The sequence below is a fragment of the Thermococcus sp. Bubb.Bath genome (assembly GCF_012027595.1).
Classification (GTDB): Archaea; Methanobacteriota_B; Thermococci; order Thermococcales; family Thermococcaceae; genus Thermococcus.
This window is the reverse complement of sequence record NZ_SNUR01000003.1, coordinates 166,199-222,287: the sequence shown is the minus strand read 5'-3', so window position 1 is coordinate 222,287 and position 56,089 is coordinate 166,199. Positions and strand designations below refer to the sequence as shown.

Here is a 56,089-nt window from a genome sequence, read left to right as displayed (position 1 = left end):
GGATGAGACGTCCGTTATCCTTGCAATAAGGCCAGAGCTCGTCTGTATGGACAAGGCGAGGGGGAGAAAAACGCGCACTCCGGTTAGAATCATAAAGAAGGACATCGGCAAGGATCTCTTCCCGGACGGGGTTAACGACGACCCCAGGAACGCGAGCGCCGAGAAGGGCGAGGCCATACTGGAGGCAGTTTCGGAGAGGATTGCTCGACTCATCTTGGGAGAAGAGTGATGTACATGCCGGAACCTACCGTTGGAAGTGTAATCTCCGAGATAGAGAAGAGGATGAAGCGCCTTCAGGCGATGGTGGAGATAGCAGAGGAGAGCCTTCGGTTTGAAGAGGGTAGGAGAAAGGCTCCAAAGCCATCTCAGGGGAACATGTGGACGTATCTCATTACTGCCCTCGCCTGGACCCTCGGCGGCCTCTTCATCCTTTACCTCTTCCGCTCCAGGTATTCGGGGGTTGTTGGAGGGGCCCCAACGGGTGTTTCGATAGTGGTTTATGCCATAATAGCCCTCGGAATAGTTGCCGTGCTGCTCTTCTACTACCTTCCGCGCAGGAGGGGGGCCGTTGAAGAGTTTGACCTCGACGAGAGGGCCAGGGCTGCCAAACTTCTTATTAAGAATCTCTACGCTCCCCTTAAAGAGGCTCTCCTGGAAGATAACGACACGGCACTGGGAGCTATGGCGGATAAGCTCCTTGAGGATCCCCTCCTGGCCCACGCCATGGAGGTAGTACGCGAAGGAGACCCCCGTTTAGCCGCATACGCCCTCTACTTATACGTTTCCTTCAAGTCAGGGAACGTCTCCCTAGAAGATGTGGCGGAAGCCGTTGAAAAAGTTGACAACAGGCCCCTCCAGCTCCTCCTCGAGTCCCTCCTCCCTGAGGAGGGGAGTATCATTTTATAACGAAAAGTTAATAAATTTTTAGGAGAACTTCTCCTGGAGGTGATGGAGATGGTCAGGACATACATTGGGGAGAAAACCAAAGAGTTCACCAGGGACGAGAAGGAGAAGCGCTACAAGTACCTCGGAAAAGACGTTATAGACGTGGGCGACCCGGGCCTTGACAGCATCCCCGAGTTCTACGGCATAGCAAACGCCATCTGGAGGGACTGGAAGGAAGGCGAGATAAGCACCAAAACTGCCCTTGGAAGGCTCGCGCTGCTCAAACTGCTGACCTACAAGACCAAGAACAAGAAGATAGCCGACATCCCGGAGGAAGACCTGGAAGAGGTTAGAAAGTTCATTGACTACGTGAGGCAGGTCATCAAGAACGAGAGCAGGAGAAGAGGAGAGCCAGAGGAGGAGCGCCAGGAGGAAGCTTAAACTCCTTTCCTCACTTATTAGACTCCCACCTAGCCCAAACCGTACCATTCGGGGTTTAGCCTTGGGACTAAAGCCATCAGGACGGCCAGCTTGTTCAGCTCTTTTCTCACGAGCCGTCCGTGGGTTAAAACGCCGATTGCCCCAATCTTTCTCTTCAGCTCCCGGTCGTTCACGAGTTCACCCATCGCTATCCCAACCTCAACGTCCTCCTCAAACACCCGCCTGATTACGCCGGGAGGATATTCAAAGCCCGGCCCGTGGCCAAAGGTCGTTCTTCCCTCCTTATCAACTATTGCGCAAAACTGGATGTCCATGTAACCGGTTAAGGTTTCCGGAACCGAATAGAGGCCCGCTTCAACGCCCACTCCAAAATCTGCCCCGGTCTTTTCAAGTGCCAGTTTTGCCCTGTTGATTGCTCCCTTTATCGTCTCTTCGAGTCCAACCGGCTGGTCTGGGACGCCGCTGTCTACCCCCATGGGGACTACTTCTACTTCTCCGTAGATCTCTCTGAAGACTTCCCTAACCGCTTCAACTTTGGCGGGATTCGTTGAGCCGACGGCGACCTTCATTCTATCACCATGACAGATACTGGGGTCAGCTTAATAGGTTTGCTCAGAGGACGAGAAAGATATAAGCGAGTCCCGCAAAGAACAACAGGAGAGAAGGGATGAGAAGCTCGCGATAAACTCTACCGAGGTCTGCCCTGTAGTATTCCGCGGAGAAAATGAGGCATAGATGCACCGGACTGAAGAGCATGCCCATGTATCCACTAAGGTAGGCGAGGGCTATCCACTTGTAATCCACCAAAAATGGGCTGAGAATGGGGAAGGTCATACCAGCATACGCGAAGCTCATGCCTGTTATAAGGCCGACTACGAATGGCGTTATCATCACAACGGCTGCTACTGGGAAATGAACGCTTAGGATAGCTTTAGGGAGTGTTTTAATGGCCCCAGTAACTTCCAAGACTTCTTTGAAGTACATGACCGCGAAGAGGAGGAAAATTATCTTTGGCTGAAGGGCGTATTTTGCCACGGCCTTCCCAGTTATCCTCTTGGCACTGGGGATTAATACGGATAACAACCCCGCAATCGCACCGTACACCATATCATAACCCAGTACAACCGAGATGAGGATTATGATGAAGATGGGGTATGTGGTTCTCAGGAACAGAATGGACCCCTTCCTCAGGTCTCTCCCCTCGGTTTTGACAGATTTCAAGGGCATTAGGATGTGGAAATAACCAACCAACGCCATTATTACGGTCATTGCAAAAAGATGGGCGCTTAAAGTGCCTACAGAGACTCCTAGAATGACCGATGTTATTATTATGGCCTGGTACATCGGCCATGAGTGCTCCCAGATGTGTCTGAACCAGTAGTTTGTGAGGGTTTTTCTCTCCGGGGAGAGACTGAGCTTCTCCGACACACCCTCTATCATTGGGGCTGAAACGAGCGCACCCGCGGGCATTGGCATGAGGCCTATAAGGGCTGGAAGGGCCGCTAGTGAATACCTCTCATCCGGGAACAGGTTTCGAACGGCCTCTTCCATGAGCTTCAGGTAGCCCGTCTGGGAGAACACCTCAGCCAGGGCCATTATGGTGGCTATTATTATAATCAGTCTCAGCGTGCTCCATGAAGTTGAAGACGAGTAAAAGGCCTCTAGGAGCCCCTCGGGTTTTAAGCCGAACAGCGCTCCAAGCACGATGGATCCTAAGAATATCGAGACCCCTATGTTAACCTTCAGGCGAATGAGTATCAGTATGAGACCGAATGATGCCGCTATGAAGAGGATGCCGTTCATATTTTCACCATTGTTATAGCGTTTAGACAAAAATCACAAAGGAGTTTATAAGTTTAATGAGTGGACTCTTAGTTTCGCATTCCATGAGCTCTCTCTAAACTATCCAAAAACCTTATAAGTAAACTTCCCAACTTTGGCCCGATACCCATGAGGGGGGAGTGTTTTATCCTTCGCTTCGCCCGTTTCGAGGCCTGAGCCCCCTGTTCTGGGTAGCCGTGACTATCATTTCTGGAGGGGTTTTCAATGATTAAAGAGCCGGAGTTTAGGGAGTACAACCCAGGGGAGCTTGAAGAAAAGATAGAGCGCTTTTGGCAGGAGAACAACACCTATGAAAAGGTGAAAAAGCTCAGGGAAAACGGCCCGAAGTACTACTTCCTCGACGGGCCACCCTACGTCAGCGGTGCAATCCATCTCGGAACTGCTTGGAACAAGATCATCAAGGACATGGTGATAAGGTTCAGGAGCATGCAAGGCTACAACGTGCGCAGACAGCCGGGCTTCGACATGCACGGCCTTCCGATAGAGGTGAAGGTCGAGCAGGCCCTCGGTCTCAAGATAAAGAAGGACATAGAGACCAAGATCGGGGTTGACAACTTCATAAAGAAGTGCAAGGAGTTCGCCCTCAACAACCTCAAGACGATGACCGAGCAGTTCAAGATGCTCGGCGTCTGGATGGACTGGGACAACCCCTACATGACGATAAAGAACGAGTACATCGAATCGGGCTGGTTTACCCTAAAACGGGCCTGGGAAAAGGGTCTCCTTGAGAAGGACAAGCGCGTCCTCCACTGGTGTCCGCGCTGTGAGACCGCTTTAGCCGAGCACGAGGTTCGCGGTGAGTACAAGGTAAGGAAGGACCCGAGCATCTACGTCAAGTTCCCGGTTGAGGGTAAGGAGAACGAATATCTCCTCATCTGGACAACGACGCCCTGGACCCTCCCGGCCAACTTGGCAGTTACAGTCCACCCCGAGTACGAGTACGCCAAGGTCAGGGTTAAGACTGAGAATGGTGAGGAGTACTGGATAATAGCGGAAGCCCTCGTGGAGAGGGTTCTCAATGAGGTCGGCGTCAAGGGTGAAATCGTTGGGACATTCAAGGGCAAGGAGCTTGAAGGAATACGCTACGTACACGTCCTTATGGATGAATATCCAATCCAGAAGGAGTTCCGCGGGAAGTACGAGTGGGCTCACAGGGTTATCCTCGGTGAGCACGTAACCCTCGAGGACGGTACCGGATTGGTTCACACAGCTCCCGGCCACGGTGAGGAGGACTTCGAGGTCGGCAAGAAGTACGGACTGCCGATTTACAGCCCCGTTGATGACGAGGGTAGGTACACCGAGGGCAAGTGGAAGGGAACATACGTCAAGGAAGCCGACCCGAAGATAATAGCGCACCTCACCGAGAAGGGCTATCTCGTCAAAGCCGGCGAGATAGAGCACAAGTACCCGCACTGCTGGCGCTGTAAGACCCCGCTGATATTCCGCGCCACAGACCAGTGGTTCCTGAAGGTGAGCAAAGTTAAGGACAAGATAATCGAGGAGAACGACGAGAAGGTCACCTGGTACCCGGACTGGGTTAAGGTTCGTTACGACAACGGTGTCATGAACTCCGGTGACTGGGTCATAAGCAGGCAGCGCTACTGGGGAATCCCGCTCCCGATATGGCAGGCCGAGGACGGGGAGATATACGTCGTCGGCTCCTTCAAAGAGCTCGTTGAGAAGAGCGTTGCCCTTGAGATAAACGGCGAGCGGGTTGACCTCTCCGAGGACTACCAAGAGAAGCTTAAGGTGATAGAGGAGAAGCTCGGTCCAGAAGACCTCCACAGGCCATACGTTGATGCCTTCATCATAAGGGTGAACGGTAAGGAGATGAAGCGCGTTAAAGACGTCGTCGACGTCTGGTTCGACAGCGGAATAGCGAGCTGGGCCTCCCTCGACTATCCAAGGACGGACGAGAACTTCAAGAAGCTCTGGCCGGCGGACTTCATAGTCGAGGGTGAAGACCAGGTCACCAAGTGGTTCTACTCCCAGCAGGCCGCGAGCATTATCGCCTTCGATACCGTTCCATACAGGAAGGTCGCTATGCACGGCTACGTCCTCGACGAGAAGGGCGACAAGATGAGCAAGAGCCTCGGAAACATCATTCGCCCTGAGGAGGTCGTTCAGAAGGAGGGAAGGGACCCCTTCAGGTTCTACATGCTCTGGGCGACGAACCCATGGGAGAACCTCCGCTTCAGCTGGAAGGGTCTTGAGCAGGTCAAGAGGATGCTCAACATCCTCTGGAACGTTTACGTATTGAGTGCCACCTACATGAGCCTCGACAGCTTTGACCCGACGAAGCTCAACCCCGAGGAGCTTCCCTTCCGCGAGGAGGACAGGTGGGTACTCAGCAGGGCAAACAGCCTCATAGGTGAGGTTACCGATGGAATAGAGACCTTCAGGCTCACCAAATCGACTAGGGCCATCTACAACTTCGTGGTTGAGGATTTAAGCAGGTGGTACGTGAGGCTCATCAGGAAGAGGATGTGGGTCGAGGGAGACGACCCCGACAAGTTAGCGGCCTACTACACCGTCTGGAAGGTCTTCGACGTTCTTCTGAGGCTCATGGCGCCGTTCACACCCTACATAGCCGAGGAGATATACCAGAATCTCCTGAGGCCCTTTACTGGAGTAGAGAGCGTCCACATGCTCGACTGGCCGGGGGCTGACGAGAAGTCCATAGATGAAGAGCTCGAGCGCGAGATGGAATACGTCAGGAGAATCGTCGAGGCAGGCTCAAGCGCGAGGCAGAAGGCCAGGATAAAGCTCCGCTACCCGATTAGGAGGATAGTCGTTGAGACGGAGGACGAGACAGTTGCGAAGGCCGTCGAGAGGCTCAACAGACTCCTTAAAGACCAGCTCAACACCAAGGAGGTCGTCGTTGGAAAGGTAGAGCGCGAGCTCATCATAAAGCCGAACTTCGCCAAAGTCGGTCCGGAGTTCAAGGGCGACGCCAAGAAGGTTATAGCCTGGATAAGCGAGCACGGCAGGGAGCTCTACGAGAGGGGCGAGATGAACGTTGAGCTCGAAGGAAAGGCCTTCCACCTGACGAGGGAGCACGTAACCGTTGAGGAGAAGCTCCCGGACTTCCTTGTTGCTGAAGAGTTCGAGGGCGGAAAGGTATTCGTAGACAAGACCCTCACCAGGGAACTCCTGGCTGAGGGACTCGCCAGGGAGTTCGTCAGGAGGATACAGGAGATGAGGAAGAGGCTCGACCTCGATGTTAACGACCGCATTAAGGTCACCATAGAGACCACGGACGAGAACCGCGAGCTCCTTCAGGAGAATCTCGACTACATAAAGGGAGAAACAAGGGCTGTGGATGTGGCCTTTGACGAAGCCAAGGGCTACGCCGTTGAGTGGCCCGAAGTGCAGGCGAGGATAGGGATTGAGAAGGTTTAAGTCCCCCTTTATCCTTTTCAGTAGCAAGATTGATATAGGGCACTACAACGTTCTTCGCTCCTGCGACCATTAGTATTCTGGCCAGTCCAAGGTCATCTATTTTTCCGCATTCAACGTATATGTACTCGCCGTTTCTGGTGTAAAGCTTCGAAAACACCACCTTTATGGGGCCGTTTTTCCATTTCCCCAAATCTTCAACGGCGGTAAAGTTAAGGCGCCTAATAGTCCCATCCATTCTATCAAGGACATACTCAGGAGAACATGAACAACCGGCCTCAATTGAACGGGGTTCAACCTGCCCACCAAAGAGGGGCTCTGGCCAGAAGACCCAGCGTCCATTGACGAGGGGAATGAAGTAGTAGGCAATCTCCAACTCCCCACCAGGTGAACTGGTACTGCCTATCTCTGCCCTCTCGGGTTTGGAGTTCTCACCCGAACAGCTTCCGCGTTCATACTGGACGTAATGCCTTAAACGGGCCGTATCTCCAGGCAGGATCATCTTCACTTCCCCTCCCCATACAGAGCATTGTGGTGAGATGCCCAGTTCTTTGGTCCAGTTGCTTTTCTCACCGTTGAGAAATGGTGGAATTATTCCGTTGTCCTCGATTCCATACACATACCCCTCGGAGAAGAAAACGAATCCCTCTCCAGAAATCCGCACTGCCGTTGTGGGCCAATTGGAGGAGTAGGGGATTGTGGAGAGGCAGTCGTTGGAGAAGTTGCTTATCGAGAGCTTACACTCAGGATTCCTTTCTGGAAGAATATGCACAAAAAAGAGCAAAGAGAAAAGAAGAACTATCAAGCCAAAGACAAATGCCTTTCTCAATAAGATCACCCTCTGGCAGTTATGGCCACGTAGGGGCATATTCCATGCCAACACATTTTTATGGGTTTTACAGTTGTTATCATTGCATCCCCCCAGTTACCGACCCTTATCCATCCCTCTGGTAGATCTTTCCATGTCGTATGTACGTATATTTCCTGGATGCTTGCATCATCGTAATACCCAACAAAGGTCATTGAGTGCCCAATAATACTACCATTTCTAAGTCTCAAGTGGACGTTCAAAAGACCGGGATGGTTCGTATCAACTTCACGTTTAACCGCCAAGAACAGTTGATAGTTTGAGGAATATTCACGATTCGTGGCGTCGTAGCCATAGGTTGGATGAACACCAAGATACCCATCTTTATAAAGTTTTATGGCCTCCCAGTAAAAATCCTCAATTCCTCTCGGTATGTCGTCTGCCTCTGTCTCACCTTTATTGTTTGTCCCCATTGTGAAATGGAGAACGTCAATTATTGCTTCCCTCAGATAGGCGGTTCTAAATTGGGACTCATAATATGCAACCACCATTGATGCCGCTATTGGGGAACAGCCATCCCAATCATCCCACGGATCTGGAGCAGAACCCACGTTATCGGGATATTTAGTGTTGGCGTTTCCAGTGTCAGTGGATGTCCAAGTTGGCACCCCTTCAATGATCTTTATCGAGGAACTCTTGGAAGCATCCCTTTCCAACTTGGCCCAGAGCATCACGTTTTTCTCAGATTCTATTGAGAACCTAAATGGCATTTTCGGATCGATCCTGTACTCTCTGCCTGCCAAATCAACAACGGTGCCATCACCGGTTTGAATTCCAAACATTGCCGCCCCAAGAACAACATAGCGATAATGCCTAATCCCCCTTGTTTCCGCAATTTTGTCCAGTTGCTGACTTACAAGCTTCCTGGCCTCAAACACCTGCATCCATCCGGGGGGCATTGTTTTTGATGCCGGCATGAACATAACGCCAATGAGTTTTCTACCCATAAAGATGGGAACCTCATAGTAGGCTGGTCTCCCATCAGGGAAGTAGAACAGAACCAGCTTCTTTCCGATTTTTGCTCCTTTGAAGTCCATAAATGGAACGCTGTTAAGCTCGTTTTTTGCCAGATACAATGCCATGTTCCTGGAAACCAGGGGAAGAGCTTTAGTAGGACTTTTGGCCACTTCAAGGGCATGGTCTCCGGAAACGTAGCTTTCCGTGTTAAGCAGGAGCGTCCCTAACATCAAAAACACCAGCAGTATTACCATGCTTCTGTTCTTCCGCTTCATAAAGCACCACCTGACTAGTTGTCACTCATAATAATTCATGGAACTACATAAACTTTTCGAATCATTAGTTGAATTAACTAACGTTTTTTTTTGTAGAATTTTTCAACTTACAATCATCAAAATCCAAACTGATTTAAACGAAAAAAGCCAGAGTAAAAGAGTGAACAAAAGAACACAATGCCCATTTTTCCAAAATTTTCACCTTCAGCCCGTACTCCTTAAAGCGCTCGAAGCCCTTGTCACAGGTGAAGAGGATTGAATTATGGGCTATTGCAGTTGCATCGATGAGCAGATCCTTCGTCGGAGGTCTTCGGCCTTTTGAGGCCAAATCTCTAAATATCTCCCCTGCAACTTCCGCGCTCGCTCTGTCAAAGTTTACAACTGTTATCTTTTCAAGGGCTAACATTTGCCGGGGTTTGAGTCTCACGCAGGGGAGCTCAAAAAGGAGTATCGAGGGGAGCGCATACTCTTCCCCAGGAGTTCTGAAAAGCTCTTCTTTCCCTTCATCTTTATCAGCTCATAAAAACGTCATCCGCTATGGTTATCGTCTTGCCCAAGGGCACTACCTATAAGTGCATGCATGCACGAAATAGATAAACTTTTCGAAGCTCCTTTAGTTTTTGCCTCAGCAAGTTTCACTTTTTTCTTTTGAAAGCCCAGCCGTTCATGGCGGGAGAGTTAGGGCGGCATTGGTTTGTTCCCTATCCATTCATCTGTTTTGGGTTATGCCGTATGTCCGGTTTCGATTTTTTATTTTAAAAGTAAGGTATAACTTTTAAAAGTTCTATTTTACTAATTACATTATTCAGTTGTTTGTATATAACTAGAAAAAAGCGAAAAGCTTTTTAAGGGCCCTTTTAGAGTAATAACCGTGGGTAATATGGTGAACTTCACCCTGAAGCTTGATATCGAGATATTCAAGCTTGCCATCGTCACGTTAGCCCTTTTTGTCCTCTACAGATATCGCCGGATTTTTGAGGCCTCTTTGTCTCCGAGCCTTTTGAGAAAGGGTGCCTACGTCACGGTGATTTTCTGGCTCGGTTTTCTCGCGGATGTCATGAACGATGTGTATCCAACGGAGCTCACCAAAATTTTGGACGACATCATAATATCCTTAGCCCTTGTTCTTGGGATGTATTATCTTTTGGATCATATGAAGAGAGCTAGCGTATCAGTCAAACCAAAGAAAACCCTCAGTGGTACCCCCACCCTTTATAGGGGAGCCTATCTCTTCTGTGATTCTGATCTGAACCGGGTCCTTTCCCTCACCGCTGGCAAGAAGGTTCTGGCCATCACAAGAAATCCGAGGCCTTTTAAGAAGGCCAACGTCCCTTACCTGTGGCTTAGCAGGATAAACTCCGAGAACACCATAGACCCCCTCCGGCTGCCGGCAATAATGAGCTATCTAATTTCGAACTCGGACGAGAATACCGTTGTAATAATCGATGGAATTGAGTATCTGGTGGTGGAGAACGGATTCAACAGCGTTCTGAAGTTCCTTACCGCACTCAAAGACAACCTCCTGCTTAGGGGAGCGACTTGTGTAGTCCTTCTGAGCCCAGAGACTCTCGACGAATCCCAGCTCGCCCTCCTACGGAGGGAGTTTCAGGAGCTTTGCATTAAGAGCTCAAAAACGAAAACAGTGGAGCATTGAATGAGGGCAATTAAGGCAATGGAATCCTCTCCACCTCAAGGTGGTCCCAAGTGGGATACTCCTCTATGATGAAGAACTTAACGTTCCCTTCTATTGCCTCCGCCAGCTCAGCGGCAACCTCTTCTGGCATCTCTATCCTGCCTTTCCCGCGGTTGATGTAGAGCCACTCCTCTGGAACTTCTGCTTCCTCAACGAGAAGCGCGTAGAGTTCGTCTAGGTCCTCGTACTCGGCTATGCCAAAGCGGAGCGTTCCCTCCTCGGTGATTTCCATGTAAGACCTCGCGACGTTCTTCGCCATCCTCCTGAGGCGGTTTTTAAGCTGGACTGCATCTTTCAGCTTCGCAGTGCAGAGGTGGTAACTAAGTGAGGTGTTCTCCTCGCCCCACTCCAGGAACTCAAGGCCCAGCTCAAGCGAGCCCTTTATCGCCGAGCTCTCGTCGTTGACTGGCCGAAATCCCATGTCAAGAAGTGTTTTAAGCGTCATCTCGCTGAACTCAAGCTCGTTCACGTTCAGGAACTTGGCGCCTTGTTTGTCGAGAAACTCAGCGTACCACTTCATTCTCCCCAGCTGGCCTGGAATAGAGGGGATCTCACCGCCAACGTCCCAGTCGAAGTCAAAAGCCTTCTTTATGTTCTCTATCTCTACCTTGAAGAACTTCGAGTTCGGGTTAAATAGGTCTGGATGGAAGCGTATCTCGTCTAATCCAGCGTCGTAGAGCTTCGAGAGGGCCTTTTCGGTTGCAAGCGCTCCGGTGGTGTAGAGGTGGATGTGAAAGTCCTTCTCAAAGTTCTCCTTGAGGATTCTTATGTACTCAACCGTTCTGTCGAGCCTCGCGAGCGGGTCCCCCCCGGTAACTCCGGCACCTTTGGCTTCTTGTATTAATGCCTCTTCAATAACGTCATTGACACTCTTCACGGGCCTCTCGTTAGCGTAAACAACGTCCTCCCTCCTCCAGGGGCTGAGCGGGCAGTAGAAGCAGTCCCTCGGGCACTTACCCGTTGTGAACAGGACGAGCTTTTCACCCCTAACGCAGAGCTGACAGCCCCTAGGTAGTTCCCGTACGGCGTATGAAAAGTACGGTGTCTCCCAGACCAATTCTCTCACCGGCCCATGAGTCGGGGCATTGCTTAAAAAGGTTGGTGGCAAATCCGTGGCGGTGTGAAAATGAGGGAGAAGCCCAAGTACCTTCCACCCACGCTCAGGGACAAGAACCGCTACATAGCCTTTCAGGTTATCGGGGAGAGGCCATTCAAGAAGGACGAGATAAAGAAAGCGGTTTGGGACGCTTCGCTTTCTGCCCTTGGATACCTCGGCTCAGCCAGAGCGAAGCCGTGGTTCATAAAGTTCGACGAGGGGAGCCAGACCGGGGTAGTTAGGGTCGATGGGAAGCACGTGGAGGAGCTGCGCTTCGCCCTGGCGATGCTCACCGAGATAAACGGCTCACGGGTTATCTTCAGAACCCTTGGCGTTTCGGGAACAATAAAAAGGTTGAAAAGGAAGTTTCTGTCTGAATACGGCTGGCGCTAACGGAGGAAATGCATGGCCTTATCCACCGCGTCCATATAGAGGTTAACATAGCGCCTGCAGGCGTTTTCCCATGTGAAATCGACTCTGGCCCGTCTCTTGCCGTTCTCCCTCATCCGATTCAGGGTTTCGTCATCGAGCTCCTTGGCCGTTATGAGGGTCTTCGCGAGGGCGAAGGCATCCCCTTGAGGGACGAGTATTCCCGTCGCCCTCTCAGGGTCGTCCTTCAGGTCTATTATCGTGTCCCTGAGGCCACCAACGGCGCTCGCTATTGGTACCGCCCCAAGGCACATTGCCTCGAGCTGAACCAGACCAAAGGGCTCGAAATGGGACGGTATCAAAACGAAGTCCACCGATCCGTAGAGCTCTCTCACGACTTCCCTAGGAAGGACTTCGTTGACGACCTTCACGTTCCGGGGGAAGCGCTCCCTCACTGCCCTGGTCCAGGCTTCAAGCTCAGGATCGCCCTTCCCTATTATGAGGAACCTCATCTCCCAGAACGCTGGATCGCTGGAGAGTATCTCTATCGCTCTGAGAAGTGTGTCCACGCCTTTTTGGGCCTTATCAAACCGTCCTATAAACATGGAGGTCTTCCCATCTTCAAGGCCAAAACGCCTTAGAATTGCTCTCCTCCTCTCGCTTCTCGGCAAGTCCGCGTTCTCAAGGAGCTCCTCGTTCCAGAAGGAGCAGTCAATGCCGTTGAAGACATGGGTCACTTTGCCGTCGAAGTTCTTGAAGAAGTCCCACTCCTCCCATAGGTAGCTCCTGCTGACGGTCGTTACTGTATCTGCTATGTATGCCGCGGTGTGCTCCGGGTCAATGTCAGGGTAAGGAGCGAGCTCGCCAAGGTTCGCCTCATGGAAGAGACCAGCTGGAAGTTTACCTTTGTTGAGGCGGTGGATTGTGAAGACTGTTTTAACCCTGAAGTACTTCTTGATCAGGCCAAGGGCAAAGACTGCGTGCCAGTCGTGGGCGTGGACGACATCCGGCTTGAACTCGCCGATGATACGGTTCATAAGCCCGGCGCTGGCCTTCCCGAAGAGGACGGTCTTCCTCTTGAGCGTCTCCCAGTCAGGATAAACGCCCGTGTCGAGAAGTCCCCCGCCGAGGGTATAAACTGTGACACCGTTCTGCTCCCTTTTCCTCACAGATATCTCCACAGATCCCCCCTCGAACTCTACTTCAAACCCCAAGAATGGCTCGCCGAGCTTCTTCCCGTGGTCGGGAGTAAACACAACCACCTCGTTTCCCAGCTCAACGAGTCCCTCAGCTATGCTCGTGACGGCCTCCGCCAGCCCCCCAACTTTTATCGGGAGGTACTCAAAACCCAGTATCAGAATTTTCATGGACGTCACCACTTAAAGAAAAGGTGAGGGGTTTAAAATAGTCACTCAAGGAGGATGAACTTCTCCCCCTCTACGTCCTCAAAGTAGCTGCTGATTCCACCGACCTTGAGCTCCTCTCCGTCGTACTTGAAGCTTATGTTCGCGGTCAGTGGGGTGTACTCGTAGTTGACGATGGTGCCGTCGAGAGTTACAGGTTCCTTCGTGTCTATGAGTCTACCGATGATCTCTGCCCTCCTGGGAAGCCCCGCCAGCTTCAGGACGGTTATCAGAGTCCTTATGTTGACCAAGGAGAGCGGCTTTGAGAGTCTCTTGTAGGCTAGTGGCTTTATCACCTCGCTGTTGTCGAAGTAGATCGTGTAGAACCAGTGCATGTAATTCTGGATTATCCTGGGGCTCTTTGCCCAGAACGAGTAGAACTTCTCCCTCCTCTTGTCTTGAGGTAATGCACCAAAGAACAACGCGTACTCGATGTCACCTATTATCCAGCTTGCCATAAGCCAGGGGGCACCCCCGCTCCTTGCGAGGATTATGTTGTCGCCTTCAAGCCATTCTGGTATTTCGTCGCCAAAGTTGCTGACTATCACGAAGAGGATGTCCTTTCTGCCCTTTATCTCCTTCTTCAGGGTTTCTAAGAACTCAATGGGTGTGTTTATCAGAACTTCGTGCTTGGCGCTCCTTATGACGTATTCGGCCCTCTCGATGGTGTTGTCAAAGCCCTGGATCGTCCATATCTCCGGTAGCGCCTCCCCGTGGACCTGGCGGTAGAGTTCAAGGAAAGCACCCTTCAGGTTCTCGATGTCACTTATTATTTCGTCCTTAATCCTCTCAAGAACGACCTCAGGATTGACCGGTTTGTACAGTCTCGGAGTTCCCTGCATGACGTCCACGAATCCCTTTTTGTGAAGGGAACTGAGAACGTCGTAAACACGCGTGTGCGGAATCCCACTCTCCTTTGTTATGTCGGTCGCCTTGCTGGGACCGAGCTTCAGGAGCGTGATGTAAGCGAGGCTCTCGTACTTGGTCAGGCCCAGCTTCTGAAGCTTTTCAATTATTTCCTCTTCCCTCATTATCCAACCCCCGATAAATTTAAGTTCACCGGCTCAAGTTTAATCATCCTTAGTGATACAGAGGTGGTCGGAGTGTATAAAATTTTCGGGTTCAACGAAAGCGAAACCTTTGGAAGGGTAGCGCTCGTTGAGTTCTCCTTCCCCTACGACGAAGAGAGTTACGCCTACCTCCTCGGGAACTTCAATGCTTTCAATGAGGGCTCCTTCAGGATGGAACTAGATGGAAATAGATGGAAAATCGTGATGGAGCTCCCAGAGGGAATCTGGAGGTATGCCTTTTCTGCGGGGGGAGAGTTCATCCTCGACCCCGAAAACCCGGAGAGGGAGGTTTACAGGGGACCCTCCTACAAGTTTGAGCGGGAGGTCAGCCTAGCGAGAATAGTTGGAGAAGGCACTATCTTCCACAGCCCTTCCCTCCTCTACCTCTACTCCTTCGCCGGGAGAACCTATGTTCTCCTGCGGACAAAGAAACGGCAGGTCTCAGAGGTTTTCCTACACGTCGATGGAAGGGAGATAAGGATGCGAAGGAAGGCCACTGGAGAGGTCTTTGAGTACTACGAGGTAGTCCTGCCCGGGGAGGAAGAGGTGAGATACTCCTTTGAGGTTTTCCTCACCGATGGGGGAACCCTAACCCTCGGTCCATTTGATGCAGTCCCCTTCAAGCTCGATACCCCTTCATGGGTTCTCAACAGGGTGTTCTACCAGATAATGCCGGACAGGTTTGCCGTCGGTTTTGAGAAGGAGAACCTGACCCCCGGCGAGAACTTCCACGGTGGAGACCTCGTTGGGTTGATGGAGAGGCTGAACCACCTTGAGAAACTTGGCGTCAACGCCCTCTACTTGACCCCCATCTTCGAGTCCATGACGTATCACGGCTATGATATCACGGACTACTTCAAGGTCGCCGAGAGGTTCGGGGGGAATGAAGCCTTTGAGGGGCTCGTCAAGTTCCTCAAGGAGAAGGACATAAGGCTCATTCTCGACGGTGTTTTCCACCACACGAGCTTTTTCCACCCTTTCTTTCAGGACATCGTGGAAAGGGGAATGGAGAGCCCCTACGCCGACTTTTATCGGGTCAAAGGATTTCCGGTAGTCTCGGAGGAGTTCCTGACTTCCTTGAGGACTCCCCTGCCGTGGATTGAAAAATACCACCTCCTCAAAAAGCTCGGCTGGAACTACGAGTCCTTCTTCTCCGTCTGGCTGATGCCAAGGCTGAACCACGACAGCCCAAAGGTCAAGGAGTTCGTTGTGGGGGTTATGGGGCACTGGCTCGAAAAGGGGGCAGACGGCTGGAGACTGGACGTTGCCCACGGCGTTCCGCCAGGTTTCTGGAAGGAAGTACGTGAAAAGCTTCCTGACGAAGCCTACCTTTTCGGAGAGGTCATGGACGACCCCCGCTTGTACCTCTTCGACGTCTTCCATGGGACCATGAACTATCCTCTCTACGACCTTCTTCTCAGGTTCTTTGCCTCTGGAAAAATCAGCGCTCCTGAGTTCATCAACGGGCTTGAGCTGCTGAGTGCGCGTCTCGGCCCTGCAGAGTATTTCACCTACAACTTCCTTGACAACCACGACACGGAAAGGTTCATAGACCTGGCCGGAAAGAGACGGTACTTGTGTGCCCTCACCTTCCTAATGACTTACAAGGGCGTCCCCGCGATATTCTACGGCGATGAAATTGGTCTGAGGGGTTCAGAAGGGGGAATGTCAGCGGGAAGAACTCCAATGCCCTGGAACGAAGAGGATTGGGATAGCGAGATTCTCAAGAAGACGGGAGAGCTAATCCACTTGAGGCGCTCCTCGGCGGCCCTCCAGATGGGTGACTTTAGCCTCGTTGGTGCTGGAAATGAGTGGTTCGCCTACGAGAGGGATCTGAATGGGGAGAGGGTGTTGGTGGTCATAAACTGCTCCGGAAGGGAAGTTAAACTCCATTGGACTCCGTTGGATATTGAGGTTGAAGTCGCGCCAGTTTCAGGGGTTGTGGTGTACAAAGATGTCATCAGAGTATGATAGAGTCCGGTTCAACATGTGTGAACGGGGAAGCGCAAGATATATATATCACCATAGATGATACCTAATTGAAAGTCCTATAGGTGATGTGAAATGAGGAAAAACCTGTTTGCACTGCTGTTGATTGGAGTTTTGTTTTTTGGAGTGATGGCCAGCGGCTGCATTGGCGGCGGAGGCACCAATACGAGCACGAGTTCGTCGACTTCCGCTTCCAGTACCACGGCTTCCTCCTCAACCAGCTCATCCCCCGCTACTACCACCCAGAGCCAGTCACAGACCACCACTACAACCACCGCTACCCAGTCGGAAACCACTACGACGTCCTCGGCTGAAACCACTACCACCACCCAGCCCACAACCACCACTACCACGACCACTACCACTCAGAGCCAGGGGCAGACGGTCACCATTGTTCTCTGGCATAATATGGGTCAGGCTGAGGCTCAGACGTTCAAGAACCTCATTGCAGAGTTTGAGGTTGAGCACCCGAACATCCAGATAAAAATGGAGTACAAGGCCAGCCTTGAAACAGCCCTCCAGGCAGCAATTCCAGCCGGTAAAGGCCCCGACCTCTTTATCTGGGCCCACGACTGGATCGGAAAGTTCGCAGAAGGCGGACTGCTCAAGCCGATAGACCAGTACGTTGAGAGCGATCCAAACTACCTCAACAACCTTCTCCCAATCGCAAGGGAGGCCATGCAGTACAAGGGTCACTACTACGGTGTTCCCTTCGCAGCTGAGACCATGGCGTTGATTTACAACAAGAATATGGTTCCGAACCCGCCGAAGAACTTTGACGAGATGAAGCAGATCATGGAGAAATACTACGCTCCAGACAAGGGTAAGTACGGAATAGCCTCTCCAGTTGACCCGTACTCGATCTCCGCCTGGACTCAGGCCTTTGGCGGTTACTACTTCGACGACAAGACCGAGACCCCAGGACTCAACGATTCTAGGACTGTTGAGGGCTTCAAGTTCTTCTTTAACCAGATTTGGCCGTACATGGCCCACACTACTGACGCAAACACTCAGGTCAGCATCTTTACCGACGGTAACGCCCCATTCCTCGTTGACGGCCCGTGGATCATCTCGAACATAAAGGACGCTGGCGTCAACTTCGGTGTTGAGCCCCTCCCACCGATAGTTGTGAACGGAACAACATACTATCCGAGGCCGTACGCTGGTGTTAAGCTCATTTACGTTACCGCCAATGCTCCGGATAACAAAATGCAGGCCATCTGGACTTTCCTCAAGTGGTTCTCTGGCAGTGATAACGTCGCAGTTACCCTCGCCCTCCAGAACGGTTACGTGCCGGTGCTCAAGAGCGTTGAGAACAACACTGACATCACAAGTGACCCGGTTCTCAGTGCTTACATGAAGGCGCTTGAGCACGCTTACCTGATGCCAAAGAGCGTTAAGATGGCCGCCGTCTGGGGTCCGGTTACAGACGCCATCACAGCCATTATTGGAGGCAAGAAGAGCATTGAGCAGGCCCTCCAGGATGCGCAGAATGAGGCACTCAAGGCCATAAACGGTGGCTGATCTCTTCTCTCCTTTTATTTTGCTTGACTTGAGAGGTGATAAAATGAAGAAGAGTACGGTCGCGGCAATGGCGCTCATCCTGCCGGGAATCGTGGCGTTCTTGTTCTTCAACATCTACCCCATACTCTACTCTATGTACATAGCGTTCACGAACGCACAGCTCGGCAACTTCCCGATTCAGACTCCAAACGCTCCCCCGCTTAAATTCACGGGCCTCGACAACTTCAGATGGGCCCTCAATGACTCAGGCTTCCGCTCAGCCTTCCTTTGGACGTGGATATTCGTGGCGACGAGCGTTACCCTCAAGGTTCTCGCCGGGATCATCCTCTCTGTGCTCTACAACAGCAAGTACGTCATTGGAAAGTCCGTGTACAGGGCTCTCCTGATAATTCCCTGGGCGCTTCCGCTCCTCTTCTCCATAACCGTTTGGAGGTTCATGTTTGACCCGGTTCTCGGCCCCGTCAACATACTCCTGCGCGATATAGGGGTCTCCACTCCACCCGACTGGATTAACAACGCCTTCTGGGGCTTTATAGCCCTGAACATCATCGAGGTATGGCTGGCTTACCCGTTCATGATGACCGTCATAACCTCCGCCCTCCAGTCGGTTCCAGACATACTCGTGGAGGCATCCATCATAGACGGCGCCAACTACTGGCAGAGGCTCACAAAGATAGTTATCCCGATAGTCAGCAAGCCCATAGCCTTCGCAACTATACTTACGAGCGCGGCCAGCTTCCAGTACTTCCTCGTCCCGTTCCTCTACAACGGCTCCCTGTTCCAGGACAGGTTCCTGCTCCTCTACGGTTACCAGAAGGCCTTCGGTTCCTCGATACCGCACTACGGTAGAGCAGCGGCCGTTCTGTTCATAGCCACGTTGGTGCTTGCCGTGTACATGTACATCAGCATGAAGATAACCAAACTCCAGGAGGGTGCCAGCTGATGGAGTGGAAGGTTCATCTCTCGGCAAAGAGCAAACATGACATCTGGAAGAGTGTCGCAGTTACTCTCTTGGCGCTCCTCGTTATGGGACTCATACTTTTCCCGGTTTACTACATGTTCTTAGTCTCTCTGAAGCCCGTGGGAACTCTGGCGTCATCATCAATAGAGCTCGTTCCACACCATGCCACACTCGACAACTACAGGGAGATACTCATAGGGCATAATGAGGTCACGGTAATGTCCAAGGAATTCAATGTGTCCTCCTCCCAGGGCAAGCTCTTCGGCAACGGGTTCACAATAGAGTTCAAGAACGGGAACGTCTGGGGTAATTCTCTCATACAGACTCAGTTCAACCTTAAATACGTGAGTGACTTGAACGTTGAGGGCGGCAACAAGACCAATAAGAACGGACAGGTTGTTTACGTTAGAGGAAAGAGTGCTTCAATGAAAGCCGAGGAGATAAACTCCAACATGGGAGTTTTCGGAGCATACCTGAGTGCCGAGAAGGTTACCATCACCGTTGAAGGCTCTGGAACAGCAGGACTTCACCTCCAGAACTTCCAGAAGGTCGGAAACAACACGTACGTTGCCACCAACGTTGACTCCTTCAAGCTTCCCGGTAGGGTCAGGATGGACATCGGAAAGGGAACCTTCACCACCCAGGACTTCTTCCTCCTGATAGTGAACCACGCCGGCGGCGGCTTCTTCGGCTACCTCAAGAGAAGCCTCATCATAGCCACCCTGACTGTCATACTGACGCTGCTCTTCGTCGTCCCGGCGGCCTACGCGTTCTCCAGGCTCAAGTTCTTCGGAAGGGAGCACGTGCTCTACTTCTACCTCATGTTCACGCAGGTCGCTGGAGGTCTCGGAATAGCTGGACTGGTGGCCCTCTACGGTATGCTTGTGAAGCTCCACCTAACGAACAATATCTACGTTCTACCGTTCATCTACGCCGCGGGGGGAGTCCCGTTCAACACGTGGCTCCTTAAGAGTTACCTCGACTCAATAAGCACTGACTTCGACGAGGCGGCACTGGTTGACGGGGCAGGCTACCTGCAGATCATATGGCACGTCCTCCTGCCAATGGCCCTTCCTGGAATAGCCACAGTGTCCATCTTCGCCTTCATCGGAGGCTGGACGGAGCTTATCATAGCCAACCTGCTCCTCAACTCGTCCAACTACCCGCTTACTGTCTGGTTATACAGCATGCTCAATGACCTCAGAAACGTCTCGTGGAACCAGTTCTCGGCGGCGGCACTTCTCTTCACCCTTCCAGTGTTCATACTGTTCCTGCTCGCCCAGAACTACATCAGGAGCGGACTGACCGTTGGAGGTCTCAAGGAGTGAGCTTTCTTTTATTCCTTCCATGATTAACAATATTAGGTGTTGGAGGTGTTGAGTTTGAAAAACTGGATGAAGGCTGCAATGGGCGTCCTCATCGTTGGCCTCATGGCCTTTAGTGTGTTCAACGTTGGGTTCGCCAGGGCCAACGACGAGCCGAAACCCCTGAACGTTGTGATAGTATGGCACATGCACCAGCCGTTCTACTACGACCCGATATCCAAGCAGTTTGTACTTCCATGGGTTAGACTCCATGCTGCAAGGGACTACTGGAGGATGGCCGAGATACTCTCGAAGTACCCTGACGTTCATGTAACAATAGACCTCTCTGGATCGCTCATCCAGCAGATGGTCATGTACATGAACGGTTCGATGGACGTTAGGGAAAGCATAAGCTGGAAACTGGCCAATGGCGCACCGTTAACAACCCACGAGAAGTGGATAATGCTTCAGGTTCCGGGTGGATTCTTTGACAACACTATCCCCTGGAACGGCGAGCCTATGGCAGATAAGGATGGCAATCCAGTCAGGACATTCTGGCAGAGGTATACGCAGATACTGAACGAGAGGAACTCCCTCTTCAAGAAGTACAGCAACCTTCCTCTAAACGAGCAGGAGGTCAAAATAACATCAAATCTAAGCTCTCAGGACTATTTGGACCTTGCAGTCCTCTTCAACCTCGCCTGGCTGCCCCACGACTACATAGTAAACAACAGCGCCCTCGATGCTCTTTACAAAAAGGTCAACACGGGAGGGTACACGAGGGAGGATCTGAAAACGGTGCTGGATGCACAGATGTATCTCATAAACCACACCTTCTCGTACTATAGGGACATAAACAAGTACCTCGGAGGAAACCGTCCGGATGCTATAACGTTCGTCCCGTACGCACACCCAATAGGGCCAATACTCAACGACTTCGGATGGGAGAGCGATTTCGTGTCCCAGATAAAGAAAGGAGAGCAGCTGTACAAGGAATACCTCGGAAACGGAACAGCCCTACCCAACGGTGGATGGGAAGCGGAATGCACCCTGAACGATGAAACCCTCAAGCTCCTGGCAGAGAACGGCTGGGAGTGGGTGATAAGCGATCAGAAAGTGCTCGGTGAGATGGGGATAAAGGACAACGTTACCAACTACTTCAGACCGTGGGTGGCGGACTTCAATGGCACCAAGATATACATATTCCCAAGGGATCACGAGCTGAGCGATCGCATTGGCTTTAACTACGCAGGTATGAACCAATATCAAGCCGTCAACGATTTTGTAAACCAGCTCCTCGAAGTACAGAAACAGAACTACGACGGCAGTTTAGTTTATGTCATTGCCCTCGACGGAGAGAACCCGTGGGAAAACTACCCCTACGAAGGGGATATGTTCCTGAACCTTCTGTACAAGAAGCTTGAGCAGCTCCAGAGTGCCGGGTTGATAAGGACGGTGACCCCCGATGAGTACATCCAGATGTACGGTAGCAAGGCCAACGTACTGAAACCCAGAATGATGACCTACCTCGATCTCAAGGACCATGTCAATGCCCTTGAGAAGGCCACGAGCCTCAGCGAACTCTACAAACTTGCAGGCGTCAAAGGCGAGCACCTCTGGCCTGAGTCAAGCTGGGTGGATGGAACGCTCTCCATATGGATCGGTGAAAGGCAGGAAAATATGGGCTGGTACTGGCTGTACCTAGCCAGAAAAACCCTCTTCGAGCACAAGTCCAACATGTCCGCCTCGGAATGGAACAGAGCGTTCGAGTACCTCATGCGTGCCGAGGGCAGTGACTGGTTCTGGTGGTACGGAAAGGATGAGAACAGCGGCTTTGACCAAGGGTTCGGAAGGCTCTTCAAGGACAACCTCTACGAGATATACAGACTTGCGGGGGTAAACCCACCGAGCTACCTCTACGGTAACTACTTCCCGGATGGTGAACCCTACGTTGTGAGGGATACCGTCGGACTGACAGCAGGAAAGAAAATTACATACCCCAGCCTCAGCCCCTACGCTGAGAACGTGAGTGTTTACTTCGACAGCAAGGGCTTCCACTTTATCGTGAACGGGAACGTTTCAAACTTCGAGATAAGCCTGTGGAACCCCGACAGGTTCATAGGAAACACGTTCACGGTGGGACAGCCGATTCCGAAGGAGCTTACATACACGACGTTCCCGTACAGCGCCCAGAGTGTCGGCCTCATGATAACTACGCACGTGAGCTATGCAAACGGGACGGTGACGATCTACAACGCCACCGGCTACAACACCTACAAAGAGGTTGCCAGGCTGAACGCCACGAAGACTGGCGACGGGATAGAGGTCACCGTGCCCTTCAAGTACCTTGAGAACCCAACCGACGTTTACTTCGCGGCCTCAACACTCCACAACGGCAACCTCTCCGTTATAACAACACCCGTGGAACTGAAACTGCCAAAGCAGGTTAAAGGAGTGGTTCTCGTCGACATCAAAGACCCGGTCGGTGATGATCATGGGCCTGGGAACTACACTTATCCAACTGACAAGGTGTTTAAACCCGGAGTATTTGACCTCACTAGGTTCCAACTCATCCAGCAGGAGAACGACTATGTCATGATCTTCTATTTCAGGAACCTTGGAGGCAACCCGTGGAATGGACCCAACGGTTTCAGCCTGCAGATGATTGAGGCCTACTTTGACTTCAAGAAGGGAGGCAATACCTCAGCGATAAAGATATACCAAAACGGGCCAGGATCAAACGTCAAACTCGACCCCAATCACCCCTGGGACGTAGCAATAAGAGTTCAGGGGTGGGCTGACTACATAGTACTGCCCAATGGAACAAAGATACAGAACGCCCTCAACGTTTCAGTTGACCCCACGAAGAACGCCATTATAGTGACGATGCCAAGGAAGTATATGAAGCTTAACATGAGCTACGGCCTATACGGGGCCGTTCTTGTTGGCTCTCAGGACGGTTACGGAATAGATCACTGGCGTGATGTTGCAGTCAAGGCCGAGCAGTGGAGGATCGGTGGGGGAGATCCAAACGCAATAATTGCTGGAGTCGCCCCGAGGGTTATGGATCTTTTGGTTCCGCCTGGATTCACACCAACTCAGGAACAGCAGCTCAGCTCGTACAATGCAAACAAGAGCGAACTAGCCACGGTTGACATGATACCCATGATTCCACCCGCGATAGTCGTTAATGATCCGGTGGGGGACGATCATGGTCCAGGAAACTACACGTACCCAACTGACCCGGTATTTAAACCCGGAGTCTTCGACCTGACAAAGTTCGTGATGAGAGAAGGCAAACAGTACTGGACACTGGAATTCTATTTCAGGAACCTTGGAGGCAACCCGTGGAATGGACCCAACGGTTTCAGCCTGCAGATAATCGAGGCCTACTTTGACTTTAAGAAGGGAGGCAATACCTCAGCGATAAAGATATATCCAGACGGACCTGGAAGCAACGTTAACCTCGACCCCAATCACCCCTGGGACGTCGCACTCAGGATCGCCGGCTGGGACTACGGTAACCTAATCGTTCTTCCAAACGGCACGGTAATAAAGGGCGAGATGAAGATTTCGGCAGATCCAACTGAGAATGCCATCATTGTCAAGGTTCCGAAGGAGTATATTCAGATAAACACGACATACGGGCTATGGGGAGCTGTGCTAGTTGGCTCACAGGATGGCTACGGTCCGGATAAATGGCGTGATGTTGCAGTTAACGCGTCACAGTGGAAACTTGGAGGTGGAGATACTGACGCCATCATTGCCGGTGTCCAGCCGAGAGTCATTGACGAACTAGTTCCACCTGGATTCAAGCCTACCCAAGAACAACAGCTTAGCTCATATGACGCGAAGAACGGTCACAGGGCTACGGTTCTCATGATACCCCTCATCAAGGGCACTGGCGGAGGAACCACCACGAGCACGACATCAACGACCTCAACGGGCAGCACCACTACTTCAACCACTTCAACGACCTCGACGACTACTACAACTACTACCACAACAACTACCACGACCACTACTACATCACCCGGAAGTGGTGGAAGCGGCAGCGGACCAACCACCACAACTACTACCACCAGCTCCTCCCAGCCGACTACAACCACAACAACCACGACCACCTCAAGCAGCAGCAAAGGAGGACACCACATCTGCGGTCCCGCAGCCATACTTGGGCTCGCGATAGTGCCGCTCCTACTCAGAAGGAAGAGGTGAGGGCGTAAGCCCTCTTCATTTTAAATTTGGGGGTGTTTTAATGGCTGAGGTTAAACTCATTAGCGTGTGGAAGAAGTTTGGCGAGGTAGCTGCGGTTAAGGACATGAACCTCCACATAAAGGACGGGAAATTTATGATACTCCTCGGGCCGAGTGGCTGCGGAAAGACGACAACACTGAGAATGATAGCAGGATTAGAAGAACCAACTAAGGGCCAAATATACGTTGGGGAGACCCTCGTCGCTGATCCGGAGAACGGTGTCTTCGTCCCGCCCAAGGATAGGGACATTGCAATGGTCTTCCAGAGCTACGCTCTCTATCCCCATATGACTGTCTACGACAACATAGCCTTCCCACTTAAGCTCAGGAAGGTTCCAAAGGATGAAATTGACAAGCGCGTGAGGGAAGTCGCGGAAATGCTCGGCCTCAGCGAACTCCTGAAAAGAAAGCCCCGGGAACTCTCCGGTGGCCAGAGGCAGCGTGTGGCCCTTGGTAGGGCTATTGTGAGAAAACCCCAGGTCTTCCTCATGGACGAGCCGCTCTCAAACCTCGACGCCAAACTCAGGGTTAAAATGCGCGCCGAGCTGAGGAAGCTCCAGAGACAGCTTGGGGTTACGACCATTTACGTCACCCATGACCAGGTTGAGGCCATGACGATGGGTGACAGGATTGCGGTTATTAACTACGGTGAGCTCCAGCAGGTTGGCACGCCAAACGAGGTTTATGATAAGCCTGCGAACACTTTCGTTGCTGGCTTCATAGGCTCACCGCCCATGAATTTCATGGATGCGACCGTTACGGAGGATGGTTTTGCCGACTTCGGGGAGTTCAAGCTTAAATTCCTGCCGGACCAGTTTGAAGTCCTTCAAGAGAAGAACCTCGTCGGCAGGGAAGTCATCTTTGGCATTAGGCCGGAGGACGTTTATGACGCCCTCTTCGCCCAGGTGAAGGTTCCGGGGGAGAACATGGTCATGGCGATGGTGGAGATTGTCGAGAACCTCGGTGGGGAGAAGGTCGTGCACCTGAGCGTGGGGGGTATAACCTTCACTGGCAAGTTCCCTGCGGAGTCGAGGGTTCAGGAGGGGCAGGAGGTGGATGTCGTCTTCGACATGAAGAAGGTTCACGTCTTCGACAAGGGAACCGGAAAGGCAATCTTCTGAAGCTTTTTAAGCCCCCTTACTATTTTTTTCACATGCCTGTTGAGGACTTCGCGGACTTCATATCCAGTAAAGTTCCAAAGGGAAAAATAGTTGAGCTTGGAATCGGCTTCCAGTTCAAGGTCGCCCTTAGACTGAAGGAGCTCGGTTTTGACGTGCTCGCCGTGGACTGGAACGAGGAATCCGTCAGAGCCGCCATAAGAGCGGGAATAGATGCATTCCAGGATGACATCTTCAACCCGAGGCGGGAACTTTATAGGGGCGCCGTTGCGCTCTACGCGGTTAGGCCTACACCTGAGATATTAGTGCCAATCATCTCCTTAAGTGACAGGCTCAAACTACCCCTTTTCATTCTGCCGCTGGCCGGCGACACCATGCCGCGGGGGATGAAGCTCGTGAACTACAGAGGACTGCCGGTATACGCTAAAGGTATTTAAGGGACCGCTCAACTCCCTATGGTGGTGGTATGAAGCTCTTCGGAACCGCGGGCATTCGCGGCACCCTCTGGGAAAAGGTCACCCCCGAGCTGGCCATGAAAGTGGGCATGGCAATCGGAACCTACAGAAGCGGAAAGGCCCTCGTCGCGAGGGACGGCAGGACTTCGAGCGTTATGCTGAAAAGCGCCATAATATCCGGCCTTCTGAGTACCGGAATGGAGGTTCTCGATGCTGATCTAATACCAACTCCCACCCTGGCGTGGGTCACTAAGGAGCTTGCCAATGCGGGGGTTATGATAACCGCTTCCCATAATCCCCCAATGGACAACGGCATAAAGGTCTTCAACGGTGACGGAACCGAGTTCTACGTCGAGCAGGAGGGGGAGCTTGAGAAGGTAGTTTCCTCCGGGGACTTCAAGAGAGCCAGGTGGGATGAGATAAAACCCGTCAAGACCGTGGAGGTTATCCCCAACTACATAGATGCAGTTCTCGACTTCGTGAACCATGAAACCAGCCTTAAAGTGCTTTACGACGGTGCCAACGGGAGCGGCAGCGTGCTTGCCCCGTACCTTCTCCGGGAGATGGGGGCTAAAGTCTTCAGCGTCAACTCTCACGTTGATGGTCACTTTCCGGGCAGGAAGCCAGAGCCCCGCTACGAGAACATTGCCTACCTTGGGAAGCTGGTGAGGGAGCTGGGCGTTGATCTGGCGGTAGCTCAGGACGGGGATGCTGATAGGATAGCGGTCTTCGATGAGAGGGGAAACTACGTCGATGAGGACACTCTAATAGCGCTCTTCGCCAAGCTCTACGTTGAGGAGCACGGCGGGGGTGTCGTTGTCACCTCGATTAACACGGGCTCAAGGATAGACAGCGTCGTCGAGGGAGAGGGGGGGAAGGTTTACCGTGTCCCGCTCGGTCAGCCTCACGATGGGATAAAGAAGTACAACGCAATCTTCGCCGCAGAACCCTGGAAGTTCGTTCACCCGAAGTTCGGCCCCTGGATTGACAGCTTCGTGACGATGGGCCTGCTTATAAAGCTCATAGACGAGAGAGGGCCCCTCAATGAGCTCGTGAAGGAAATTCCAACGTACTACCTCAAAAAGAAGAACGTCCCGTGCCCTGACAAGCTTAAGGAGGAAGTCATTAAGAGATCCGGGAAAATCCTTGAAGAGAAGCTGAAAAACGAGATAAAGGAAATTCTCACGATCTCAGGTTTCCGCTTCAACCTCACGGACGGCTCTTGGGTTTTGGTGAGACCCAGTGGAACCGAACCGAAGATAAGGGTCGTCGTCGAGGGACCGACGGAGAGGAGGAGGGACGAGCTGTTTGAGATGGCCTTCAGAACCGTCTTGAAAATTGTGGGGGAAATGAAAAAGGTCAGACGAACCTAGCGGGTCTCAGCGTTCTCACCGCTATCTCCTTTTTGTCCACCATTACCTTAAAGCCCTCTTTGGCGACGTAGGTCTTCACACCGGTCACCGTCTCTATGTACTTTGCCTCCTTGTACGGGTTGGCGAAGTGCATCTTCATCCCTATGTGGTTGAGCACCAGAACTTCGGGCTTCTTTTTCATACCCTTCAGGAGCTCAACGGCGTCGTCGGTGCTCAGGTGGTACGGAATCCCCATGTCCCTTGGCCGCGTTATCGCCGCTATCAGAATCCTCGCCCCGTCGTGCCAGCGGATGAGGTCCTCGAAATATGCCGTGTCTGGGATGTATGATATATCACCGAGTTTGGTCTTCATCTTGAATCCTATGGTTGTTGGATCCGAGTGCTGGCACGGGGTTATCAGGAGCTCCTCCTCTCCAACCGGTATCTTACTGCCCGGTTCGGGGATGTGAACGCTCTCAAGAACGTCTAGGTGGTATTTGCTTATCGCCGGCGTGTGATTTTCGTCGCCGTAGACAACACTCTTTGAGGCTATCAGCGAGCCCCTCTTTTTCAGTGCCCCCCCCGTCATGGCCTCGACCATTATCTCAAGGTCGTTGCAGTGGTCGACGTGCCTGTGGGAAACGAATATCGCGTCGAGCTTTCGCGGGTCGAGCTTGTAGCGCCAGCTCCTGATAAGTGCTCCCGGTCCTGGGTCAACATGGATGTTCTTGCTCGCCGCTATGTGGAATCCCCCCGTGGAGCGGAACTGCGTTATTGTGATGAATCGCCCGCCCCCGCTCCCGAGGAAGGTTATCTCTATCAAACCAACACACCTCCTTCCCTTCTGCGGACGGGATAAGTAGGGGGGGAGTATATAAAAGGTTGCCCGCAAAAGGTTTAAGCTCTTGTGTTGATGCTTATTCGGTGATCCTAATGGTTGAACTTGAAACTGTTACAAAGGAAGTTGAAGGGCTCAGGGACGAGATGGTGGAAACCCTCTCCGAACTCATCAAAATCCCCGCGATAAGTCCGGACTATGGCCACGAAGGTGAATACGACAAGGCGCAGAAGCTGCTTGAGATAATAAAGGACTGGCCCTTCGACAAGGTTGAGGTCTACGAAGCTCCTGACGAGAGGGCAAAGAACGGTGTGAGGCCGAGTATCCTGGCGTACTACCACGGCCAGGAGGGGGATAAGAGCCCGCGCCTCTGGATTCTAACTCACATGGACGTCGTCCCGCCCGGAGACCTGAGCAAGTGGACGGTTACCGAGCCTTTCAAGCCCCTTGTCAGGGACGGAAAGGTCTACGGCAGGGGAAGCGAGGACAACGGACAGAGCCTCGTTGCCTCTCTCTACGCTGTTAAGGCCATGATGAACCTCGGAATAAGACCGAAGAGGACGGTAATCCTGGCCTTCGTCAGCGATGAGGAGACCGGAAGCCACTACGGTGTTGAGTGGCTTGTAAAGAACCATCCAGAGCTATTCAGGAAGGACGACCTCGTCTTGGTTCCCGACGGCGGAAATGAAGAGGGCACATTCATCGAGGTTGCGGAGAAGAGCATCCTCTGGTTTAAGCTGAAGGTTAGGGGGAGGCAGGTCCACGCGAGCATGCCCGACAAGGGATTGAACGCCCATAGGGTTGCCCTCGACCTGGCCTACCACCTCGACAAACTCCTCCACGAGAAGTACGGAGAGAAAGATGAACTCTTCGACCCGCCGGAGAGCACCTTCGAGCCGACCATGGTCAGAAATCCCGCAGACAGCCCGAACATAGCGCCAGGTGAACACGAGATCGTCTTCGACTGCCGTGTCCTTCCGGAGTACAGCCTCGATGATGTGTTGAACGACGTGAGCGCTCTTGCTGAGGAAGTCAAGGAGAGACATAAGAAGGAACTCGACGGTAAGGTCCTGCCTGAGGTAGAGGTTGAGATTCTCCAGCGTGGCGATGCCGCTCCTCCAACGGATCCGAACAGCGAGATAGTGGTTCTCCTGAGGAAAGCACTGAAGAAACTGAGGGGCAAAGAGGCAGTAGTTGGAGGAATAGGCGGCGGAACATTCGCGGCCTTCTTCCGGAGACTTGGAATTCCGGCGGTGGTCTGGGCCACACTGGACGAGATGGCTCACCAGCCCAACGAGTACGCCAAGATAGACAACATGGTGGATGACGCGAAGGTCATGGCAGCTCTGGCGCTTCTCTGACTTTCCCTTCTTCTTTGGAGTTTCTTCCCTCAAAAAGAGTGATCTCCGGCACTTAGGTAATCTCTGTGCTTCTCCTTTCAGTCATTATTTTGGGTAGCGGTTGCGTATCATCCCCCCCTAGAATTCTTATACCTCCGGCACATCTGGATACGAGAGGCATGAAGCCGAAAACCGGGCGACTTCTATAAACAGTTCAATAAACGCCTTCACCCTCGACCTATACCGTGAGCTGGCGAAGAACGAGACCAGCATCTTCTTCTCGTCCTTTAGCATCGAAACCGCCTGGCGATGGTCTATGAGGGGGGGCAAGAGGCACGAGGGCAGAGGAGATGGCGGGCGTCCTCCACCTTCCCGAAAACGAGAGCCTTAGGCTCAACGGCTTCCCGCTCTCTCCTCCTGCCCCTTACCTCAAACGATACACCCCACGTTCTCTCCACGGCCAACGCCCTCTGGGTTCAGGAGGTTATCCGATCAAAAAAGATTGCGTTGAGAGGATAGAGACATATTACCTTGGGGAACTTCACATCGTTGATTTTCGGAGCAACCCTGGAGAGGCGGAGAACAAGATAAACCGCTGGGCCGAGGAGAAGACCAACGGCAGGATTAATAACCTTGTCAGCGGGTTAAGCCCTGACACGAGGCTCGTCCTGACCAATGCGATCTACTTCAAGGCCAACTGGAGCCACCGCTTTGACCCCTCTGCGACCCACAACGACACCTTCTTCCTCCCCGACGTGAGGGGGGTTGTAGTTCCGTTCATGAAGGGGTTGACCTCTTCGACTACGCTGAGAGGAACTCCTTCCAGACCCTTGAGATGCCCTACGAAGGAGAGAGGCTCTCCATGGGATCATCCTGCCAAAGAAGATGAACGGTCTTGGGGAACTGGAAGCGAACCTGACACCTCGGTTCCTTGATGGGGTTGTTAGAAGCCTCAAGCTGGAGAAAGTAGCTGTGACGATTCTTAAATTCCAGTTCGAGGCATCGTACAAACTCAGGGACGTTCTTATGGACATGGAATGAAGAGCGCCTTCACCGATGCTGATCTCTCTGGAGTCTCCGATGAGCCTCTAGCCGTGAGCCAGGTTGTCCATAAGAGCTTCATCAGCGTGGCCGAGAACGGAACCGAGGCTGCCGCGGCGACTGCCGTCGTAATATCCGCCGCGGCCCCTCCCTCTGGGGAGAAGCCTAAGGTCTTCGATGCAAACCCCCGCTCATCTTCTTCATCTACGACAGAGAAACCGAGACGGTGCTCTTTATGGGGTGCTTGGTGAACCCCAAGGGGTGAGCTTTTAAACCCCTCTCTCAACTTTTTCCATGTCGACATGGAAGGACGGAAAGCTCGGACTGCCAGTTAAAGAGGCCGTCAAGCTCTTTCCTGAGCTGGGGAAATACCTCGACGAACGGGGAAGACTCGACTTCTCGAACAGGAAAGCGAGGATGCTCTACAACAGGACTATAGCCAAGGCCGTCTTCGGGCTGGATATAGAGTATCACCCAAAAGGCCTCGTCACAACCCCGGTCTCTCGTTACCTTTTCCTGAAGACTTTTCTTAGTGGAGGAGAGAACGTCCTTGAAATTGGAACCGGGCACACTGCGATGATGGCCCTCATGGCGGAGAAGCTCTTCAACTGCGACGTCACCGCGACGGAGCTCGACGAGGAGCTCTTTGAATACGCCAGGAGGAATATCGAGAGGAACGGGGCAAAGGTTAGACTCATCAAGAGCAACGGTGGAATCATCAGAGGTGTCATGTCTGAAGGTGAGAGGTTTGACGTCATTTTCTCTGCACCTCCCTACTACGAGGCCCCGACGAGGGGTGTTTTGACCGAGAGGGAAGGCGTGGGTGGAGGAAAGTACGGCGAAGCGTTTTCCGTGAGGTTGATTGAAGAGTCTATCGACTACCTGAACCCAAAAGGGAAAGTTGCCCTCTTCCTCCCAGACAAGGAGCCACTGATAAGGGCCATAGTGGAAAAGGGGGAAGAGCTTGGCTACTCCATCAGAGACATTAAATTTAAAGTGGGAACACGGTGGAGGCACAGCCTGATTTTAGACATTTAGGGACTCAGACCCTTTTTCTCATCACGAACTGCCGGGTTCAGTGGAGGTGCATTCTCCTCATCGTCCCAACGCATAAACCATTATTTCATGTCCTCCACGTAGAGGAAGAGGGCCTTGAGATATTCCGTATCTTTTGAAGCCATGAGTATCGGGTGGTCCGGCGCCTGGGTTCTGTAGGGTTCCAGGAGCTTCAGGAACTTGCCAGCTTTGGCGGCAGCTGCAATCACCATGTCCTTGAAGGCCTGCATATCAACGTGCTGGGAGCAGGACGCCGTAACGAGTATTCCACCTTCCTTTACGAGCTGAAGGCCGGCGTAGTTCACGTTGAAGTATGCTCTTAAACCCCTCTTGAGGTCCTTTTCGTGCTGGACGAAGGCAGGGGGATCGAGGATGACGATGTCGAACTTCTCCCCCTCCTTTATCATCTCTTCCATGACCGGGAAGGCCGAGCCTACAATGTACTTCATCCGGTCCCCCACGCCGTTCAGCTTCGCGTTCTCCCTCACCATGTCGATGGCCCAGGGGGACTTGTCGACGGTGACTACCTCATCTGCCCCTGCGACCGCGGCGTGGATTGCAAAGCCGCCGGTGTATGTGAAGACGTCTAAAACCCTCATGCCCGGCTTGACGTACTTCTCGAGGGCTATCCTGTTCTCCCTCTGGTCGAGGAAGAAGCCCGTTTTCTGACCGCGCATGTCCACGAGGAACCTCGCCTTGCCCTCCTTAATTATCGTTCGGTACTTCTCCTTTCCGAGGAGGACGCGCTCAACCTCAGGGAGGCCCTCCCTTCTCCTGCTCCTGCCGGTGTTCTTCTCAAAGACGGTCTCTATCTCAGGTTCGGCCTCCATTATGGCCTCCGCGACGTCGAGCTTGAACCTCTCCATTCCAACGCTGGAAATCTGAAGGGAGGCTATCTCGTTGAAGCGGTCCACTATGAGGCCAGGAAGGTAGTCAGCCTCACCGTAGACCATGCGATAGGCTTTATCGTAGCCGAGAACCTTCTTACGGTATTCGTTGGCCTTTCGTATCCTCTCGTGGAAGAGCTCCTTGTTCACCTCTGTCTTCTCGTCCTGGGTTATCAGCCTGACCATTATGTTGGAGTTTGGATTGATGAAGCCTTTCCCCAGGAACTTGCCCCCTCGCGTGTAAACTTCGGCGATATCCCCGGGGGTTATCTCGCCCTCCGTTCTCACCACGCCTTTTTTGAAGACTATCATCGCGCCCTTCCCTATGGCCCTCGCGGCCTGGGCGTCGACTATTATCTTCGCCATTCTCACCACCGGACCGGTTAGGTTAGGGGGTTTAAAAGGTTGTCCGGCTTGGAGGTCCGGCAAGATAAGGTATAGCTTTCAACTATTTCAAAACTACATAGCGATAGGTATTTAACCTTCGAGTCCCAACATAATGAGGGGTGATTCTATGCACTTCGACGTGGTCAAGGAGTTTCTGGAAGACATTGGGGCAGACTGGACGGAAATTGAGGGGGAGATTCACCTCGACCCGGAGGTTTTCTATGAGGTTTGGAAATATATCGGCCAGCCCGACCTAGATACGTACGTTATCGAGGACGAGGTCGTTGAGCCGGGCTCGTACGACCCGCCCGAGATGAAGTACACGGGGGCCAGGCCCATTAAGATAAAGAAGGTTTACTTTGAGACTCTTGATGGCAAGAGGATAGTTACGGATTATTCTGAGTTCCAGCGCATAGTTAAGGAGCAGGGCTCCTGAGCTCCGTTCCTCCTTTCATTAGTCTCTTCTTTCCTCACAGTGCTGGAACAATGCCCTCAAATATTATTGGAAGCATTAGAACCCCCATGCAGCTCGTTCTCCTTACACCCCACTCCTGAGCGGTGTAACCTATACCCGCAGCGGCTAGAATGACCCAGAGGCCATAAATTCCATCGAACTTCATGGAGAGTGCTAAGAGGAGGACGAAGGTGGTGGCGTTGAGAACCCTGTAGTTTACCTTACTCAACGCCCGTACCATCCCTTCTCCCGCGACAAAACCTACCATCATAGCAAGAACCCCGACTAATACGCCCATTAACAGAATTTCGGGGGTTGATACGGCGTCTATACCTGCCGCTTTCATGGCAACGGCCACACCATTCCTTGTCCTACCTGTGAGGTGGTAGTTGATCACCCCAAAGAGGAAGTTGGAAGTGTTAACCGAGTAAACGACTGCCAGGAACGGCCTCTCTCCTTCGGAAGCTGAAACTGCCAGGGAGGCCGCCATTGAAGCCGTCATCGTGGGGACGAGCGACGCCACCATCCCTAGGATCGTCCCGATAAATGAGAATCTCCAAATGTCCACGGGGAATACGGAGCCGTATCCTTTTTTCTGTGATGGTGGGGAGGAACTGGAGGCGGTTATGAGAACTGGTATTCCAAAGAGTCCCGTGAACAGATGGTAAAAGGGTTCATTCAGGCTCCCATTGTGGAAAACTGCGAACCCAAGTATCCCTGAAACCAGGAAAATCGCGAGGGCTTTTGTCCTCTTTCCTTTCTTTTCTCCCAGTATCAAGATTGCGGCTAGAAGCACCACCGCAGCGACCCCGAACTCCGGTCGGTACATTGGAGCTATTACTCGGTATACGTACGAGAGGGGGATCGAGAAAACCACCGCCAGGAAGCTCGCCCACATCGCGACCTCTACAACCTCCCTGCCTTTACCTTGTAGGATGAGCCGATGGGCGGGCAGGAGCGAGAGTGCGGACCCGTCGTCGGGAACCCCCATGAACGCGGCGGGTATGGCATCCAGGAACGTATGCGTGAGCCCCATGGCGAACAGCGCGGGAAAAGATGAGGTTACCCCCAGCTCCGCGAGGGTGTTAACATGTATTCCCGGGGTCATCCCGGTTAGGGTGCCCATGAGGAGACCCTTCAGCATCTCCCGGAACAAACGTCATCCCCCGACTCAACGCTGAAAGCCGGTTCCCCTCTGTAGAGGGTGAACCCTCCGTAGGCTGTGATGTTCTCTCCCCCCTCAACGTCCACGCCCAGCGATTTCGGGAGCTTCAACAGAACCCAGCATTTCCCGTTGCTCATGTTGGCTATTCCGAAGCCGCTCCTGTACCTTTTCATCCACTCCACTTTCCCGGAAATCCTTGCAAAATTGCCCTCGCTGAAGTTGCATATGGAGTTCAGAAGAAACTCCCGAGGAGTGGAGACAGTGCAGTTAATGCATCGCAGGCCAGTCCCATCTCGGATCGCAATAAAGCTGACCCTGTCCCCCGCTCTGGCCTGGAATCCTTTCAACTTGAAGTCCGTGCAGTTGAGCCTGAGCCCAGTCCTCAGCACCCCAGTTACGATACAGCTCATGTTAACGAGCTCTCCTGTCTGGGGGGCTTTTCCTTTGACTGTCCTGGGCATTCCAAGGTATCTGACATCCTCCATGGAATCAACGTAGAGTTCAAGTCTGTATGAAACCCTGGCCCTTCCGAGAACCCAAACGGTACTTCCCGGAGTGAGCTTTTCCCCATACTGAAGATGGAGGTAAATCCTCCTCCCCCCGTCCCACAGAACGGTCTCTTTGGAGCTCTCCAGGATGACACCCCTAACGAGCACTGGAAAGCCGTCTCGGAACATCCCTGTGGGTCTGGAGATGACAACATAATCGGAGGGATAAAACGCTGAACCGTACTGGACTCCCCAGATTAAGATGCTGCTTCCCTTCTCCACGTTTATTTCTCTCGCCAGTTTAACCCACGCCGGAGTCAGTAGGTATGCACCGCTCCCCCTTTCCCAGTAGGAGCCGTTGATGGCTTCCATCCATCCAGTAGGCCCTTTTAGGGGTTTCACTTTAAATCTCCCAGAGACCTTTAGTCCGTTTTCATCTTTCTTTATGAGTCCGGTTACTCTGTATGCTGTGCCAATATCGAGCTTTTCTGGGAGAAAAAGGAGCTTTGACCCGTTGAAGAGGAGGGAGTACGTGCTGGAACTTCTGACGCACACGCCTTCGAAAGTCCCCTGTCCTTCCTCTGGGTGGCTCTGCATCAGGAGTATTGCGGAGAGTAGGGCCATGCTGATTAGTACCAGTGGAAAGTGTGCTTTTCTCATCATTAGCTATAGTAACTGAAAAACGCTTAAAAATTTTTTGGAACTGGGAATTTGGATTCCGAACGTTCATCCCCTGAGTACTATCCCTGTGGGGGTTATCTCGTAGGGGAACCAGGAGAGTGAGTGCGCTGTGCGTCTCATGCCATAGACACGTATGTAGCGCCTGAGGGTTCTCCCCTCTTCGAACATTCTCATCTCAACGATGCCGTCAACTATTGCCTTCACGGTGTTCTCAACTTGGGCCCTCTCGATTCCGCTGTTGACCTCTATGAGCCACACCTGGTTGTACCTGTGGGCGATGTCTTTGAGTTCCTCAAGGAACTTGTATATGTCCACGATGTTGCTCTCAAAGAAGAGGGGCGTTATTGAGGTTATTATCCCCACGAGCTGGCCGCTGTGTCCGCTTGAGACAAGCCCCGTCGTGGTGTCGCGGATGAACTTGGATATCTGGAATGGGTTGGAGGCGTCTATTATGACATCCTCAGAGAAGGAGAACTTGGGGGCGCTCTTTATCCTGTGGGAGTATGCATCCACAAGGTAGAGGAACTCATCGAGAACAGGTGAGAAGTCCCACCCAAAATCTTTCGAAAAGTTTAGGAACTCCTTTTTGGGCATGTCCACAAGGATCGCTAGGCCTGGAATCCCACCCATCACAACCTGGTTGTAAAGGAACTGGGTCTGAAAAGTCGTCTTGCCCGATTTGGGGTCACCTATAACGAGAACCACACTCCCGGAGGGGATCCCCCCCTGGATAAGGGAATCAATGATGCCTGTGGAGACTCTCTCAATCTGCACGCTTTATCACCGCGTTCAGTAGATTTCTCCGCTTGGATAGACTGTTATTCCATCCTCCGTTATCTCAAAGGGGTATTTTTTCATAGCATGCTTTGTCTCCCTCATTTTCCTTATGAGGAGGTACCTCTTCAGCTCAACGTCCTTCTCTATCAAGTCGAGAAGGATGACGCCCCTCGAAACAAACTCTTCGACACCGTACTTGCTTATCTTGCCGCTCTTTGGATCCTCTGCCTCAGTCGTCAGGATTGAGGTTACACCCATTTCGAGGAGTATCGTGTTGAGCCTGAGGAGAACCTCCCTTATGTCATTCTCCTCCTTGAGGCGTATGGCTATCGATGGAATTGAGTCGACAACTAGACGCTTTGCGTTTATGCTTTTGACCACCCTGTACACATACCTAAGAAAACCTTCAACGTTTAGGCCGTCTTCCAGAGCAAACTTTTCCTCAGAGGGTAACCCCACGATTGAACTTACCCCATCTACTATAGCAATTTTACCCTCGCGCTCATATTTTTCAAGGTCCCATCCAAAGCTGAGCATCTCGCGCCTGAGATCCTGGGCCCTCTCCTCAAGGGTGACTATCACGCCCGGTTCATCGTAGAGCTCGGCACCGCGGTAGACAAACTGGACGGCAAAAGTGGTCTTTCCAGTACCGGTGGGACCAGTCACTAGTACAGTAGTGCCCTTGGGAAAACCTCCGTTAAGGAGATCATCTAGACCGGGAATCCCGGTTTTCACACGTTCAACCACATACTTGGGCATAGGGATCACCTTCACACTACCGATTAAGTACTGTGTTGAGCTTACTTTTATAATTCTATTAACCTTTTTGGACATTGAGGATATAAACTTTTCGAGTTCTCTATGTTTCTCTAATGCCGCTATGCTCCCGCTATTTGGCATTTGAAGTTCCAGTTCGCCGGCGAATGCATATCAACCAGAGTTGGAGTTTCGTTGCCTTTTGATCAGAGGGGTTTGCTCGTTTATGTTCTTTTTCTGTGCTTTCCGCTCTTTTCTATGTTTTGGAAGTGAGACACGTTTCTACCCATTTTTGTTGTGGTATATTCAAAAGTTTTTTGGAGATATCACTTATGCCTGATGTTAATCGTGTTTCTTCTGCATCTTTCTGATAGGTTGTCTATCCTTGCACATTTTCTAACTCCTCAGCTCTAATTATCTTCCCCTCTGAGTTCACGAACTCTATAAACCTCCTGTAAGTTGGATGGTTCGAGAGCGTGGACGAATCCCCAACGGCTATAAGCTTTCTCCTTGCCCTCGTGAGGGACACGTTCAGCCTCCTTAAATCCTTCAGAAAGCCAAGCTCCTCCCTTTTGTTGGAGCGGACAAAGGAGAGTATGATAACTTCCTTCTCCCTCCCCTGGTAACCGTCGACCGTTTTGACCTCGACCCCTTCTTCACCCATAGAGCTTATCAAGTCCCTCTGGTCGTCGTAGGGAGTGATTACACCTATCCAGTCGGGGTTCACGCCCATTTCGAGGAGCTTCTCAGTGGATTCAGAGACTAGCTTCGCCTCAAGTGGGTTCTCCCTGCTGTCACTACCGTGCCTCTGCCTCTCGAGGCGATCTTCCATCTTTGAGGTGTCAATGAAGACCAGCACGTTTTCGGGCTTAAGGGCTTCGTCCCAGAAGTTTCCGAACTCGGGCTCACTAACCCCAAGATTCGCCAGCGTAATGTTCCTTACGCTCTCATGGGCTTCTATTTTTCCATCGTAGAACTCCCTACTCGGGAACTCCATCAGTTTTTCGTTCATCCTGTACTGGACCCTGAGCATTTCACTCTTCTCCGGATAGCGTTCGATGAGGCCCTCGAAGAGCGTCTTTGACAGCTCTTTGGCCTTCTCGCTCAGTATCGTCGGCGGTAGCTGTCTGTGGTCTCCCGCCAGCACGAAGCGCTTCGCCCTGTTTATCGGGATGAGGACGCTTGGAATCGTTGCCTGAGTGGCCTCATCTATCACAGCCACGTCGTATTCCCCGTAATCCACGACGTCCAGGCCGGAAGAGGCGTTGGTGGTGAACACGACGTCCGCTTCCTTAGTTATTTCCCTTGATATTCTTTCTTCAAGCTTCTTAGCGTCGTCGACGGTCTTCTGAACCTGCCGGTTTATCTTAATCCACTCTGCCATCTCCCTGATGAGCCTCGCTGGAACTCCCCTCGTTCCGATGCCTTTATTTGCCAGCCTCAGAATCTCCCCGTCGCTCAGGCCCCTTCTGTATTTTGGGGCGGGCTTTGTGAAGGTGTCCCTCTTATCCTTGAGGTTCTCGCCGATAACCCTGAGCTCCCTAAGCTCGGCGTAGAGGTCGTGCTGAGTAATGAGATAAGCTAACGTCGTCTCATGAAGGGCCTTGGAGACCCTGCTCGGGTGGCCGACCCTGACTACCTTAAGCCCTGAATCCACCAGCCTCTCGACGATATTGTCAACTGCCACGTTGCTCTCGGCAGTTGCGAGAACCTTATGCCCTCTCTCAACTTCTTGCCTTATCAGCTCCACCAGGGTTCTCGTCTTTCCTGTTCCGAACGGTCCGTGGACGAGGAAGAAATCTTTACTTCCAAGGGCCTTCGATATGGCCCTTCTCTGGCTCGCGTTCAGGCTCTCGTCAAAGGGCTGGAACTCAACAAATTCGCTCTCCTCCGGCTCCATTAGGCCGAGGTAAAGCTCAAGGGCTCTCCTCCCGCTCTCCCTGAGGCTGTCGAGATTCTCCATCCAGCGCTTGAAGGTTATGTCGTTGGCATAGAGGTCAATCCTGACGCCCTTAAGCGCCCACTCTGGAACCGTTTCGAGGGCAACCGTGAGGAAGCGTTTCCCCTTTTCCACAACGGTTCCCACGAGGTCGCTCTTGAGCGGGTCGCGTTTGCTTATAACGACGAGGTCACCTACGCTTATCTCCGTCTTTATCTCCCTATCTCTTCCGTACCTAACGAGAAAATAGCCGAGTTCCTCGCCGATTACCTTCCCGTTGAGGCCGAGAACAGCCCTCCCGACTTTTTCTCTCTCCCTACCACTGAGGCGCCTCATCTCAAGCTTCATGGCCTCTACCTCGGCCTTTCTCTCCATCTCGATTAGAATCTTCAGGCTGGAGATGAACTTTGAAAGCCTCTCCTCTTTTTCGCCCATTTTCTTCCCCGGATTTGGAACGGAGGGGGCTCTTAAAAGAGTTGAGGGTGGTCAGCCCATGCGAGTTTCCTCACCGCTCGGACGAAACTTCCCTCATCATCCCGGAGAGAGTTGGAGAGAGGGGTTAAAAAGCTAAGCCCTCCCCATCGACAGAACAACGACTATGTCGCGGTAGAAAGATTTCACTGCCCTCAGGTGCTTCTCCTCGACGACTCCGGCCCTGGAGACGTGGTCGTAGTACCTCTCAAGCTGGTCGAGCAGCCACTGGAGTTCTTCCTTCGCCTTCGGGCTGAAACCGTTGCCCAAAAGCTTGCCCCTCAAAAACGGCATGACCTCAGACGGACGGCCGAGTGCGGCCCAGAAAAGACCCTCCTTTAGCACATCGAACAAAAGCTCCTCCGAGCTCTCCCTAACGAACGGTTTCTCCCTCCCCCCTTTCAAGCTTTCTGGGGGCCTTCCTTGCGATTTCGCCTTCACTCATCATGGACATCACCGCACCAAAATGAGCTTTGGAGTATTTGACTTTTTCGGGAGGGAAACTGGAGATGTGGCAAAGTTAGGGAAGAAGAAAGGGAAAAGTTTGTATGATATTTAGTTTTTAGCCAAAGTCTTTGTCACTCTGTCACACGATGAGGAGGAGTGTGAGGACGGCAAGTATTGGGGCAGCATAGGAGAGTGCTATCAGGATTTTTCTCTGTATGGAATCACCATGTCCGGATGTATGCATTTGTTTAAAAGCTTTACGTTTGTAAACTCTCTGAGTTCCGGCTTGAGGGTTTGATTTCCATCTCATCCAAGATGTTTTTAAGCCAGTAACCAAACTCAAACCAGGTGAGACATATGAGCTCAGTCGGAATCATCGGTGGCGGCATTGCTGGACTGACGGCCGCGCTGTCACTGGCGGAGCGCGGTCACGAAGTTACCATCATCCATACTGGGATAAAGAGCACCAACTCCTATCTTGCGCAGGCTGGAATTGCCCTTCCCATTCTGGAAGGCGATTCCCCCAAGGTCCATGTGGTTGACACTCTAAAAGCCGGCAAGTACCTCAACGACGAAGAGATTGTCTGGAACGTGATATCGAAGGCTAGCGAGGCCTATGACTTTCTGATTTCACTCGGTCTTAAATTCGAGACAAACGAGACTGAAGGGGGCCACTCCTTCCCGAGGGTCTTCACGATAAAGAACGAGACCGGGAAGCACCTCACTAAGATACTCTACCTCCACGCAAAGGAGAGGGGAGTTAATTTCATTAAAGGAAAAGCCGAAGAGCTCGCGGTTAAGCACGGAAAGGCCTATGGCGTTTTTGTCAATGGAGAGTTCCTGAAGTTCGACGCGACGATTATCGCTTCCGGCGGCTTCACTGGTCTCTTCAAATACACCGCAGGCTCTCCTACAAACCTCGGAACCCTCATTGGAGACGCCGTGATGAAGGGCGCTTTTGCTAGGGACCTTGAGTTCGTCCAGTTCCACCCGACGGGGTTCATCGGGAAGGAGGGCGTTAAGCTCATCAGCGAGGCCGTGAGGGGTGCCGGGGCGAAGCTCATAACAGAGAAAGGAGAGCGCTTCGTCAATGAGCTCTCCACAAGGGACATCGTGGCTAGGGCAATTTACAGGAAAATGCAGGAAGGAAAGCGCGTTTTCCTCGATGCGACTGGAATAGAGAACTTCAAAAAGAGGTTCCCGCAGATTTACGCCTTCCTAGTCAGGGAGAGAATAGATCCCTCAAAGGATTTGATTCCAGTCGCACCGATAGCCCACTACTCCGTTGGAGGCATTTCAGTTGACCTCTGGTATAGAACAGGGATTAAGAACCTCTACGCGATAGGTGAGGCCGCGAGCAACGGCTTCCATGGGGCCAACAGGCTCGCCAGCAACTCGCTCCTTGAGTGCGTTGTCTCTGGTCTTGAAGTGGCCAGGACTGTAGGACGGGAGGGGCCAAAGGCTAGGGCGGTAAAGGAGCCGTCCTATCATGGGTACGAGACAGGGGACGTTGAATCCCTCCGGGAAATCCTGTGGGAGCATGCCGGCATAGTCAGGAACGCAAGGGTGCTCAAGGAGGGCCTAAAGAAGGTGAAGGGTATTGAGGCGGACCCAAGGCTCAAACTCCTGGCCAGGGGCGTTCTGGAGTGCGCGCTGGAGAGGGAGGAGAGCAGGGGTTCGCATTACCGCGAGGACTTTCCAGCTATGCAGAAGGAGTTTGAGAGGTCGAGCTTCTTCGACTGGAAGTGCAGGCTATAACGTTAGATAGGCCCTCATTTGATAATGCTGTGGGTGGAGTCAATGCCAAGGTTATAGAAGCAATTTATGAGGGGAGAGTTATAAAACCTCTAAAACCCCTCTCGCTGCCCTCAAAGAAGCTCGTGCTCTACATAGAGGAAAGAAGGTTTTCAGACCCCTTGTGGACGAGCTTGAGCTGGAAGCGCGTGAGGATGTTGATGAGAGCATCAACGCCATCCGGAGAGGGGATCATGAGAGTGGTTCTTGATACGAGCGTTATAGCAAAGGCCCTGCTGAAACCGCGAAAGAGCCTTCCAAAGGAGATTTTTGAAAGGGAGAGCGAGACCCATAGAAAATCGAAGCTGATAATACACCTGTGCGATTCTCACGACGTAGCTTTGCCCAAAGCCGGGCTCGTCGAAGTTGCCAGCGTCTTGAAGAGAAACGAAGAGAAACTGTCACGAGAGGGTGATTCCGCAGGTTCTTGAGTCCCTTTCCATCTCTTATGAAGTTCTCCCAGAAGAAGAGTTTTTCGAAGATGCAATTGAAGTCGCATCCAAAACCGGTGCGGCCGGCTTTGGCTGTTATTTTATGGCCCTGGCTATGGTGAGGGACGCCCTGTTGATAACGGACGACGAGAAAATGGTTCATCACGCAAGATTACTTGGAGTACGAAGCCTCCTCGTTAGGGAAGTTAGCGAGGAGGAAATCGCCAACTTGCTGTCCCCTTAATCAAATGTGTCCAAAAACCCTTTTAACGTTCTTTTCCATGCCCCACATATAGAGGTGGGAAAATGGAGAAGGAAAAGCTCATCGAGGAGATAACCCGCTTGAAGAAAGAGAGAAATGCCATAATCATGGCTCACAACTACCAGCTGCCCGAAGTTCAGGACATAGCCGACTTCCTCGGCGACAGCCTCGAGCTCGCGAGGAAAGCGGTCAACGTCGACGCCGACGTGATAGTCTTCGCGGGCGTTGACTTCATGGCCGAGACCGCGAAGATTCTAAACCCGGAGAAAACAGTCCTCATACCCGCGAGAGGGGCAACCTGCGCGATGGCCAACATGCTCACCGTAAAGCACATCCTTGAGGCAAAGAAGGAGTACCCCGACGCCCCGGTCGTTCTCTACGTCAACAGCACGGCCGAGACTAAGGCCCTCGCGGACGTGACCGTTACCTCGGCCAACGCCGCGAAAGTCGTCTCCAAGCTCGACTCCGACGTGGTGATATTCGGTCCGGACAAGAACCTCGGCCACTACGTCGCCAAAATGACCGGAAAGAAGATAATCCCGGTTCCACCGAACGGCCACTGCTATGTTCACAGAAAGTTCACGCTGGAGGACGTTGAGCGCGCGCGTAAGCTCTACCCGAACGCCAAGCTCATGGTTCACCCGGAGTGCGAGCCAGAGGTTCAGGAGCAGGCCGACATTATCGTCTCAACTGGCGGTATGATTAAGAGAGCCCCAGAGTGGAACGAGTGGGTGGTCTTCACTGAGAGGGAGATGGTTTACCGCCTCCAGAAGCTTTATCCTAACATAAAGTTCCACCCCGCGCGGGAGGACGCAACCTGTATCGGGATGAAGGCAATAACGCTCCAGCACGTCTACGAGTCGCTCAGGGACATGAAATACAGGGTGGAAGTGCCGAAGGAAACAGCGGAGAAGGCGAGAAAGGCGATAGAGCGGATGCTGGAGATGAGTTAAACTCTCTTTTTTAGCATTTTTTAATTGGAGTTTATACACCCCGTGTGCTCTTTTCCTGCTTGCAACACCTGGAGTTTTCAATAGTGGCAAAGGTAAAATAAATTAGGACAAACTCGATCTGACTATAGTCTGCCGAAACATCTTTTACTCCCCATCATGTCGCCTTGGAACTTTCTAGTTCTGTTAGCGTCTGATGAACCCTGTGGACCATAACGAAGACCGCTATGCCGAATATTATCCCAAGGGGCAGGGATATTGCCTCCCGCGTGGAGATTATATCAGCGTTCACGTTCGCGAGTGTCCAGACTGTGGTGTATGAAACTAAGTACAGGAGTGGAATTTTGTCCCGGAGGAAGTAGCTCGTGGTGATTATCAGCAAAAGGCCAGCAACGAGTAAATTGGCCTGGGAAACACTACCTAAGAGGGAGATGATGGAAAAAATGACTATTACCCAGTCGAAAGTGTTTCTGTGTTTTCTGTACCATGCCTCTGCTTGGGGAGTTCTTGCGGGAGGTGTTAGCCCCAAAAACATTAAAACCGATATCAGCACGGAGTATAGGAGCTTTGACGTCCAAATAAAGGGGTAAAATCCAAACGACGCCCATATCAAGATGAACCAGTACTTTGAGGTTATCTGGTTCTTTGTGAGGTAATAACCGAGAAGAAAGAACGGGAGAGCGAACAGGGAAAATACTGCCCCTGCTGCAATTCCAGCCACGTCATTCCTCGGTAGTGAAAATAGAAAATCGGCTCTACCTATAACCACCAGCAAAGGAAATGAAAGGAGCAGACCGCCCAAGATTGGCAATTCGGATGTTGACTTCATACTCACCACCTTTTGGTAACTGGGTTTTTATCTGATCCATTGATCTGGAGAGAGTACCTTTCAAACTCTAAGATCATCAGTGCAGAGGCCAAGAAACCCAGTAGTGTTGCCATTCCACCGGGATTTCTGAAGATTAAAAGAGCTATTATTCCAGTCAATGTAAATATCCCGGGTAGGAGATATTGACACTTTTTGGAGAGCCTATCCATCAGCCTAGAGATTTTTGCATAAAAATGACTCAGCGGTATTATCAAAAGAGCAAGAGTAATTAACCCGACCAAAAATATTTTTCCAGAAGGACTAAGAAGGAATGCATAGAGTATAACAAGGACGAGTAGCGCGGTTGTTATGAGATCTGTTGAAACCTCTCCAGGAGTTTTTGGAATGCTGTTAGTCTTTTTTGAAATATCCTTCGTTATTGGATCATACCAAGCAAGCCAAAAGGAGAGGGCAAACAATCCCAAACCAGCTAGAGTTTTATCGTTATTCCTGAATCCCCTGCATATTGGAACAATGGAAAGAGCTAATGATAAAAGGATCAAAGTATTTCTAATACACTTTAAGGAACGGTATTTCATCAGGCATCACTCTCTTTGCTCTCGTAAAACTCAATTGTTATCGCGTAATATCCTACGAGGGACAACATTCCAAGGAACATTAAGACTGAGTTATGCCTGAGCTGTATAAAAAGGGAAACCTCTCGACCTCTGTTTTTCAACTCCGTTCCTGGTGTGCTTTTCATGCTCTCCACCTTTTTACATCTCCCCTTTCCAGTTTAACATATGCCTAGTTAACAATGCCCCTGTGAGGGTAGTTGGGAGAGTGAAAGCCCAAAAATGGGTTGGTGAAACATACCTCTTAGATAACGCAAATGGCAGTGCAAACACCACCCAGATGTCCCAGAATTGCCTTACTGCCCCGCGTTTACCGGATAAAAACTCGTAGAGGATATCAAACCCTAGCCTTAGGTAAGCTCTGTTGTAGACTTTTCCTTCTAAACGGTGAAGGGCAGAATACAAAAGAAGGTTCAACAGCATGCCGGCGAGAGCCAGCACTATAGACTCAGCTGCCTCGAATCCGTATACGATTCCCTCTCCCACTATTAAACTAAAGAAAACAATGACAGCCCACCTTTTTGAGTGCTCTCCAATGGCTTCCCTCATTACCATCCCTTTCTCCTCTGTATCCATTATCAGTTTGAAACTGGATATCGTGGGTAGAGTTAACTGGTTCTCATTTAATAATTTTACTGTATAAGTCAGTTGCAAGTAAGATCAGTCCGGTCAGTACAGACACCCCAAATAAAACAAAGGGAGAAAAGAGCACTCTCCAGGCTCTACCTCTACCCTTATTTTGGAATCACTACTCCCATCAGCATCCTTTTTCAGCGATCTTTTCCTTGAAGGGATTTCAGGACTCTAATAGTTAGGTGGCTCCAGAGGTACGTGACTATCACCAAAACGAGCACTTTTAAAATCACGGGCCACTGACGCGCCCACAAGATGACGGACGTTATAAAACCAAAAGCCACGATAGAGGAAATCCAGTCAGATGTCGATACATCCAGCTTGTTGGGAACGTCTACAAGAAGGGAGAGGAGGGCCATTAAGAATACAAACCACCCATATGCTACCCCGAGCTTTATTATCTCCCCAATATACCCAAGTAGCGTGAACTTGGACGGGGGAAGCAGCAAAAGTCCCGTGAGCAGAATGTTTAAAAGTAAAAATTTTGGAATGGAAAGGCTGTCCAATGTCCAGGACACCCTCCTATGCACTCTTCGAACTTGACTTATCATTATCATCCCTCAAGATGCGTTCTATTCTCATATTTTTCTCTTCAGTTCGTGGGCTTCCTAATTTTCCCCATACCGGTTTTGTGTTTGTAATAAGGGCACATTGTATCGCCCTATTCACTAAATTCCCTTGGTATCAGGGAGCATGCCTCAATCCATGCCGTGTGCTATCGATTTTCTCAAACAGGTAAAGCCCAATTGCAGAGTATATCACCTGCTGGAGCAGGATTAACAAAATACCCAGTGGGGGTTTTGGGGTGGATAGTGGAGGATTGGAAGCTGTAATAGGACTAAGTTCCAAAACTGAAATAATGCCTGCAACCGCGGAAAGGGCATTAAAACCGACGACTTCATATACTATATGCCTACGGGACGGCAGCACCATCAGAGGAAGGCCTATAATCCCCAATGCTAGGAACTCCCCATTTTTTGTGAGTATTGCCACCAGCAGGATAACAAGAAAGTACATAAGAACCCTGTAGTACTCTGCATCCCCATTTTCTTGGAAGCTCCATAGAATTCCCCCGGCCATCAACCAGTAGAGGAGGAATACAAGATATAATGCTCTCACTGCCATACCACTGCTCCTAAGGGCCATCAAGTAGATTCCCATGGATGGTACCAGGGAATATAGCAGCAGGTACTCCATTCCGATAGACCTTCTGAATATTATCAAAGCCGCTGTAACCAATACGAGGTCAACTAAGGCTGAAGACACTTCAATTGCCAGTGCCATGTCCCGAGGATAAAACAACATGATAACAAAGGTGAAAAAGCACCACGAGAGCATTCCCATTGCCAGAATCTTTGAATTATTCCTTTCCATTCAGATCACCCAACTACACCACATTTATCGTGCTTCACCCGGATTTTTGAGCCTGAACTCCGGGACAAAGTTTAGGATGTAGAGAGCCAATAGGGCGAGCGCTTGAAGTCCGTAGATTATCCGATAATAGAAGACCAGCGAAAGTGGAACTGCTATCATCAATAACACAGACCTCTTAGGATCCTCCTCCAGCTTAAACTCATGGGCTAGATAACTGATGAGTCTTAACACTTTATCTGGATAGACTAACGGCAGGAATATCCACAGGAGCCACAGGATTCCAGTAATGCGGCCGAGAGATTCAAAAGCCGTAATCAACGCTGCAATTGAAAGCCAGATTGGGAGAAATAATCCCGCCTCGAACCTGAACTTCTCCTCTTCGAGGTCTTTATCAATCCATACGCTCACAAGAACCAGCAAGGAATAGTACAGGTTGAGTTGAAGTATGGGGTACGCCTTCATCGAATAATTATCGCCTGTAATGAACAAATAAACAAGAGATGCAAGGCCTGTTACAACCATGATGCTTCCAGGTATCTTCCTGGCTCCCATCATTTTAATCCCCTAAATTTTTTATCCTCTCGTCCATCGTGATGATCTAATTGCATATCCACATGAAGTATAAAAATCTATCTAATGACGATGTATAATAACCAGAGGATAGTCACGGGGTTTTTCCACCGATCCTATAACTATCGTGCATCGGTTTCTGAAGTGGTAGCTCTGCTAAAATGGAAAGAGGACATGGATCTCAGGCATTTTCATAGTCTGTTTTCCTTCTGTTCCATCATCTCCCGAATATGCCTTAGTGCGAGGAAATATATCAATAACAGCCCCTCTCCAGCAAAAAGTAATTCTGGTTGACTTTGGAATTCTATTAAAACGCTGATCCCGATGGAAATTGGATAGATTACCTCTAAATACGCACTCTTGGCAATGCTAAAACCATAGAGGATAGTGGAGACTATGAGTGGCAGTGCAATGGCCCAGTTATGGGTGAATATCCATGCAGCGCCTAAGATCACGATGAATATCAGGAAAGTGCCCCCTCTGTAGTTAAGTGCCACTTTCACCCATGGCTTTCTTCCGGCTATCAAGAGACTCCAAACGTCGTAAACTATTGAACCTGCCGGAACCAAGTAATAAATCCATACGAACCAGAGTGGGACCACTATGATTGCTTCCCTATGGGATAGCAAATAGTCCCCAATAACCATTACGCTCGGACCAAAAATGGAAAAAGAGACTGCAAACAGCAGAAGCCATCTCTTTTTCAGCTCTTCCACCATAGCACCCACCCCTTTCGTACTTTCTTTTGCTCCAAGAGACACATCAACCTCCCTGTGGGTTAGGTCTTCATCGCTTTCATTTTATTTACAACGTTCGAATACTTCCAGCTAAGCAACACGTAACCCCCAAGGGGTAATGCTACTAATGCGATGCTTTCACCTCCACCGCAAACTGATGTTGAAACAACACCTAGGATAACTGCATTCAAGGCAATTAACCAAGTATTAAGCTGGAAAGAGAGCTTTTTGAAGAACTCCGGCTTATTTTTGATCCGCACATCTAAGACCAAAGTAATAAAAGCAACGGCTATCAACGTAGCTCCTGCTAAAAGAGCGTTTCTCCAGGCAAGAGATTCTAAAATTCCAATATATGCAGACAGCAACAAATAGGGGAATATTAAAACATACAGGCTTAACTCTGGAAGCCTATCTTCAAGATCCTCTGCTAATGGCTGCATCCCAGTGAACTTTAGCAATAAGACTACGTCAAAGTAGGTAAAGAGGAAAAGGAATAACGGGCTGCATACATCCATCATTTCAACCACCTGTTAATCAGTCATCGTTTCCAGCCCCGTGTATCCCAAGGAATGCTATTCAGAGCTCCACTAACTGAACCTTCATCGTCCGAATGCATTTTCATATTCTTTTCATTGATGGCCTCTATTTCTCCCTGGAACCAGTGCGTAATTATGGCGTAGCTCAAGGCCAGAGGCGTCTTATATACTACAGCGAGAATCACTATGGGGAGGTATAGTAGCATAATGCACATCCGATTCAGGTTCTTACATTTGTTTTTGAAATAATACCAAAGGACTACCCACAAGAGGATCGACAAATAGCAGATGGAACACTTGGAAAAAGAAATTGTAATCATTACAAAAAGATACGGAATCGAGATGAGGGCTCCCCTATTTTTAATGTTTGCATCCGATAACCCAAAGATATTCCTGTGAACATTGAGCAGGGATGCTCCAAGGAATAAATTGAGATTTGCCACTGAAACGAGCAGTACGTCCCTTGAATTGGATTTTAGTCCAACGTACATTACGAGTCCCGCAGTAATAAAGGAAACTAACGGCCTTAATTCTCTGGCTTTTATCGAGATTGCCAAAAGCAGGAACAGCAAAATTAAAGAAAAGTAAGCTAGAGCGCTCATTTTCTCAACCCCCCTATTATCATATTATTATCATTTTTACGCTTCTCTTCAGCCATGACTTTGAAAGACAATGTGACCACCACCATGCTCGGAACTGTTTAGAGTTGGCTGCAGTAAAAGCCCCATTAATAACATCCACAGAACAGCACTGATTATCGGCAGTAAGAGACCTCTCCAAGGAGCGACTACGCCATAAGTTAGCTTGACATATGGGAATATGTAGATCCAGGGTGTGAGTTTAATGATCACTATTTTGGTGCTCCTGTTTTTCGTTTTCAGTGCTAACAAGTAGAGAGCCACGAATACTCCCCCACCCAGAGAAATTATGGATATTGACAGCCAGGAGGTGCCCGAGAGACGGAGCAGCCGATAATTCGTCCATATTACCCCAGCAAAGATCATTCCCAAGAGAAGAATATATCCCACCCTATGATTGCTGTAAATTTCCTCGGAAAGAGACATCCAGCTGACACCCCGGAGATCCAAGTAGACCAAAAGCCAGGAAAGTGGCAAGAGTATGAAAATAATCACCCTAACGATTACTGGAGTATGAACACTAGCGGCTATTAAAAAACCCAGCCAGTAAAAGAAGAATCCTGCGAATTTCGGATCATCTACGGAGTAAGCCAGGAAAAACAGAATGAGAACTAGTGGGGATACAAGAAGACCCAAAACTTTGGATGAGGCTACACCTTCGCGAAAAAGAACCAACGCAGTTCCCAGTTGAAGAAGGAAGAACAAAAGGAGAGATCTCCAAAGCCTTTTAGGAATTACTTTCCCCGACATGTTTAACCCCTCTCCCGGTTAGCAGGTTTCCCTTTTTTGTCCATATCCAACTTAAGATCCCATGCGCAACTTCTTATTCAGCCTCCCATTAACATTCTCCTTCTTTTTCTGGTGCTCTATAAGTATCAGCAAGCATTCCCTTGCGTTTTTATAGCCACTCGCCATGAGGGCAAAGACAGCAGCGAATGTCACTAACTTCAGGTAAAGAGGATACATTTTGGGGAGCAGTATCATTGGACCCCATATAACAAAAACGAATGCCAGCCATAAGGGAACACTCCACCAGCCAATTAAGCCCAGAAGGGCAAGGAGCAGTGGCGCCAGAGTTAGAAACACTTTACCCTTGAGTTCTAGAGGCAGATTGAAGAAAAAGATTCCAAGTACTGCCGTTGATACAAGAAATGAGGAAATGGAAAGAAGGCACTCCCTCCTCATCTTAACCCCCACCCATGTTCTGAACCATAGGTTATGCCAAGTTCCTTGACCCAGTTTGCAACCCAGTTGACACTAATCTGTTCAAGAACAGGATTCAGAGCTTTCTGAACTTGTGGTGGAAGTCTACTGGAGATTTCCTGGACGAACTTTAGGTCTGCAACTGGAAGAGACTTAGCTCTAAGTTCGTATGTGAAGAATGCGTCCGAGGCGAGATACAATGATCCCGCTTTCTCCACTTGTCTCACCTTCTTGTCACGTCATTCCTACCAATACCACCATATTATAATATTAAGCTTAGGATTTATGATGAAATCACTATTTCAATTTTTAAAATTATCCCTAGGATATTGGTTCTTGCTCCCCCTCTGTTTCTGCTTTTGATTAAATCTGAACAGAACCAAAGTGTATACTATGAGTGAGGCCACCGCTAATGCAAGAAGTAGCCAATGGTTGTTTAAGAATACGATTGCATCAATAAGAATTATAGAGGGATATATAACATGGAAGTATCTCGCCGTAAACCCAAGAGCAGAGCTAGCCCCGATAATTAACAGGCTGAGGGCAAAGATCAAGCTACGGGAGAGTGCCCATACCCCCGCTGCCCCAGTTGAATAGAGTATAAAAACGTATTCAACGAAACTAGAATAACCTCTATTTATCTTTTTTCCCTGCAGGGAGTCCGTAGCAATGAATGCCCCAAGGAGGTACAGTATATATGTGATAATAAATGGCGGGGCAAACCCGTATGCAATGTTCCCGCAGTTCCTTCCAAACTCTACTGCAAAGCCAATGACAACAGTTGTTCCCGAGATAAGAAGGGAAAATATGGAGAAACAGAGTATGGTTTCATGCTGGTATTATTCTCCATGGACCTCACCTCCGTTTTTGGTCAAGAGTGGAACCATTTATACCATCCGGTAGATTCCTTCAGTATACCCATAAAGGGTTCTCAGCTCCTGGGGAACTTCTTCTGTGAGGGCTCAATCCTTCCGAGTGAATCTTTTCTCAAACCTTCAAACATTACGTATCCAGCACATACGATCATTATCACAGCAACGGCTTCAACCCAGTTAGATGCTGAAACGCCTTCAATAAAGGGATTCAATGAGAAGAATCCAAGGAGCAGTACTCCAAACCACTTGAGCCTCAGCTCAGCGTTCTCTGCTGGAGGTTCTTTTCTAAGACCATACAGAACCAGCAGTATAAATCCGTAGAGGGCGAGGAAAATCACCAATAATAAAACCGCGAGAGTGACGCTAACAATAAGAGCGCCGGCAAGGATCACGAGAAGGTTCGCCACAAGAAAACCGTTTGATACTTTCAATTTACCTTTCTCCTTCCGTTGTATAAGCCAGAGGATCTTTGTCCAGACGTACAGGACTGAGAGACTCACACTGGTGAGTGTTAAAGCTACCTTCAGATCTGTGGCGATGTATAAGAGGAAAATTGAGGGAACATAAGTGAGAACACCCCAGTATCTCATGGCTCCACCTCCATCAGCGCTTCTACGATTAGATACCCCCGATTAAGGCTGGACTCAGATAAATCAATGTTTCTAAAGTCTGTTCAGCTTTGAATGCAAGGACCAGGGCATTAACCAGCTGAAAGGCCCAAAAGCGTTTGACCCTGCTTAGTGAGCCTCCCGTTGATAAGTGCAAAAGGCTTAAGTACCCGAACCAGATCAAAAACACCACTACCAGTCCAAGAACAATTCTATGCTCCCCATAGATATAGATTGCTAACAGTAGTGTCAGGAATAGAGTGAAAGACAGGTATATAGCGCCCTTAACTTTATGCGTTCTTTTGTCGGGTTTTCTGGATAGCATGACCAGAAAAGCCCAGATCGGGACGAACATTAAATTGGCCGCTAGGGCTATCATCCCCAAGAGGGATCCTTCCGCCCAGCTTATAAAAGTGGAAGACAGAACAAAGAATAAAAGGCCTGCAAAAAGTTTTAGGATACTACTCCTCATTTGTAAACCTCCTTTAAGGGAATACTTCCTACACAATAACTCCAACTGCAAAACCTATAATTCCACCCACGATCGCCCCAGCAACTGTTCCTCCTCCTGGAACAACAGATCCAAGAGTAGCTCAAGTTCAGTTCCTTGATCTCGACTGGAACGTGGTTATCAACATGCATTAGACTCACTCCTCTGTATCTGTTTTTGATACTTTTTTAAGCTGTATAAGCCCGTTGATTATTAAATAACCTCCAACAAGTCCAGGCGACAGTGACAGGAATATTTTCAGAGGCCCGTTAGATTTAATTACAAGAACCCCCACAGCGATCCACTGGTAGGCCCAGAAGTACTTAACCTCCCTTGTTGGATAAACGAGGTGTTTCCCATGCCTTTTCTGTTTTCTTTTCACCCAGTAAAGGGGAAGGATAAACATCAGGAACAGCATCAAGAATACAACCATTATCCCTGTGGATTTTTCAAAGTCATGATAACCACCCGCAATTGCTCCCAAGAGCATCAGAAACAGGAAGAGGGAAGTTAAAATAATAAGTCTCAGTTTAGAGCCATTCCCTGTATCCTTGGACCAGAGAACAATCGTCCCCCACAGTGGGATGAACATTACGTTTACTGCGAGCACGTATAAACCACTCTCAATTCCTCGAACCTCCGCAACCAAAATAAAAGAGAGAATAATAAGAGAGAACCCTGCGAGGAAACTTCTCTTGAATCCCATGTCAAACCCCCCTTATGGTAGCCCAACTACTTTGTACGTTATAACTCCAAAAATAAACCCAACCGTAGCTCCGATCAACGTTCCCTCTCCAAGCCACTATAAAACCTCATTCTCATCCACTATCCCCTCCATGGCTACTACAGCCTTTGCTATCTATGGCCTTTAGTAGAGTATTACCTCTTCTGCCGTCGGATTGTCCTTTTTCAGCTGCGGTAAAGGCCTTATAAATCAAATATCCCCCAACGGTGGCAGGTAAGAGGGATATAAACACGTACAATGGCTCAGATGATTTAAAAGTCAGGGTGAGATTGACTAACCATTGAAATCCCCAAAACTCTTTTGTGGCCTTTGGAGGGTACTTGACTTTCTTCCCCCATCTTGAAAGTTTCCGCCCAATGCCTAAAACTAAAATTGGGAATACCATAAAAATAGCAAATACTTCGAGTAGGTTCACGACTGCAGTAAAATAACCAAAGCTCCAAAGCGATGCAAGAGTCACTATGAAAAGGACCATAAGACCGTAAGTGGCCATCTCTTGAAGTTCTCTTGTCCCCTTTGGGTTCCCGAGAATAATTAGAATATACCAGGGGATAAGAACGGAGAGACTTGCAGATAGGGAGTAGAGGCCTTTGGCAATCCCAAGATAGGAAATAAAGATGCCAGAAACAAAAATGAGAAGAATCCCAGAAACCGAGAGTTTTATGTGGTTCCTCATGTATTCTCACCCCCTCATGGCCATCCAAGCTTTTCATGTACTATAACACTACCGATAAATCCCACAATGCCTCCTATTATTTCCCCCGTTGCAGCTCCTGCAACAGTCCCAGCTCCGGGTTCTATTACAGTTCCAACCATTGCTCCAATTTCCTCTCCAGCTTTCGCCCCAACTATCGCTCCTGCTATGCCGATTGTTATATCCGACGTGATGTGTTCATATAATGTCTCAGTATTGACTGTTATTCTCACATATCTAGTTGCTCCATACTCCAGACTCCATATTTTTCCTTGTGAATCAACTACATATGTTTTGCCATTAACGAGTACTGTGAAGTTCACCTTCACTGGAACTATGACACCTGATAGTTCATTTAATTCAATACCCGTCCCAATAACATTATTCTCCGGTAGGACATCGTGGAGGTTGAGTTTAAATTCTCCAACACCTCCCGCTGGAACTGTTTTTGTGAGCATCGTTGGTGGGGTAAATTCTGGCGTTAAATCCTCTGTGTACTCTGTCTTAAGTATGTGCGGATATGGAATAATACCAGTTATGTTCCACTGTACATCAGTGGGATTTGTAAAGTATACTGTGCATGTCGTATCCAGAACCAAATTCCCTTTCTTCGCTGATAACTCTAGGTTACTACAGCCCATAGACGCTGCTTGAGTAGTTGCGGGCTGCTGTACTTTCACGTATGATGAGGCCATCCAGTGTCCTCCGAGTTTTAGTGTTAGGGTAGTGTTCTGGAGTAATGGCCCAATGGTCGCTGTTATTCTTGCAGTGCTATCTGCATTAACAGTCAAATACCCGTCACTTGATAATGTGTAGTTCAAACCATGGTCCGAGCTATCAGAGTTCGGCCACCAAACGTTCCCAGTATTATCCACCAGTTCAACTGGCCACGTTTGAGCATAATCCTTCGAATTCTTCACTGTAATAATAACCGTCACGTTATTACCGGCTTTAACCGGGTTTGGAGCAACATTAAGCCAAGCGGACATGCCGTACAGTACGTACGAGACTTCAATGCTCCCACTCGCATAGTCTTCTTGATATTCCTGTCCATCATCAACATTATAAAGCTTAACCTCGTAAGAATGCGCTCCTGCTTCGCCGATCCAATGAAGAGTAAAGCTCTTCTCTGAGCCCTCAACAATGCTCGCGCTCATTGAATCAACCTCCGGACTGTCGATGGATAAATCAGGTTCCACTGGAAAAACTGGCTTCCCGTGTTCCATTGGAATCCTCCTTCAATGATTTTAAATAATACTCTCTAAGAAGGTAAGTGTAAAGGGTTGCCCATAGGATGTTACTGGCATACGACTTAAACTCAAGCGGTTTATCAATCACAAACCCGATGTAAATGATAACAAAGGCACTTGCCAACACCGGAAGAGGCATGTTTTTTGCTTTGAGAACCCACCACACTTCCACACTCCAGAGTAGAAGTAGCAAGACTTTAATAATGAATGAAAAATTAAAATACCAATAGTAGATATTAACAAAAGTCTCCCATAATAACAATAAGAGAGGGAGAGAAAGAAGCAATTTAAATATAAAGTTACTCATCCAGCATCACCCCCAAAAGCTCTCTACAAATTTCCATAATTTATCTTTTGAGTAATATACTGATACTATAGTCACTATTGTCTTTATTGCGTTTTCACCAAAGTCTTCTACCCTCTCAATCTCCATCTCATGGTCAATTTTTTCCTGAGCACTGCCATAATAGAATAAAGTCGTGGAGGTTGTTAGGGCCCTGTCTTTAAATAGAACACTGCCATTTTTATTAAAAATATCAAACCTGAGAGTGAGGTGATATTCTGTATCCCAGTAGGCAGTCTGGCGTATTGTGTATGAGTTAATATACCCCTGGAAAATCGCGGATAACAAGCGATGATTGTTTGAGAGTCCAAAATGAGAAGCAAACTCATCGTCTACCTTGCCGAGATCTATCGGAATGCTCCGAGACGAGTGTGGCGGTACTTCTTTAAATCCGCTTAAATAGAAGATCCCCTTAAGCTGTTCGGAACGTGTTTGATTGGTATCCTCGCCCACATAATTCACCTCACCCCTGAAGGTAATATTGTTCAATTGCACCCCGATTGTTTCTGAATTATTATTCTCGACCTCT

Annotated in this window: 59 protein-coding genes and 2 pseudogenes (2 of these 61 cut by a window edge); 24 read left to right on the top strand and 37 right to left on the bottom strand. The window is 50.2% G+C overall.

Going from position 1 to position 56,089, the window contains the following annotated elements; all coding sequences use genetic code 11:
• The 3 genes in view from E3E29_RS08380 to E3E29_RS08370 are tightly spaced (at most 48 nt apart) and all read left to right on the top strand, a layout consistent with a single transcriptional unit that may run on beyond the window.
• On the top strand, positions 1-229 hold the 3' end of the coding sequence (locus E3E29_RS08380) for a creatininase family protein (RefSeq protein WP_167910606.1). 488 nt of this gene lie to the left of the window's left edge; the window shows 229 of its 717 coding nt (coding positions 489-717); the start codon falls outside the window, past its left edge; it ends in the stop codon at positions 227-229.
• Entirely contained in the window at positions 229-906 is a 678-nt protein-coding gene (locus E3E29_RS08375) for a hypothetical protein (protein WP_240922825.1), read from the top strand. Before E3E29_RS08380 ends, E3E29_RS08375 begins: the two co-directional genes overlap by 1 nt.
• A 48-nt stretch (positions 907-954) precedes the next feature.
• Complete coding sequence (locus E3E29_RS08370; RefSeq protein WP_167910604.1) at positions 955-1,326, top strand: hypothetical protein; 372 nt, start codon at positions 955-957, stop codon at positions 1,324-1,326.
• 29 nt (positions 1,327-1,355) lie between these two features.
• Here the strand turns inward: E3E29_RS08370 and yjjX are convergent, their stop codons facing one another.
• Together yjjX and E3E29_RS08360 are read right to left on the bottom strand one after the other, a co-directional pair.
• Positions 1,356-1,895: an inosine/xanthosine triphosphatase gene (yjjX, locus tag E3E29_RS08365; protein WP_167910519.1), complete on the bottom strand. Its 540-nt coding sequence runs from the start codon at positions 1,893-1,895 to the stop codon at positions 1,356-1,358.
• Between the two features lie 43 nt (positions 1,896-1,938).
• Entirely contained in the window at positions 1,939-3,129 is a 1,191-nt protein-coding gene (locus E3E29_RS08360) for a TIGR00529 family membrane protein (RefSeq protein WP_167910518.1), read from the bottom strand.
• 243 nt (positions 3,130-3,372) lie between these two features.
• Here E3E29_RS08360 and ileS point away from each other — a divergent pair, with 243 nt between their 5' ends.
• Complete coding sequence (ileS, locus tag E3E29_RS08355; RefSeq protein ID WP_167910517.1) at positions 3,373-6,570, top strand: isoleucine--tRNA ligase; 3,198 nt, start codon at positions 3,373-3,375, stop codon at positions 6,568-6,570.
• Between the two features lie 831 nt (positions 6,571-7,401).
• Here ileS and E3E29_RS08350 read toward each other — a convergent pair.
• Positions 7,402-8,667 carry a C39 family peptidase gene (locus E3E29_RS08350; protein WP_167910516.1) on the bottom strand — a complete coding sequence of 422 codons (1,266 nt, stop codon included), beginning with the start codon at positions 8,665-8,667 and terminating at the stop codon, positions 7,402-7,404.
• A gap of 133 nt (positions 8,668-8,800) precedes the next feature.
• Positions 8,801-9,094, bottom strand: coding sequence for a type II toxin-antitoxin system VapC family toxin (locus E3E29_RS08345; RefSeq protein WP_342764696.1), 294 nt, complete (start codon positions 9,092-9,094; stop codon positions 8,801-8,803).
• Between the two features lie 453 nt (positions 9,095-9,547).
• Here E3E29_RS08345 and E3E29_RS08340 point away from each other — a divergent pair, with 453 nt between their 5' ends.
• Positions 9,548-10,321, top strand: a complete 774-nt coding sequence (locus tag E3E29_RS08340; protein WP_167910602.1) for a DUF835 domain-containing protein — start codon at positions 9,548-9,550, stop codon at positions 10,319-10,321.
• Positions 10,322-10,331: 10 nt separating this feature from the next.
• On the opposite strand, the gene E3E29_RS08335 is transcribed toward E3E29_RS08340, so the two are convergent.
• Positions 10,332-11,417 carry a radical SAM protein gene (locus E3E29_RS08335; RefSeq protein WP_167910601.1) on the bottom strand — a complete coding sequence of 362 codons (1,086 nt, stop codon included), beginning with the start codon at positions 11,415-11,417 and terminating at the stop codon, positions 10,332-10,334.
• Positions 11,418-11,486: 69 nt separating this feature from the next.
• Between E3E29_RS08335 and E3E29_RS08330 the strand changes: the two genes are divergently transcribed.
• On the top strand, positions 11,487-11,849 hold the full coding sequence (locus E3E29_RS08330; RefSeq protein ID WP_167910515.1) for a ribonuclease P protein component 2: 363 nt from the start codon (positions 11,487-11,489) through the stop codon (positions 11,847-11,849).
• On the opposite strand, the gene E3E29_RS08325 is transcribed toward E3E29_RS08330, so the two are convergent.
• Together E3E29_RS08325 and trmBL1 are read right to left on the bottom strand one after the other, a co-directional pair.
• Positions 11,846-13,192 carry a glycogen synthase gene (locus tag E3E29_RS08325; protein WP_167910514.1) on the bottom strand — a complete coding sequence of 449 codons (1,347 nt, stop codon included), beginning with the start codon at positions 13,190-13,192 and terminating at the stop codon, positions 11,846-11,848. The genes E3E29_RS08330 and E3E29_RS08325 overlap by 4 nt on opposite strands.
• A gap of 41 nt (positions 13,193-13,233) precedes the next feature.
• Complete coding sequence (gene trmBL1, locus E3E29_RS08320) at positions 13,234-14,259, bottom strand: HTH-type sugar sensing transcriptional regulator TrmBL1 (protein ID WP_167910513.1); 1,026 nt, start codon at positions 14,257-14,259, stop codon at positions 13,234-13,236.
• A gap of 72 nt (positions 14,260-14,331) precedes the next feature.
• Here trmBL1 and E3E29_RS08315 point away from each other — a divergent pair, with 72 nt between their 5' ends.
• Positions 14,332-16,269 (top strand): glycoside hydrolase family 13 protein, encoded by a 1,938-nt coding sequence (locus tag E3E29_RS08315; protein WP_167910512.1) that lies wholly within the window; start codon positions 14,332-14,334, stop codon positions 16,267-16,269.
• A gap of 77 nt (positions 16,270-16,346) precedes the next feature.
• Here the strand turns inward: E3E29_RS08315 and E3E29_RS12060 are convergent, their stop codons facing one another.
• Positions 16,347-16,640 (bottom strand): hypothetical protein, encoded by a 294-nt coding sequence (locus E3E29_RS12060; RefSeq protein ID WP_342764695.1) that lies wholly within the window; start codon positions 16,638-16,640, stop codon positions 16,347-16,349.
• A gap of 55 nt (positions 16,641-16,695) precedes the next feature.
• Here E3E29_RS12060 and E3E29_RS08310 point away from each other — a divergent pair, with 55 nt between their 5' ends.
• From E3E29_RS08310 to glmM, 7 genes are all read left to right on the top strand, one after another.
• Positions 16,696-17,811 (top strand): extracellular solute-binding protein, encoded by a 1,116-nt coding sequence (locus tag E3E29_RS08310; protein ID WP_342764694.1) that lies wholly within the window; start codon positions 16,696-16,698, stop codon positions 17,809-17,811.
• Between the two features lie 43 nt (positions 17,812-17,854).
• A complete protein-coding gene (locus tag E3E29_RS08305; RefSeq protein ID WP_167910510.1) occupies positions 17,855-18,754 on the top strand; it encodes a carbohydrate ABC transporter permease in 900 nt (299 codons plus the stop codon).
• A complete protein-coding gene (locus tag E3E29_RS08300; protein ID WP_167910509.1) occupies positions 18,754-20,100 on the top strand; it encodes a sugar ABC transporter permease in 1,347 nt (448 codons plus the stop codon). The genes E3E29_RS08305 and E3E29_RS08300 overlap by 1 nt, the downstream gene beginning before the upstream one ends.
• Positions 20,101-20,166: 66 nt before the next feature.
• Positions 20,167-24,294 (top strand): glucodextranase DOMON-like domain-containing protein, encoded by a 4,128-nt coding sequence (locus E3E29_RS08295; protein ID WP_167910600.1) that lies wholly within the window; start codon positions 20,167-20,169, stop codon positions 24,292-24,294.
• A gap of 40 nt (positions 24,295-24,334) precedes the next feature.
• Complete coding sequence (locus tag E3E29_RS08290; RefSeq protein WP_167910508.1) at positions 24,335-25,453, top strand: ABC transporter ATP-binding protein; 1,119 nt, start codon at positions 24,335-24,337, stop codon at positions 25,451-25,453.
• 32 nt (positions 25,454-25,485) lie between these two features.
• The gene (locus tag E3E29_RS08285) at positions 25,486-25,887 is read left to right on the top strand and encodes a UPF0146 family protein (RefSeq protein WP_167910507.1); all 402 of its coding nucleotides are present in this window, start codon (positions 25,486-25,488) and stop codon (positions 25,885-25,887) included.
• A 29-nt stretch (positions 25,888-25,916) separates the two neighbouring features.
• The gene (gene glmM, locus E3E29_RS08280) at positions 25,917-27,278 is read left to right on the top strand and encodes a phosphoglucosamine mutase (protein ID WP_167910506.1); all 1,362 of its coding nucleotides are present in this window, start codon (positions 25,917-25,919) and stop codon (positions 27,276-27,278) included.
• On the opposite strand, the gene E3E29_RS08275 is transcribed toward glmM, so the two are convergent.
• Positions 27,265-28,080 (bottom strand): MBL fold metallo-hydrolase, encoded by an 816-nt coding sequence (locus tag E3E29_RS08275; protein ID WP_167910505.1) that lies wholly within the window; start codon positions 28,078-28,080, stop codon positions 27,265-27,267. The genes glmM and E3E29_RS08275 overlap by 14 nt on opposite strands.
• A 110-nt stretch (positions 28,081-28,190) precedes the next feature.
• Between E3E29_RS08275 and E3E29_RS08270 the strand changes: the two genes are divergently transcribed.
• A complete protein-coding gene (locus E3E29_RS08270) occupies positions 28,191-29,456 on the top strand; it encodes a M20 family metallo-hydrolase (protein ID WP_167910599.1) in 1,266 nt (421 codons plus the stop codon).
• Between the two features lie 126 nt (positions 29,457-29,582).
• Here E3E29_RS08270 and E3E29_RS08265 read toward each other — a convergent pair whose 3' ends face one another.
• Positions 29,583-29,729, bottom strand: a complete 147-nt coding sequence (locus E3E29_RS08265) for a hypothetical protein (protein ID WP_167910504.1) — start codon at positions 29,727-29,729, stop codon at positions 29,583-29,585.
• A 41-nt stretch (positions 29,730-29,770) separates the two neighbouring features.
• On the opposite strand from E3E29_RS08265, the pseudogene E3E29_RS08260 reads away from it, so the two are divergent.
• The 3 genes and pseudogenes from E3E29_RS08260 to E3E29_RS08245 form a co-directional block, all read left to right on the top strand.
• A pseudogene (locus tag E3E29_RS08260) lies at positions 29,771-30,370 on the top strand (serpin family protein); the annotation flags it as partial.
• Positions 30,321-30,727 (top strand): annotated as a pseudogene (locus E3E29_RS12090) (serpin family protein). The pseudogenes E3E29_RS08260 and E3E29_RS12090, both read left to right, overlap by 50 nt.
• Positions 30,728-30,770: 43 nt before the next feature.
• Positions 30,771-31,514, top strand: coding sequence for an RlmF-related methyltransferase (locus E3E29_RS08245; RefSeq protein WP_167910500.1), 744 nt, complete (start codon positions 30,771-30,773; stop codon positions 31,512-31,514).
• An 80-nt stretch (positions 31,515-31,594) separates the two neighbouring features.
• On the opposite strand, the gene E3E29_RS08240 is transcribed toward E3E29_RS08245, so the two are convergent.
• Positions 31,595-32,785 carry a class I SAM-dependent rRNA methyltransferase gene (locus E3E29_RS08240; protein ID WP_167910598.1) on the bottom strand — a complete coding sequence of 397 codons (1,191 nt, stop codon included), beginning with the start codon at positions 32,783-32,785 and terminating at the stop codon, positions 31,595-31,597.
• A gap of 148 nt (positions 32,786-32,933) precedes the next feature.
• On the opposite strand from E3E29_RS08240, the gene E3E29_RS08235 reads away from it, so the two are divergent.
• A complete protein-coding gene (locus E3E29_RS08235; RefSeq protein WP_167910499.1) occupies positions 32,934-33,242 on the top strand; it encodes a DUF5748 family protein in 309 nt (102 codons plus the stop codon).
• Positions 33,243-33,276: 34 nt separating this feature from the next.
• Here the strand turns inward: E3E29_RS08235 and E3E29_RS08230 are convergent, their stop codons facing one another.
• The 6 genes from E3E29_RS08230 to E3E29_RS08205 form a co-directional block, all read right to left on the bottom strand.
• Positions 33,277-34,416, bottom strand: coding sequence for a tripartite tricarboxylate transporter permease (locus E3E29_RS08230; protein WP_167910498.1), 1,140 nt, complete (start codon positions 34,414-34,416; stop codon positions 33,277-33,279).
• On the bottom strand, positions 34,398-35,576 hold the full coding sequence (locus E3E29_RS08225; RefSeq protein WP_167910497.1) for a hypothetical protein: 1,179 nt from the start codon (positions 35,574-35,576) through the stop codon (positions 34,398-34,400). Before E3E29_RS08225 ends, E3E29_RS08230 begins: the two co-directional genes overlap by 19 nt.
• A gap of 63 nt (positions 35,577-35,639) precedes the next feature.
• Entirely contained in the window at positions 35,640-36,368 is a 729-nt protein-coding gene (locus E3E29_RS08220) for an RAD55 family ATPase (protein WP_167910496.1), read from the bottom strand.
• 15 nt (positions 36,369-36,383) lie between these two features.
• Positions 36,384-37,130, bottom strand: coding sequence for an ATPase domain-containing protein (locus E3E29_RS08215; protein WP_167910495.1), 747 nt, complete (start codon positions 37,128-37,130; stop codon positions 36,384-36,386).
• Between the two features lie 376 nt (positions 37,131-37,506).
• The gene (locus E3E29_RS08210) at positions 37,507-39,501 is read right to left on the bottom strand and encodes an IGHMBP2 family helicase (protein WP_167910494.1); all 1,995 of its coding nucleotides are present in this window, start codon (positions 39,499-39,501) and stop codon (positions 37,507-37,509) included.
• Between the two features lie 132 nt (positions 39,502-39,633).
• Positions 39,634-39,978, bottom strand: coding sequence for a hypothetical protein (locus E3E29_RS08205; protein ID WP_342764693.1), 345 nt, complete (start codon positions 39,976-39,978; stop codon positions 39,634-39,636).
• Positions 39,979-40,341: 363 nt separating this feature from the next.
• Between E3E29_RS08205 and E3E29_RS08200 the strand changes: the two genes are divergently transcribed.
• The 4 genes from E3E29_RS08200 (at position 40,342) to nadA (ending at position 43,424) form a co-directional block, all read left to right on the top strand.
• A complete protein-coding gene (locus E3E29_RS08200; RefSeq protein ID WP_167910493.1) occupies positions 40,342-41,742 on the top strand; it encodes an L-aspartate oxidase in 1,401 nt (466 codons plus the stop codon).
• The gene (locus E3E29_RS08195) at positions 41,730-42,209 is read left to right on the top strand and encodes an antitoxin family protein (RefSeq protein ID WP_167910492.1); all 480 of its coding nucleotides are present in this window, start codon (positions 41,730-41,732) and stop codon (positions 42,207-42,209) included. The genes E3E29_RS08200 and E3E29_RS08195 overlap by 13 nt, the downstream gene beginning before the upstream one ends.
• Positions 42,190-42,453 carry a type II toxin-antitoxin system VapC family toxin gene (locus E3E29_RS08190; RefSeq protein ID WP_167910491.1) on the top strand — a complete coding sequence of 88 codons (264 nt, stop codon included), beginning with the start codon at positions 42,190-42,192 and terminating at the stop codon, positions 42,451-42,453. Before E3E29_RS08195 ends, E3E29_RS08190 begins: the two co-directional genes overlap by 20 nt.
• Positions 42,454-42,515: 62 nt before the next feature.
• Entirely contained in the window at positions 42,516-43,424 is a 909-nt protein-coding gene (gene nadA / locus E3E29_RS08185) for a quinolinate synthase NadA (RefSeq protein ID WP_167910490.1), read from the top strand.
• Positions 43,425-43,578: 154 nt separating this feature from the next.
• On the opposite strand, the gene E3E29_RS08180 is transcribed toward nadA, so the two are convergent.
• The 13 genes from E3E29_RS08180 to E3E29_RS08120 form a co-directional block, all read right to left on the bottom strand.
• Positions 43,579-44,142, bottom strand: a complete 564-nt coding sequence (locus tag E3E29_RS08180; protein ID WP_167910489.1) for a hypothetical protein — start codon at positions 44,140-44,142, stop codon at positions 43,579-43,581.
• A 110-nt stretch (positions 44,143-44,252) separates the two neighbouring features.
• Entirely contained in the window at positions 44,253-44,828 is a 576-nt protein-coding gene (locus E3E29_RS08175; RefSeq protein WP_167910488.1) for a hypothetical protein, read from the bottom strand.
• On the bottom strand, positions 44,828-45,001 hold the full coding sequence (locus E3E29_RS08170) for a hypothetical protein (protein ID WP_167910487.1): 174 nt from the start codon (positions 44,999-45,001) through the stop codon (positions 44,828-44,830). Before E3E29_RS08170 ends, E3E29_RS08175 begins: the two co-directional genes overlap by 1 nt.
• Before the next feature lie 4 nt (positions 45,002-45,005).
• Entirely contained in the window at positions 45,006-45,419 is a 414-nt protein-coding gene (locus E3E29_RS08165) for a hypothetical protein (protein WP_167910486.1), read from the bottom strand.
• A gap of 215 nt (positions 45,420-45,634) precedes the next feature.
• On the bottom strand, positions 45,635-46,048 hold the full coding sequence (locus E3E29_RS08160) for a hypothetical protein (RefSeq protein ID WP_206205842.1): 414 nt from the start codon (positions 46,046-46,048) through the stop codon (positions 45,635-45,637).
• Positions 46,049-46,181: 133 nt separating this feature from the next.
• On the bottom strand, positions 46,182-46,871 hold the full coding sequence (locus E3E29_RS08155; RefSeq protein ID WP_167910484.1) for a hypothetical protein: 690 nt from the start codon (positions 46,869-46,871) through the stop codon (positions 46,182-46,184).
• 24 nt (positions 46,872-46,895) lie between these two features.
• Positions 46,896-47,426, bottom strand: a complete 531-nt coding sequence (locus E3E29_RS08150; protein WP_167910483.1) for a hypothetical protein — start codon at positions 47,424-47,426, stop codon at positions 46,896-46,898.
• Between the two features lie 206 nt (positions 47,427-47,632).
• Positions 47,633-48,160, bottom strand: coding sequence for a hypothetical protein (locus E3E29_RS08145; protein WP_167910482.1), 528 nt, complete (start codon positions 48,158-48,160; stop codon positions 47,633-47,635).
• Between the two features lie 59 nt (positions 48,161-48,219).
• Positions 48,220-48,696, bottom strand: a complete 477-nt coding sequence (locus tag E3E29_RS08140; protein ID WP_167910481.1) for a hypothetical protein — start codon at positions 48,694-48,696, stop codon at positions 48,220-48,222.
• 20 nt (positions 48,697-48,716) lie between these two features.
• Entirely contained in the window at positions 48,717-49,316 is a 600-nt protein-coding gene (locus E3E29_RS08135; RefSeq protein WP_167910480.1) for a hypothetical protein, read from the bottom strand.
• 48 nt (positions 49,317-49,364) lie between these two features.
• The gene (locus E3E29_RS08130; RefSeq protein ID WP_167910479.1) at positions 49,365-50,102 is read right to left on the bottom strand and encodes a hypothetical protein; all 738 of its coding nucleotides are present in this window, start codon (positions 50,100-50,102) and stop codon (positions 49,365-49,367) included.
• A gap of 51 nt (positions 50,103-50,153) precedes the next feature.
• Positions 50,154-50,537, bottom strand: a complete 384-nt coding sequence (locus E3E29_RS08125; RefSeq protein ID WP_167910478.1) for a hypothetical protein — start codon at positions 50,535-50,537, stop codon at positions 50,154-50,156.
• On the bottom strand, positions 50,534-50,773 hold the full coding sequence (locus E3E29_RS08120; RefSeq protein ID WP_167910477.1) for a hypothetical protein: 240 nt from the start codon (positions 50,771-50,773) through the stop codon (positions 50,534-50,536). The genes E3E29_RS08125 and E3E29_RS08120 overlap by 4 nt, the downstream gene beginning before the upstream one ends.
• Before the next feature lie 175 nt (positions 50,774-50,948).
• Here E3E29_RS08120 and E3E29_RS08115 point away from each other — a divergent pair, with 175 nt between their 5' ends.
• Entirely contained in the window at positions 50,949-51,152 is a 204-nt protein-coding gene (locus tag E3E29_RS08115; protein ID WP_167910476.1) for a hypothetical protein, read from the top strand.
• Positions 51,153-51,486: 334 nt separating this feature from the next.
• Here the strand turns inward: E3E29_RS08115 and E3E29_RS08110 are convergent, their stop codons facing one another.
• From E3E29_RS08110 to E3E29_RS08080, 7 genes are all read right to left on the bottom strand, one after another.
• A complete protein-coding gene (locus tag E3E29_RS08110; RefSeq protein WP_167910475.1) occupies positions 51,487-52,020 on the bottom strand; it encodes a hypothetical protein in 534 nt (177 codons plus the stop codon).
• A 28-nt stretch (positions 52,021-52,048) separates the two neighbouring features.
• Entirely contained in the window at positions 52,049-52,510 is a 462-nt protein-coding gene (locus E3E29_RS08105; protein ID WP_167910474.1) for a hypothetical protein, read from the bottom strand.
• A gap of 175 nt (positions 52,511-52,685) precedes the next feature.
• Positions 52,686-53,234: a hypothetical protein gene (locus tag E3E29_RS08100; protein ID WP_167910473.1), complete on the bottom strand. Its 549-nt coding sequence runs from the start codon at positions 53,232-53,234 to the stop codon at positions 52,686-52,688.
• 112 nt (positions 53,235-53,346) lie between these two features.
• The gene (locus E3E29_RS08095) at positions 53,347-53,949 is read right to left on the bottom strand and encodes a hypothetical protein (RefSeq protein ID WP_167910472.1); all 603 of its coding nucleotides are present in this window, start codon (positions 53,947-53,949) and stop codon (positions 53,347-53,349) included.
• 14 nt (positions 53,950-53,963) lie between these two features.
• Positions 53,964-55,193: a hypothetical protein gene (locus E3E29_RS08090; RefSeq protein ID WP_167910471.1), complete on the bottom strand. Its 1,230-nt coding sequence runs from the start codon at positions 55,191-55,193 to the stop codon at positions 53,964-53,966.
• Positions 55,156-55,524 (bottom strand): hypothetical protein, encoded by a 369-nt coding sequence (locus tag E3E29_RS08085; protein WP_167910470.1) that lies wholly within the window; start codon positions 55,522-55,524, stop codon positions 55,156-55,158. The genes E3E29_RS08090 and E3E29_RS08085 overlap by 38 nt, the downstream gene beginning before the upstream one ends.
• A gap of 6 nt (positions 55,525-55,530) precedes the next feature.
• On the bottom strand, positions 55,531-56,089 hold the 3' portion of the coding sequence (locus E3E29_RS08080; protein WP_167910469.1) for a hypothetical protein. The gene runs 233 nt beyond the window's last position; only the last 559 of its 792 coding nucleotides appear in the window; the start codon falls outside the window, past its right edge; it ends in the stop codon at positions 55,531-55,533.

What these genes read in the sequence shown, in the direction of transcription:
- E3E29_RS08150 (WP_167910483.1), bottom strand. Translation starts at nt 47,426, where the DNA reads ATGATGGGAGCCAGGAAGATACCTGGAAGCATCATGGTTGTAACAGGC.
- E3E29_RS08165 (WP_167910486.1), bottom strand. Translation starts at nt 45,419, where the DNA reads ATGGTAATGAGGGAAGCCATTGGAGAGCACTCAAAAAGGTGGGCTGTC.
- E3E29_RS08300 (WP_167910509.1), top strand. Translation starts at nt 18,754, where the DNA reads ATGGAGTGGAAGGTTCATCTCTCGGCAAAGAGCAAACATGACATCTGG.
- E3E29_RS08160 (WP_206205842.1), bottom strand. Translation starts at nt 46,048, where the DNA reads ATGATAAGTCAAGTTCGAAGAGTGCATAGGAGGGTGTCCTGGACATTG.
- E3E29_RS08100 (WP_167910473.1), bottom strand. Translation starts at nt 53,234, where the DNA reads ATGGGATTCAAGAGAAGTTTCCTCGCAGGGTTCTCTCTTATTATTCTC.
- nadA (WP_167910490.1), top strand. Translation starts at nt 42,516, where the DNA reads ATGGAGAAGGAAAAGCTCATCGAGGAGATAACCCGCTTGAAGAAAGAG.
- E3E29_RS08105 (WP_167910474.1), bottom strand. Translation starts at nt 52,510, where the DNA reads ATGAGGAGTAGTATCCTAAAACTTTTTGCAGGCCTTTTATTCTTTGTT.
- E3E29_RS08375 (WP_240922825.1), top strand. Translation starts at nt 229, where the DNA reads ATGTACATGCCGGAACCTACCGTTGGAAGTGTAATCTCCGAGATAGAG.
- ileS (WP_167910517.1), top strand. Translation starts at nt 3,373, where the DNA reads ATGATTAAAGAGCCGGAGTTTAGGGAGTACAACCCAGGGGAGCTTGAA.
- E3E29_RS08155 (WP_167910484.1), bottom strand. Translation starts at nt 46,871, where the DNA reads ATGGAAAGGAATAATTCAAAGATTCTGGCAATGGGAATGCTCTCGTGG.
- E3E29_RS08115 (WP_167910476.1), top strand. Translation starts at nt 50,949, where the DNA reads ATGAGTGAGGCCACCGCTAATGCAAGAAGTAGCCAATGGTTGTTTAAG.
- E3E29_RS08245 (WP_167910500.1), top strand. Translation starts at nt 30,771, where the DNA reads ATGTCGACATGGAAGGACGGAAAGCTCGGACTGCCAGTTAAAGAGGCC.
- E3E29_RS08135 (WP_167910480.1), bottom strand. Translation starts at nt 49,316, where the DNA reads ATGAGCGCTCTAGCTTACTTTTCTTTAATTTTGCTGTTCCTGCTTTTG.
- E3E29_RS08110 (WP_167910475.1), bottom strand. Translation starts at nt 52,020, where the DNA reads ATGAGATACTGGGGTGTTCTCACTTATGTTCCCTCAATTTTCCTCTTA.
- E3E29_RS08225 (WP_167910497.1), bottom strand. Translation starts at nt 35,576, where the DNA reads ATGATGAGAAAAGCACACTTTCCACTGGTACTAATCAGCATGGCCCTA.
- E3E29_RS08305 (WP_167910510.1), top strand. Translation starts at nt 17,855, where the DNA reads ATGAAGAAGAGTACGGTCGCGGCAATGGCGCTCATCCTGCCGGGAATC.
- E3E29_RS08210 (WP_167910494.1), bottom strand. Translation starts at nt 39,501, where the DNA reads ATGGGCGAAAAAGAGGAGAGGCTTTCAAAGTTCATCTCCAGCCTGAAG.
- E3E29_RS08145 (WP_167910482.1), bottom strand. Translation starts at nt 48,160, where the DNA reads ATGGTGGAAGAGCTGAAAAAGAGATGGCTTCTGCTGTTTGCAGTCTCT.
- E3E29_RS08370 (WP_167910604.1), top strand. Translation starts at nt 955, where the DNA reads ATGGTCAGGACATACATTGGGGAGAAAACCAAAGAGTTCACCAGGGAC.
- E3E29_RS08130 (WP_167910479.1), bottom strand. Translation starts at nt 50,102, where the DNA reads ATGTCGGGGAAAGTAATTCCTAAAAGGCTTTGGAGATCTCTCCTTTTG.
- glmM (WP_167910506.1), top strand. Translation starts at nt 25,917, where the DNA reads ATGAAGCTCTTCGGAACCGCGGGCATTCGCGGCACCCTCTGGGAAAAG.
- trmBL1 (WP_167910513.1), bottom strand. Translation starts at nt 14,259, where the DNA reads ATGAGGGAAGAGGAAATAATTGAAAAGCTTCAGAAGCTGGGCCTGACC.
- E3E29_RS08290 (WP_167910508.1), top strand. Translation starts at nt 24,335, where the DNA reads ATGGCTGAGGTTAAACTCATTAGCGTGTGGAAGAAGTTTGGCGAGGTA.
- E3E29_RS08360 (WP_167910518.1), bottom strand. Translation starts at nt 3,129, where the DNA reads ATGAACGGCATCCTCTTCATAGCGGCATCATTCGGTCTCATACTGATA.
- E3E29_RS08285 (WP_167910507.1), top strand. Translation starts at nt 25,486, where the DNA reads ATGCCTGTTGAGGACTTCGCGGACTTCATATCCAGTAAAGTTCCAAAG.
- E3E29_RS08200 (WP_167910493.1), top strand. Translation starts at nt 40,342, where the DNA reads ATGAGCTCAGTCGGAATCATCGGTGGCGGCATTGCTGGACTGACGGCC.
- E3E29_RS08325 (WP_167910514.1), bottom strand. Translation starts at nt 13,192, where the DNA reads ATGAAAATTCTGATACTGGGTTTTGAGTACCTCCCGATAAAAGTTGGG.
- E3E29_RS08340 (WP_167910602.1), top strand. Translation starts at nt 9,548, where the DNA reads ATGGTGAACTTCACCCTGAAGCTTGATATCGAGATATTCAAGCTTGCC.
- E3E29_RS08235 (WP_167910499.1), top strand. Translation starts at nt 32,934, where the DNA reads ATGCACTTCGACGTGGTCAAGGAGTTTCTGGAAGACATTGGGGCAGAC.
- E3E29_RS08090 (WP_167910471.1), bottom strand. Translation starts at nt 55,193, where the DNA reads ATGGAACACGGGAAGCCAGTTTTTCCAGTGGAACCTGATTTATCCATC.
- E3E29_RS08240 (WP_167910598.1), bottom strand. Translation starts at nt 32,785, where the DNA reads ATGGCGAAGATAATAGTCGACGCCCAGGCCGCGAGGGCCATAGGGAAG.
- E3E29_RS08175 (WP_167910488.1), bottom strand. Translation starts at nt 44,828, where the DNA reads ATGAAATACCGTTCCTTAAAGTGTATTAGAAATACTTTGATCCTTTTA.
- E3E29_RS08265 (WP_167910504.1), bottom strand. Translation starts at nt 29,729, where the DNA reads ATGCTAAAGGACGAGAAGAAGATGCTGGTCTCGTTCTTCGCCAGCTCA.
- E3E29_RS08270 (WP_167910599.1), top strand. Translation starts at nt 28,191, where the DNA reads ATGGTTGAACTTGAAACTGTTACAAAGGAAGTTGAAGGGCTCAGGGAC.
- E3E29_RS08085 (WP_167910470.1), bottom strand. Translation starts at nt 55,524, where the DNA reads ATGAGTAACTTTATATTTAAATTGCTTCTTTCTCTCCCTCTCTTATTG.
- E3E29_RS08330 (WP_167910515.1), top strand. Translation starts at nt 11,487, where the DNA reads ATGAGGGAGAAGCCCAAGTACCTTCCACCCACGCTCAGGGACAAGAAC.
- E3E29_RS08140 (WP_167910481.1), bottom strand. Translation starts at nt 48,696, where the DNA reads ATGATGGATGTATGCAGCCCGTTATTCCTTTTCCTCTTTACCTACTTT.
- E3E29_RS08215 (WP_167910495.1), bottom strand. Translation starts at nt 37,130, where the DNA reads ATGCCCAAGTATGTGGTTGAACGTGTGAAAACCGGGATTCCCGGTCTA.
- E3E29_RS08095 (WP_167910472.1), bottom strand. Translation starts at nt 53,949, where the DNA reads ATGAGGAACCACATAAAACTCTCGGTTTCTGGGATTCTTCTCATTTTT.
- E3E29_RS08295 (WP_167910600.1), top strand. Translation starts at nt 20,167, where the DNA reads ATGAAGGCTGCAATGGGCGTCCTCATCGTTGGCCTCATGGCCTTTAGT.
- E3E29_RS08350 (WP_167910516.1), bottom strand. Translation starts at nt 8,667, where the DNA reads ATGAAGCGGAAGAACAGAAGCATGGTAATACTGCTGGTGTTTTTGATG.
- yjjX (WP_167910519.1), bottom strand. Translation starts at nt 1,895, where the DNA reads ATGAAGGTCGCCGTCGGCTCAACGAATCCCGCCAAAGTTGAAGCGGTT.
- E3E29_RS08125 (WP_167910478.1), bottom strand. Translation starts at nt 50,537, where the DNA reads ATGAGGAGGGAGTGCCTTCTTTCCATTTCCTCATTTCTTGTATCAACG.
- E3E29_RS08310 (WP_342764694.1), top strand. Translation starts at nt 16,696, where the DNA reads ATGGGTCAGGCTGAGGCTCAGACGTTCAAGAACCTCATTGCAGAGTTT.